Here is a 57,671-nt window from a genome sequence, read left to right as displayed (position 1 = left end):
GTTTGCTTGGTGCCTTTGGTGTGACGTGGGCGCCGACCGATCGCACCGAAGTGACGTTCCTCGGTCACTATCAGGAAGATAACCTTGCACCAAATATGTTCCTGCCTGTCGCAGGCGAAGACTATGATGCGAGCTTTGGTGCTTTGCCGCAGAGCTTTGCCGACAGTCAGCACGACTTCAATCAGCTTGATACCGAAGGCTGGTCCATCGGCTATCAGGCGCGCCATGAGGTAAACAGCCAACTCACCCTGCGCCAAAACCTGCGCTACAGCGAGCAGGATACAACTTATCGCCACCTCTATTATAGCGGTATGGCCAGCGCCACTCAGATGCAGTTTTATGATTTCACTGTGTTTGAGGACGCATCGACCTTTGCAGTGGACACGCAGATCGAATATCGCGCGACTTTGGGTGCCGCTGAAAACACTCTGGTCGCGGGGCTCGACTATACCCGTCAGATTGTGGATGGCACCCAAGGTTTCGGCGCTGGCTACCTGATTGATGTGACCAACCCGAGCTATGGTTTTGGTGTCAGTGATCCGGGAAACTACATCGACCGCAAGACCACCGAAGATCAGTCTGGCCTCTATGTGCAAAACCACACACGGTTTGAGAATGGCGTTACCCTGACAGCGGGTCTGCGCAAATCGTGGGTCGAAACCGAGACCGAAAACCGCCTCACCAATACCACCAGCACGCAGGATGATGATGCGCTGACCATGTCACTTGGGGCAACTTGGGATCTCGGCAATGGCTATGTGCCGTTTGCCTCTTATGCCGAAGGGTTCACGACAAATATCGGCAGCAGCTTTGACGGGACTGCCTTCAAACCAACCGAGAGTGAACAGTTCGAGGTTGGCCTGCGTTATTATCCGGTGGGTCGCAACCTGATGCTGTCGGCTGCGGTGTTTGACGTGACCAAGACCAATGTTCTGACCGCTGACCCTTTCAATTCGAATTTTCAGGTGCAGACTGGTGAGGTCCGACACAGGGGCATGGAAATGGAAGCGCGTGGTCAGTTGACTGAGCAACTGGCGGCGATCTTCAGCTACTCCTACATTGATGCGAAGATCACCGAGTCCAACAACGGCGACAAGGACAACACTGCTGCCAAAGTGCCTGAACACCTCGCGTCGCTATGGCTGGACTATGCTTTTGCCGGAGGGCTCGAAGGGCTGAAATTGGGCGGTGGTGTGCGCTATGTCGGCGAGAGCTGGGGCGACAACGCCAACAGCCGCAAAGTCGATGGCTACATCCTCGCGGATGTCGCTGTCAGCTACGCGTGGGATGATTATCGGGTGTCGCTTGGCGTGACCAATCTCTTTGACAAGGATTATGCGGCCACATGTGAAACCGTTTCTTACGGTTGTATCAGTGGCGAAGGGCGTGAGCTGACCCTGGCCCTGAGCCGCAAATTCTAATTCCAGCCCTGCGGAAACAACGGCCTCCGGTGCAAAGCCGGGGGCCAATCGCGTTTAACTGTCAAGGATACGTTCAGGGCAAAACGGCAGGTCGGCTTTTTCGCGCTCGGTCATCCGAGCAATGTCCGGGTGCGACAGTGGATCACGATCATACACTGATCTGCTCGGGTATGTTTTTGTGTGCGTTTTGCATCTCAACCAGAGGGCCATAAAGCGGAAGAAAGAAACCTGTGTCATGGGTCCACGTTGGCTCAGATGGGCATGGATGGCTATCGACTTCGCGAAGGCCAGTGTTTAGTTTATCTAAATGCATAATCTGAACAGCATTCCCCTCTCTGCGCTACGCACCATTGAGGCAATCGCGCGTCACGGAACTCTGCGCGCAGCCGCTGAGGAGCTGGGCGTCACCTCCGGCGCGCTGAGCCAGCGTCTTGGCAAGGCGGAGGAGATTTTGGGACAGGTGTTGTTTCACCGGACCTCAAAGGGTCTGCACCCAACAGAGATTTGCACGCGGATCGCCCCCCGGCTGTCCGCCGCAATGGCAGAGCTGTCTGCCGTATTGAGCGAGGTGCGAAACCGGCAGGGTGATGCGCTGACGCTGACGGTGGCACCGATCTTTGCCAGCCGATGGTTGATCTGGCGGCTGCGGCGCTTCAATGACACCAATCCGCACATCCGGCTCAGCGTTATACCCACCGCGGATGTGATTGATCTGAATACCTCTGATGTCGATATCGGTATCCGGGTCAGCGAAAGCGGTCCACTGGGGGAAGACGCGACGCCACTGTTGGTGCAGCGGGTGTTTCCGGTTTGCGCGCCTGAGATCGCAGCGCAGATCCGCGCACCAGAAGATCTGTTTCGTTTTCCAGTAATCCGGGAGGATGCGCGGCTCTATGGCTGGGCCCCCTGGCTTGCGCAAATTGGATTGGCGGAGCAGGAAATCCCTGCCGGACCAACGTTTGCGGATTCCTCGCTCTGCCTTGATGCGGCGATGACCGGGCAGGGTGTGTTCATGGCATGGGAAACTCTGGCGTGCGACGCGTTGGAGCGGGGGCAGGTTGCCGCTCCTCTTGCCCATCGCGCCGACACTAGGGCCACCTATTGGTTTGCCGTCGCCCCCCATGCCGCGCGCAATCCAGCGGTAAAGGTATTTCGGGCGTGGTTGGAGGCAGAACTCGCATGTTCGATGGCGTTCTGGGGTCAATCTTAATTCAGCGGGCCCAGAGACTAAGGCCCGCTGAATTAGCGACATCACACATCGAATGCTTGGTCCAGATCTGAGCGGAATTGTGCGTGGAACATCTGATCGCCGATAATGTGTAGGTGGTTGGTGCCCGGCACCACCGTGGCCGCCGACGCGCGCGGGGAGTAGCGCCGCCAGTCTACCAGATTGAGGCCACGGCTCAGACTGTCTCCGGCACTGTAAGAACGCACCGGGACATCCAGGCGCGACACCTGATAGCGCCGAAATACCAACGCGTTGTCGATCAGCACCCAAAAGGTGTGCTCTCGGCTCGACACCTCTGGCCCATCAATGGGTAAAGGGTCGGCCTCATTGCCGATAAAGCGCAGGAATTGCGCATAACACAGCTCATCCATCACATCGATCAGCGCATCCCACTGCGCGCGCATCTGGGTCTGAGCCAGCCAGCGCCGCAGGTCCACCTCTAGTTGCTCCCGTTCGCCGGGGGCGAACTTTGGCACTGCGCCCGGCGCAAAATCGCGACCCAGATCGCAGACATCCACCATTCCCACCATTTGAATATCGACGTCATCGTGCAACTGCCGGGCCGCTTCCCAAGCAAGAAGGCCACCCCAACTCCAGCCAAGGAAAGCACAAGGATGCCCTTTGCTCTCGCGGCGAATGTGATCAACATAGTCCGCAACGACCTCCGGTACCGAGACATTGAGGCGCTTTTCCTCGTTGAGCGAATGGCAGAGAAAACCCGTGACAGGCTGATCCGCGTCCAATGCAGCGGTGAGGCGCATGTATTCGCGGGTGGAAACCAAAAGCCCCGGAAAACAATAGAGTATCGGCCGATTGCCGGTGCCGCGCAGTGCAATGGCCTGCCGTCCTGTGGAACGCCCCGTTGCGATCCGCGCGGCCAGTTGCCGCACAGTGGGCGCATCAAACAGATCCGCGATGGTCAACGGCGTTGCCGGCCAGTGCTTGCGCATTTCGGCAATCACCTTGAGCGCAATCAGGGATTTGCCACCACACGCAAAAAAGTCATCGGTGACGCCAAGCGCTGAATTGCCGATCTGCGTGCGCCAAATCCTGAGCATTACGGTCTCGGTCTCGCCTTCTGGTACCACATTTTTGGTGGCGTTCTGGCGCGTTCCGGGTAAGGGCAGGGCAGTGCGGTCAAGTTTGGCATTGGGGTTGGTCGGCATCCGGTCCAGTACCACAATCGCTGCGGGGAGCATGTGGCGAGGCAGGCGCGCTTCCAGCGCCCGCATCAGATCTTCTTCCTGCACCTGAGGCGGCGCGACCACATAGCCAACGAGACGTTTGTGCCCGTCATCTTCGCGCAACAGCACCAGAGCTTCAGAGACATCTGTCTGTTCCAACAATGCGGCCTCTATTTCACCGGGTTCAATACGATACCCGTTGAGTTTGACCTGCAGGTCGACGCGGCCCAGAAACTCGATTGTGCCATCCTCACGCCAGCGTCCAAGGTCGCCGGATTTGTAAAGACGCGCCGCTTCACGTCCGTCCAGATCGGGTGCGAATGGATCGGGAATGAACCGCTCTGCGGTGGTGCCGGGGCGGTTTATATAGCCGCGGGCAACACCTTCGCCACCGAGATGGATCTCACCCACGACACCGATTGGGCAGGGCATCATATTTGTATCAAGCACATAGGCGCGGCGGTGCCCCACAGCGCGACCCAGAGGGGCGTAGGCGCCCTCGAATTTAGTACCCGCCCGCACCTTCCAGACCATCGGCGTCATAATCGTCTCGGTAGGTCCGTAGCCATTGATCAGAAGGGGCGCGCGCAGTTCATCTGACAGCAGTTCAAAGGTGCTCTGAGCGAGCCCTTCACCGCCAAAGGAATAAAGCCGCATATCCGGAGCTTCGCCAGTTTCGCGCGCCCATTCGGCCAGTTGCTGCAGGTATGTCGTCGGGATCGAGGCATTGTTGCAGCCATGGGTTCGCATCGCGGTCAAGGTTTGCTCAGGCGTCCAAAGCGGACCATGCGGGATCACCGCTGAACCACCCATCATCAGCGGGTTCATCCAGCGTTCGTGACCACCGTCCGAAGAAAACGGCAAGAAGGGCAGTTCTCGGCTCTCGGCGCTCATCTCGTAGACGCGAGCTGTATCTTGGAGATGGTCGCTCAGCGGGCCGTGTTCCACCGCGACCCCCTTGGGTTTGCCGGTAGAGCCGGAGGTATACATGATGTAAGCGATTTGATCGCGGTGGATGGGGACCTCGGGGTTATACTCTGGCTGGTCCGCGCCGGGTTCATCATCAAGGCACAAGACATGCGCCGCGATCCCCTGCGGGAGGCGGTTCAGATAGCGGCGACGGGTCACCACAACGGCGACACCCGCATCCGTCACAATATGGTGATTGCGGCTCTCCGGGTGGTCGGGTTCGACTGGAATATAGGCCCCACCCGCCTTCAGCGCGGCGAGGATCGCCATCACAGCGTCGATCCCGCGTTCCACCATAATCGCCACTGGCACTTCTGCGCGCACACCGCGCCCGATGAGGTGGTGAGCCAATTTATTGGCGCTGCGGTTCAGGCGATCGTGGCTCCAAGACTCGCCATCTGAAATCAGCGCGGTTTTTTCCGGTGTCAGGCGCGCGTGCTCTGCGATTAGGTCATGAACCGGACGGGGATCGTTCTCCGCGTCGTCTGTATAAGGCGCAGAGAGGTGGTCAAGCTCATCCTCCATAAGAAGTGGAATGCGCGCCACCGGGAGTTCGGGCTCCATGAGGCCGGTGCACAAAACCCGCGACAGATGGGTGAGCAGCCGCTCGATAAGCGCGGGTTCGAATAGTTCACGAGCGTAATTGGCATGTAGTGTAAGACCGCCGTCTTGGTGCGGCTGTGCAATCAGTAGACACTCGCCCTGTGTGGCAGGCTGCGGCGGATCAAGGCGGCGCAGCCCTTCTGGCAGGGATTGATCACCCACGACATGCAGCGTGACCGCCCCCATGACATGACGATCTGCCCCATCCCTGCGCAACATGTCCTGTACCAGTTGCGCAGACGAAAGGGTCCGCGCGCGCGCCTCAGATATAGCGCCTGCCGTGTGGCGCAGCGCTGAGGGGAATGATGCATAAGGGGTTAGCGCAAGACAAAGCGGCAGGACATCCTCGCTGCGGCGCTGGCTGAAGGGGCGGGTCTCACCAAGCGCAAAGCGCAGGCGGCTTTGACCGCTGTAGCGCATCAGCACAATGCCAAGCGCGGTAGCTACCGCGGTTTCCGCAGTGGTGGCGTCAGTCCCAAACTGGGAGAGGGTCTCGGCTTCAATCGAGAGCTTTGCATGGCCGCGGAAGGTGCCTTCTTTGCCGTTGTAACGTTGTGGCAAGCGGACATTCAGGATCTCCGGCTCTTGCAGCAGCTTACGCCAGTGTTCAAGGCGCTTGCGTTCTGTTTCGGTTGATACGGGGATCGGCTCCGGCTGATCTTCAAAAGACGTGCTTTCTTGGGTCAAGGCCTGCGCAAAATGGGCTGCGATTTGATTAAGGACACCCCGATCCGCCAGAACCGGATGTAAGGCGACGCCGAGGAGGTTGCCTGTCTCACTACTGCCGACGTAAACGGCGGCCAGCGGTCCCGAGTTCGAGAGAGAAACGCGCCTTCGTAAGGGTGGTTTCAAACTCCTCTATCGGGACTTCGCTCACCGTGATCTGATGAGAGGCAGTCTCCTTGCGCCGAAAGGCGCCCCCAGCTTGGCGGACCAGACGGGTGGCAAAAACCGGATTATTCGCAATCATCTCCGTCGCAGCGCGGCAGATATCGGATGCACTCCATCGAGGATCAATAGCAAGACGCAGGCGCTGGATTACAAAAGGCGCCAGTTGCCCGACTTGATCATGGGCGCAAATCTGCGCCTCCGCGTGCGAGAGTGCATCATGCGTGTGGGGGAGGGTGGTATCCGTCGTCATGCCATAGCCTCCTTCAGCGCAGCAGGGCGGGGATCCCGCCAGTTCTGCTCCACCCTCGCAAGGCAATCGGCGTGACATTCGGGCGCGCCTTGTGCCTGCCAGCCTGCGGGCACCGGTAGCGCGGCGGGCCAGACCGACCAGCGGTCTTCGGTATTCTTCACGCAGATCCAGAGTTCGGGGTCAGGGTGCGTCATCGGGCTCTCCCATTAAAAACGTATCGGGTCTGAGACGTCAGCCGCCGCGCGAAATTCACCCTTCGGGAGAGATTTTCTCGGGCCAGAGTGAATTTTCGGGCCGCTCTTGCGTCCTAGTGGGACGAAACCCGCTCCGCGCGACCCGATGCCCATATTTATTTGGATTTTGCTCCCATGCCGCACCTGAGCCCTATTGACCTTGGCAGCCCGCGACTGGGGCGCACCTTGTTGCGGATTGCGTTGCCAACAGTTGGAGGTCTAACGATCAACGCGACCCATCAGGGGGTGGATGCCTATTTTGTTGGGCAGCTGGGAGCCGAAGCTCTGGCCGCTGTCAGCCTGGCATTGCCACTAGCGGGGGTGACTGCGGCACTTGGGGTCGGGTTGGGGGTAGGCTGTGCCACCCATGTCGCGCGCGCACTCGGCGCGGGGACACGGGCCAAAGCCGCGCAGGTGGCCTCTGCGGCAATGGGACTGTGTCTGCTCATTGCGACGATCTTGGCCGGTGCCCTTTGGAGCGGGCGTGGGGTGCTGCCGGATCTGCTTGGCGCGGCAGAGGGCGTCGCAGTTCCTGCGCAGGCCTACCTTTCGATCATGGCGTTTTCCGCCGCTTTGGGAATGGTGCAAATCCTGTGTGATTTCATAGCGATAGGCGAGGGAAATGCACGGTTTAGCTTACTGACGCTTTGTCTGTGCTTTGGTCTCAATATCCTGCTCGACCCGGTCTTGATCTTTACCGCGGGGCTTGGCGTTTCGGGCGCAGCCCTTGCCACGGTGCTGGCGCAGCTTGCGACGTTGATGCTTTATGTGTGGTATTTCGCGCGCCAGCGCGGCGCATTGCGTCTGCGCCCCAACCTCAACCCTGCGGCCCGGGCGTGGCTTTGGCCGGTGTTGCGTGTCGGGCTGCCAGAGGCAGGGTCGGTCCTGCTGACGAGCCTAGTGTTTGTGGTGATGTACCATATGGCAGGTCGGCTTGAGGGGGCAGAAGGGCAGGCGGCGATGGGGATCGCCTTGCGGCTCTGGCTGATGGCGAGCCTTCCGGTTGAGGGTTTTTGCCTCGGAGCGCAGCCGTTGCTGTCACATGCGGCCGGGGCTGGAAATCTGCACCGATTGAGCCGCGCGATGTTCTGGATCGCGGGTGTCTCCGTTTCTGGCGGCCTGCTGATGGCGATATCAGGGCTGCTGGCACCTCTACCACTCGTTCAGTTCTTTACAGACAACGAGACCGTCACAGCACTTGCCGTGCCCGCTGTCTGCCTGCTGTCGGTCTCGCTGCCTGCCGTCGCCCTGCGGCATGCCACGCAAGTGCTGTTGCAGGCCACACTCAGAGTGCGGCTCGCTGCTGTATTGGCACTGGCTCCACTGGGTTGGTTGCTTTTGCCGCTGCTCATCTGGTTGGTTCCGCGATTTGGCTTTGACGCTCTCGCGCTCAGCCTCGCTGTCGCAACGCTTTTGACCGGCGTCGGTGCGGCGCTGATCCTGTGGCGCATGCCACGCCCCTCAAACTCTGGAGTTCTCGCATGAAAGATCACGAAATCCCGCACCTGAGCGATCTGGATCGCCTGACTGAAACCTTGATTGGGCCAGAGACCGCGATGCCTCATGATGCCAGTTCAGTGCCAATCTTCCAGACGTCCTCGTTCCTGTTTGATCGCTATGAAGACATGGCCGCAGTCTTTGCAGGTCAATCTGATCGCTACATTTATACCCGAGGCAACAATCCCACTGTGGCAGAACTAGAGGCACTGATCGCCCGCATGGAAGGGGTCGAGGCCGCGCGTGGTTTCGCCTCTGGCATGGCGGCGATTGCATCTGCGGTGCTGCCGTTTGTAGAGGCGGGCAGCCGGGTGGTGGCTGTCAATAATCTCTATTCTGATGCCTTCCGCCTGTTTGAGTGCGTGCTGAAAAAATTCGGCGTTACCACCGATTACGTGGATGGCACCGATACAGAAGCTGTTCTGGCAGCCTTGCCCGGCGCTAGCCTGATCTATCTGGAAAGCCCCACCTCATGGAGTTTCACCACGCAGGATCTTCGTGCCATAGGGGCCGAAGCACGTAGGCTCGGGGTGGTCTCGGTGATCGACAACAGCTGGGCGACACCGCTGTTTCAGCGACCGGCAGAGTTTGGCATCGACCTCATCGTACACGCGGCATCCAAATATCTCGCCGGACATTCCGACACCATCGCCGGGCTGGTGGCAGGGCCAAAGGCCCTGATGGACCGGATCAATCATGAGGCTTATCACTACCTTGGTGGCAAAATGTCTCCCTTTGACGCGTGGTTGGTGCTGCGCGGTATGCGCAGCTTGCACCTGCGAATGGCGCGCCATTGTGCAAACGGTCTGGCGTCGGGGCGCGCTCTGAGTGCCCATCCCGCGGTGACTCATGTGCGTCATCCGGCCTTTGAGGCGAACCCCGGCAACGCCTGCCTTTCAGGTTATGGCGGGCTCTTCGCCTTTGATCTGGATGACAGCGTCGATATCGCGCGATTTACCAACGCCTTGCGGGTGGTGAAAATCGGCGTGAGTTGGGGTGGACCAGAGAGTTTGGTGATCCCGGCGCAGGCTGCATTGGGGCTATCTGGTGCGGCCAATGTGTTCCAGCGTTTTGGCACTCCGGCGGGATCGGTGCGCATCGCGGCAGGGCTTGAACAAACAGAGACCTTGGTAGAGGACGTGCTGAACGCCATTGAGGAGGGTCGCAGGTGACAGAAATCAAACCGCTAGCCGAGGGCGAAGCATGGGCCGGAGCAAAATGGTACGACCTTGCAGATCGCGAAAGCGGCGCGGTGCGACGTGTCTTCCTCTGGGTGCCGCCTGAGGCCGCAGGACAAGCACCGGCCGAGGGTTGGCCTGTTCTCTATATGACCGACGGCAATGCGGTGATCGCGACAGCAATCGATGCAATGCGCGCACAGGCCTGCTACCCGTCGGGAACCAACACCGGCTGGGGTGTTCTGGTGGCGATTGGCTATCCCACCGACGACGCCTATGATCCTTTTCGGCGAAGCTGGGACCTCGGCCCGCCACCGGGGCAAAACTACCCGCCTTTCTGGGATGACGGTGAGGAGGTTCGCACCGGCGGTGGCGGCGAAATGGCGCGATTCCTGCTGGAGGATGTGCGTTCTTTTGTGGCCGCCAAGGTCCGGGTCAATCCAGAGCATCAGGGGTTATTTGGTCACTCCTTTGGCGGTCTGTTTGCGCTCTGGCTGCTGTTTCAGAACCCCAAGGCCTTTAGCCACTGGATCGCGGCCAGCCCTGCGATCACCTGGGAGGAGAGTTTCCTGCTGGATGATTTGTCTCGCTTTGATGCAGGTGCAGCGCAAGCCTATGTGCATGTGTCCGCGGGCGAATGGGAGGGCGACCACCTGGCCCCTTTTCAGACCCAAGCACCCGATGCTGCTGAGCGTTTGAAAGAGAAGGCAAAGACCCGCACAATTGCCGCCGCACAAGAGATGGCTGCTGCCCTGTCAAAACATCCAGGCCTAACCGCAGACTACGAGACCTATGGCGGGGAAAACCACATGTCGGTGCTGCCCGTGGCTGTGAACCGCGCAATCCAGCGGGTATTTGCCTTGAGTTGACGTCTGCGCAAAAAAATCGCGTGTAAATCTCATATTCTCTGCGTGGTGGGACTGAATTTCTGCCGACTTCCTCCGTCCCTATAGCAAGCCTGCGCGATTGAGCAGGCGATTGCGAACGGAGGATGATTTGTCACTGGATACACTCACTTCACAGCCTTTGCCGATCCGCGCCCGACGACACGGTGATGTGGTTCAGGTTCGTGGCAACGACAGAGATATCAACCTGCCAGTTGCCCATCTGGGCGGTGGACGGCTGGCGCTGAGACCCGCTTCAGAGGGTGTGCCAACCCACAATGAGACACTTGCGGCTTGCGAAACTCTGAGCAATCACGCCACCGAAGAGGTGTTGGTGGTTCTGGATCGTGCGCTCTGGTGCGCGCGCGAGGCGCAATTGCTGAAATCCGGCTGTGCTCAGGTTCTGGATGGCGACACTCTTGGTGTTTTTCCCGAGCTCTTGTGGCAATTGCCGGATCTCTGGCTCCCCGAGCCACAACCAGTGTTTCCACAGGTGATGATGCCGGATCCGCATGGCGCGCATCCGCTGCGCCCGGCAAAGCCTACCGGCACGCTGTATCACCGGTATATCCCTTGGCTGGATCAGGTGTTCAGCCTGCGCGCGTTGGAGCGCGAAGCGGATCTTCCACTGTTTCACCACTGGATGAACGACACCCGCATAGCCGCTTTCTTTGACGAGGCCGGCACGATGGCGGAACACCAAGGCTACTTGGCGCGCATGGCTGATGATCCGCATATGATGCCGGTGTTTGGGTGCCTGAACGGGGTGCCGCTGTTTTACTTTGAGCTCTATTGGGCGCGCGAAAATCGCATTGGTGCCCATTATGAGGCCGGGGCTTGGGATCGTGGCTGGCATGTTTTGGTCGGCGAAGAGCACGCCCGTGGCGCTGACTATATCACCGCATGGTTGCCGTCCCTGATGCACTACATGTTCCTTGCAGAGCCTCGGACGCAGGCGTTGGTAGGAGAGCCTGCAGCGAGCCATCACCAGCAAATCCGTAACCTGACGCGGTCGGGCTTTGCCCGCGTGAAAGATTTCGATTTTGCGCATAAGCGCGCGACGCTTGTGCGTCTGGAACGTGACTATTTCTTCAAATCCCGCCTCTGGGCGCGGCCGGATCCAGAAGACCCCGGTCGCCCGTTACGCCTGTCCTGTTCTGCCCTGTTGACCCGAGGAAATACGAAATGACAGATCTCCACACGCCCTACGACATGATTGGGATTGGGTTTGGCCCGTCGAACCTCGCCCTTGCGATTGCACTGCAGGAATGTGCCGCACCGCTCAAATCCTTGTTCCTTGAGGCCAAGCCTGAGTTTGCTTGGCATCCGGGCATGCTATTGGATAATTCCGACATGCAGGTGTCCTTCATCAAGGACTTGGTGACACTGCGAAACCCGGCAAGCCCGTTCTCTTTCCTCAGCTACCTTCATGCCAAGGGCCGGATTGAGCGGTTCGTGAACCGCAAGACCTTTTTTCCAAGCCGCCATGAGTTCAACGATTACTTCACGTGGGCGGCGGACCAGATGCAGGACGTCTGCGCCTATGACCAGCGCGTTGAGGCAGTTGCGCCTGTTCAGGGAAACAGCGGCACTGTTGAACTGCTGGACGTCGTGACGACGGATGCAAGCGGCAGAGAAAGCCGCCGCCGCACCAAAGATCTGGTTCTGGCCATCGGTGGCGCACCTAATATTCCAGAGGTCTTTGCCAACTTGCGGCGAAACTCAGCGGTTTTGCACAGTTCGTCCTATGTGACCCAAGGCAAACCGAAACTGGCATCTGCAGAACACCCATTGCGTATTGCCGTGATCGGCAGCGGGCAAAGTGGCGCTGAGATTTTCTGGGACTTGGTCAACGATCCAGCGCAACCCAATGTGGACCTGATTTTCCGCGGTCAGGCGCTGAAGCCCTCGGATGACAGCCCCTTTGTAAACGAGATTTTCGATTCTGCGTTTACCAGCGACATGTACAACCGCCCCAAGGCGGTGCGCGAGGCCTTTCTGACGGAATACGCCCACACCAATTATGCCGTGGTCGATGGTGATCTGATCGAACAGATCTATGGCGTGTTTTATGAACAGGAGGTCATCGGCACCGAGTCGCATAGACTATGGCGCAATACGCAGGTTCATTCCGCACTGGCGGTGGACGATGGAGTCGAACTCACGCTGAGCCAGCGCGGTGACGTGTCCCGGCAGCGATACGATCTTGTCATTCTTGCCACCGGATATACGCGCCGCCTTGGCGATACGATCTTGTCGGACTTAGCGCCGTGGTTGACCGCAGAGGAGGCCGAGCGCAGCTACCAGGTGCCGACGCGTGATGGCTTCCAACCGCGCATTTTCCTGCAGGGATATTGCGAGGCAACCCATGGGCTGAGCGATACGTTGCTGTCGATTTTGCCCAGACGCGCCGAAGAAATTACACATAGCCTGATATCCGGGCTCACGCCGATGCCGAAGGCTCTGACAGCGGCGGAGTGATGACAAGACATGGCGATATTTGGCTGACTGCTGTTGACCGCAGCAGGAGCCATTTGACCGGGAAGCCGCGAGCTAGTATCGAACAAAATACAACCTAGGGATGATTTCACCTCAGGCAGTTTTCGCCCGTTCTGAAAGCCGGCCGCGTTCTGTTTCGGCCATTTGACCCTAGGATTCGCCATGTCTCTCCCGCACCAATACCCGGTGTGCGAACTGCTCATTCGTGAGCTGGTCGCGCGTCGAAAACTGCACCTTTGCGAAGCATTGAAGGTCGTCAAACAGAGGGAGGCGGCCGAAGACGTGCTTCAAAATACCGCCCTCAAATGCATGATAAAACCACCGAGCCAAGCTCCGAGTAATCTGAAATGCTACATCTCAAAAATGGTTCGCAACGCCTCTATCGACTATCTGCGCAAACACAAACGAGAGTTGCCAACGGATTTTGATGATGAGGCAGTGACGGGTTGGGCAGAGATAACGCCGATTTGCGGGCGCGTGCATCTGGAGGATAAGCAAACGCTCTGCGAGGTGATAAAGGCGCTCTGCGCTCAATCAGCGCGAAAGCAGGACATATTCCTGCGTTGTCGTCTAAAGGACGAGCGGCAGAAGGATATTGCCGCCGAGCTGGGTTTATCTCCGGCCAGGATCAACGGTGTGGTGAAGCAGGTTGAGGGGGCTTGTAACGCAGCCATTGCGTGTACCGAGATGTAGGGGGAAACAGGTTTCCGATATGCGGCGTGATGATTTGGCGGTGTTGCACAGATTGGCGTCTGATCAAAATCAATGCTTGCGATGTGATCTGACATCTGGGCGTTTGGCAGGTCACGTTTAGTTCGGGAACTTTCCCCAGATTTTACCTCGATCATGGTCTGGACTGGCGTCTTGCCACAACACATCTTGCCCTGATGATCGGGCATGTGGTGGGGTTGCTACAGCCATTCCTCTAGATCGGCCTGCAGCGTGTTGATGCTGTCATAGAGTTTCTTGCGGAATGCCACCTCACCTCACTCCTGCAGGACGGTCTTGTGGAGGGGGCATTTTCGCTAGTACCTTCTTTGGGCTTGCGGCCGAGGAGCCCGAGGTGAAGAGGGGTTAGTCGACGCGACCTACCGGAACCCATATCACGGAGATCAGCCTGAGATTGAAGTAAGAAGAGGATGGCGTGCTGGTCGGGCGGAGTTTGAAGGATCAGAATTGGATCCAGAGGGCGTTGTTGCGCAACCTTGACGTCTGAGAATTAACTTCGCGAATTCATGCGGCTACATGGGCCGCACGCGCAAACTCCTTCGCACCGGCTATCGCATGACGAACAGGTCCAGCTGCAACGTGTCGGTGCGTAAGCCTGAGGCTTTGCTGAACTGGGTCGACGAGGGCATGATCTGGCGCACGTCGCGTTACGGCTCGGGGCACCCGCCGTTGTTTTCGGCGCTGCTATCCAGTTTTGCCTGTCCATAAATCTGCTGAAAGGGATTCGAAGCGCTTTTGCCGTAAAGAAAATCGACCGAATGGTTTCTAAAGCCGAAGCAGTCGAGTGCCGTTTTCTCGGTGGGGGCACCCAAGTAAAAAAATTCGAAGCTGAGGATTTTCGCCTTGTAGTACCTACGTTTTCTTGGCTATACGCGTCAGCGGAGATGTGGCCGAGTGGTCGAAGGCGCTCCCCTGCTAAGGGAGTAGGCCCGGAAGGGTCTCGTGGGTTCGAATCCCATCGTCTCCGCCACCTTACCTTTCATACTGATTTGTTCAGGTCGCCTTGGGCGGCCTTTTCTCTTTGATTTGCTGAGTTTTTCTTACTTTAACGATTGTGCTGGATTTGTTTCGATTGCACTCATGTTGTTGTATTGAGTGGTATGAAATGTGGTATGCATCATGGCTTTGACGGGCAGGCTGACTAAGAAGCTGGTGGAGAACTTGGGCACCGGGCGGCACGGGGGTGGCGGCGGGCTTTATCTGGTAGTCGATCCTTCAGGGGCACGTCGCTGGATCGTTCGAGTCGTCGTCAAAGGGCAGCGAAACGCCAAAGGCGCGCCACTTCGCACAGACTTTGGTTTGGGTGGGGCAGACATTGTCACGCTCAACCAAGCGCGGGATCGGGCGTTGGAATACCGCCGCATGGCGAAGCAAGGTTTGAATCCCCGTTTCAATACGACCCGTGCGATTCTGACCTTTGAAGAGGTGGGCAGACAAGTTCATATTGACCGGATGCCGACTTGGAAGAATGAAAAGCATGGCACTCAGTGGATCAATACCTTGCGCGACTATGCCTTTCCCAAAATCGGGCGGATGCCTGTTGATACTGTAGGCCAGCCAGAAGTTTTGATGTGCCTTTCACCAATCTGGACGGACAAACACGAAACTGCCCGTAGGTTGTCGCAGCGCATAAAGGTCGTTTTGGATGTTGCAAAGTCCAAGGGCTTCCGATCAGGCGAAAACCCAGTGACGGCAATCCATGAAGCACAAGTTTTGCCAAAGGTGAAGGCCAAGCCAAAGCATCATAAGGCAATGGCTTGGCAAGACGTGCCTGCTTTCTATGCAGATCTCAGAGTGCGTGATGCAATGGCGGCGAGGGCATTAATGTTAACTTGTCTTACGGGATCACGCACCAGTGAAGTTCTTAAGATGCGGTGGGACGAAGTAGATTCCCAAGCTCAGCTGTGGACGTGCCCTGCGGATCGCATGAAAGGTGGTGATACTCATAGGGTGCCCTTAACCGATGAAATGCTGACAATTATTGAACCGTTGCGCGCAATGCAGTCTGAATACGTGTTCGAGGGGCAGAGGCGGCATAAGCCTTTGTCCAACATGGCTATGTTGATGCTCCTACGCCGTATGCAGGTTGAAGGCGTCACTGTGCATGGTTTCCGTTCCACCTTTCGGGATTGGGCGTCTGAGTCGGCAAATGCCCCGCGCGAAGTTGCAGAAATGAGCCTTGCCCATAAGGTGGGGTCCGATGTGGAGCGCGCTTATGCCCGATCAGACCTCTTGGAGAAGCGGCGGTTGCTGATGTCACGTTGGTCTAGTTTCGTTTGCGGTGAAGAAAGCACGGTTCTAAAAGTGACGTTCGGTGCCGATGCTGGTCGATAAGGAAATCCTGTAAGGGTGGCGACTGGCACCCTTTAATGTGCAGACTGTGAATTTTAGGGCTGCTATTGACGCTTTGAAATGCTGAAAGGCAGAGAAAGAGACCCCTTATGGTGAACGAAAGCCAGCTTGAGAAGCTGAATTAGATCGTAGACAACCTCTTGGGGCGCGCGACGCCGTCCACCAAGCAAGCTTTCCGAATTGTCGCGCCCTTTGATATATCTCGACCAAACATGCATGACACCAAGAGAGAGTTTCTTTTAGAGAAAGAAGCGGTAGAGGCGATAGGCGTTGTTGCGCAAATCCCTGGGGATTCATCTCGTGACTCCAGCATGCTAGCTGTGCAGCATGAGCAGACCTCCGAAGACGACATACAAGACGACCAACTGGAAGAGCTACAATCAGGCGCTGAGGCAGCGCGGTTCGCTGACCGTCTGGTTCGATCCCTCTATGCAGTGGGAGGCGCTGCCGTCCGGGCGGCGCGGACGCCAGCAGTCCTATAGCGACGCCGCGATCCAGGCCTGCCTGACCCTGAAGGTCCTCCTCGGGCTGCCACTCCGCCAGGCGACAGGGTTCGTTGCGAGCCTGCTGGAACTGTCCGGCCTTGGCTGGTCCGTGCCTGACTTCAGCACCCTGTCGCGTCGCCAAAAGGCCTTGGACGTCACCATCCCGTATCGGGGCTCCAAGGGCGCGCTTCACCTGCTCGTCGACAGTACCGGCATCAAGGTGGAAGGTGAAGGCGAGTGGCACACGCGCAAGCATCCCTCTCACACATGCAAGCATATGTTGCCGGGCAATGGGTGGCTCGCGACGCAGGGTTTGGCGCAAGATCCACCTCGGGATCGACGAGGAAACATTGGAGATCCGGGCGGTCGAGGTCACCTCCAGCAACGTCGGCGACGCGCCGATGCTGCCGGACCTGCTTGCCCAGCTCCCGGCGGAGGAGGAGATCGCCACCGTCACCGCCGACGGTGCCAATGACACCCGCGCTTGCCATGATGCCATCGCGGCCCGCGGCGCGGCGGCGGTCATTCCGCCGAGGCGGACTGCGAGGCCTTGGAAGCCGGACACGGCCGGAGCCCGGGCGCGAAACGAGATCCTGCGAGCATCGAAGCACTTGGGTCGGGCGCTGTGGCGAAACTGGAGCGGGTATCACCGCCGCAGCAGGGTGGAGATGAAAATGAACTGCGTGAAGCTGCTCGGCCAGAGGTTAGTGTCACGGGACTTCGACCGCCAGGCCGCCGAAGTTCAGATCCGTGCGGCGGTCATGAACCACTTCACCGCCCTCGGCATCCCTGTCACCGTGGCCCTAGGATAAGTGTGTTCGGGGAAAGGGGAACTCTGGCTGTTAGCTGATTTGTGCAACAGCGCCGAGGCGATAGCAAAACATCTTGGTGGCGTCATTGGGCAGATATTCGTCGCCGAGGACCTAGAAAGTCCTGAACACAAAGCGATGGTGGGCCGGTTGACTTCTGCTATTGAGCTTGGTGCGCTACAAAAGAGCAGTCGCAGGGAGATCAAATATCCCGCTGATCTTGCTATAAGTAACATCCATTCGGCCGGTTTTTTTGTGGCTCGATCCGTGTCATTATCGACATGAAATATGTTTATGAATAACGACTTAAGGAGCTGGGGGATCAAGGGGAGCAGTTCTGGAATGTGACTAACCGATCTCCGAACTACTATGCCCGAACCATCGCACTAAGATTGGCGCGACTGTACGCAAAAGAAATGGGGCATCGGCCTACTTTGGGTATTTCCCGTGAGGGAAATTTTCCGTCCACCGACTTCGGCCGTGCGCTTGAAGAGGTCTTTACCATTCTCAACATTACAGCATCGTTCCGCAATGCTGCACGTTGGGCAATCGAGCAGTTGACCGACGAGGACATGCGCCCTCAAAGAAATGCTTTAGCCGGATTGTTTGACTTCCGTGACCCCAGTCAAGGGAGGTCAGTGCTTGACGTGCTATCGAAGGAACAAGAGACCGAAAAAAGGTAAGACAATTTTGGGGTTCTGCTCACTCCGATTTGGGCTTTCATGCTTTGCTCTCAACGCCAGTGAATGATGCGCAAGCTGTTTCAGTCCATAGATAAAGGATTGAAAAGATGGCAAACCTCTTCGAGCAAAACCGAAACTATGTCCTTGGCGATCCCGATCTTGATCTGATCGGGGACCGTGAGAAGCTGGCGCAATGGCGTCACAAGAATATGGGGCCAGCATTCTATCGCCTTGGTCGCAAGATCATCTATCGCGGTGCTGACCTGAATGCTTGGGCTGACGCCAACCGGGTTGAACCCGGAAAAGGCGGTCGCGTCTGATGGCTAAACGGGTCTCGCGGCGCAAAATCAAAATCCATAACCAATACACCTACGAGCAAGCGGCGGATGCGCTGGGCGTGACGGTTCAGACGGTGCGGATGTGGCGGCAATCTGGTTTGCCCGTCTTGGACAGCCAGAAGCCGCATTTGATCTTGGGCTTTGCTTTGAAGGATTATCTGAACGAGCGGTGGGTCAAGCCGAAGCGTCGTTTGGCTCCGGATCAGTTTCTTTGCATGACCTGGAACGCGCCACGCCGCGCTTATGGCGGCATGGCCGAGTATCTGCCCTGCACCGCTGCACGGGGCAGATTGGAAGCCCTGTGTGAGGACTGCCAAGGGGTGTGCGGTAAGTTCGCCAGCCCGTCCCTTTGCAAGCAACTTGCCCCGATCCTGACCATCGCCACGCGCAACAGGAAATGCCCCCAAAAGGAACCTTGCGAACCTAGCGTTAACCATAACTTCCGCACGTCCACTGAATCCGTCGGAATTATTGGACGAAAACAGGCCAATGGCCAGCGATACAAGGACAAGACAGCATGACCCGATTTGTTGAAGAGAATGAGCGGATCAAAAACGAATACGCCACCTACTTGCGACATGCAAAAGGGCAGGACGCGACCTCGATTGACAAGGCGCGCGCAGCGATCCGGCGCTTCGAGGAAAGCACCAAGTTCAAACCGTTCAAGAAGTTCCATCGCCAACAGGCGGCGGATTTCAAAGCCTATCTGGACAAGCAGAAGAACGCAAAGACCGGCAAACCGCTGGGCTTCTCCACGGTCGATGCCACCTTGCGTCTGGTCAAGGCGCTCTTTCATTGGTTGGTCAGTCGTGCCGGGTTCAAGCGCGTGCTGACCTATGCCGATGTCGAATACTTCAAGAACACGCGCAAAGCGGGGCGGGTGGCGCATACGCAGCGGGCGATCCCCTATCCGTCAGTGCAGCAAGCCGCCCATGCGTTTCAGGCCATGCCGTTCGAGACCGAGTTCCAGAAACGTGACAAGGCGCTGTTTGCGTTTTTCATGCTGGCAGGCGCGCGGGATAGGGCGGTGGCATCACTCAAGCTCAAGCATGTGAATGTCGATCTGGGCCATGTTTTTCAGGATGCGCGCGAGGTGAACACCAAGAACGCCAAAACCATCATGTGTCAGTTCTTTCCGGTCGATCCCGCCTATCGCGACTGTTTCGCCGCCTATGTAACCTTTCTGCGCGAAGTCAAATTGTTCGGGCCAGAGGACGCACTCTTCCCCAAGGCGCGGGTAGGGGTGGTAGAGGGGCAGGGCTTCACCAACCTTGGCCTTGCGCGGGAGGGGTTCGCCAATGCGGCCAAGCTGAACACGATCATTCGGGGGGGCATCTGCCGCTGTCCAGATGCCCGAATACACGCCCCATACCTTTCGTAAGACCTTGACCCATCTAGGCAATGAGCTGGCGAGAACGCCGGAAGAGTTCAAAGCGTGGTCCCTGAGCCTCGGGCATGAGAACGTGGCGACTACGATCAACTCGTACCTGCCGGTCACGACAGAGCGCCAGATGGAGCTGATCCATCAGATGAGGTGCAGGCACAAAGGTTGAACCAAAGCTCTTTGCTATGTTTATCTCGCTGATATCCTGCGGCTACTTGGAAAAACAGAAGAACGGCAAGACTGGCAAGCCGCTGGGCGTCTCCACGTTTGATGCCATTTTGCTGCTGGTCAAGGTGTGCTTTCTTTTGTTGATCAGTCGAGCGCGGGGGAAGTAGGTGCTGACCCATGCCGATATTCAATACTTCAACAACACGCGCAAAGCTTGGCAAATGGCGCATAGGCGGCGCACTATCCCCTATCCCTCGATGCGTCTTACGTGCGACTTAACCCTGGCGAAAAATAAGCGACTCTTCAGAGGTTGCATGGGTGTTCGGCCGCGCGTAAAGATCTGGAAAATTTGAGAGCTCCGACATGGCCTCCGACAGTTTGCGACAAAATTTAATTCAGGTCTCACGGTTCTCTGCTGTGGGCGTGGTGAACACGCTTGTAGGACTGGCGATTATCTGGGGCAGCATGTATCTGGGGCTCGGCTACGTTAAAGCGAATATTCTGGGATATGCTGTTGGTTTGATTGTGTCTTTCACTCTAAATAGCCGTTGGACATTTAGCCAACGGGCAAAGGAAGGGGGCAGTACCAGCGCGACATATGCACTGCGTTTCCTGATCGCATTTTTGATTGCATGGGGCGCAAATTACATGGTTCTTATTTTCGGTGTCCGGTCTTTCAACCTTTCGCAATATATCGCACAGCTTGGCGCAATGGCGACGTACACTGTCGTGTTTTTTCTACTTTGCAGAGCTTTTGTATTTTCTGCAAAAAAGTGAGGGTAACCTGATGGCCACGAATCCAAATTCATCATCTTTAGGCCAGAAGCATTGGGTGCCGATACTGGCGCTGAGCTTGATTTACGCGGTCATATATGGGCCGAGTGTTTTTGCCCGGATCGTGGCTTCCGAGTTTATGGAAATTGATCCCCGATCTATCATGACCTCGCTCGATGGGCTGACCACTGGGCCGACCTATTACAATATGAACAAACAGTACCATTCCCAATTCTATGGTTGGACATATTTTTCCCTAAATTTCTTTCTTATCATGATTGCAAAGCTGTTTGCGGTGACAAGTGAGATGAGCATCAATCTCATTGTGCGCGGCAGCTTGTTTATCATCGGCCTTGGACTTGTCGCGCAAACATATCATCTGGTGCAAAAATTTTTTGCACGGATCTGGGCGTTTGCACTGACCATCGTTGTTATCGTGAACCCGGTGAGCGCTCATTACTTTATCACGATTCACCCCGAAAGTTTAGGTGTTCTCTTACAGCTGATCGCTGTTGGGATATTGATATCTCTCTACCAAAACCTGCCAAAATTCTCGAAAAAGAAGTTCTTTCTGGCTGTTCTCTTTCTGTCCTTGTCTTCGCTGAGTAAACAGCCCTTTTTCATTACTGGGACGTTTGTCTATATTGGGTTTCTCATCATCGCGCTGACCACGGCCGAAAAGCCTGTTGCGCTGGCAGGCTGGTGGCCGATTTGCAAAGTGACCTTGCAAAGTATCGGTGTGTTCTTGCTGGTGTTGCTATTCATCCACCCCTATGCGCTGGTGCAGATGAATGAGTTTCTGGCCACGCAAAGCAGCTTGTCCGGTGAGCATGCAGGAAAGAGTTTTCCCGAAGTTTGGCCGAGGTGGCGCGCTCAGCTTCTGGCGAACTTTCTACCGCTGATCAATATTGCGCTGCTGCCGTTTATCCTTCTGCTGCGACAGGTGCCGCTGGCGTTGAAAGTAACGGCGGTCTTTACCATGCTGGCAGTGGTGATTTTCATACTGAACGCCCGATTGTTCGTCAACATCAACTACCTTTACCCGGTGTATTTCTTCCTCTCCTTCAATGCCTTTTATTTTGTGTTCAAGGTGGTGGTGCCCCGTGTCAGACATACAGCAGGTCATGCCGTGGGGGCAGGCCTGCAAGGGGTGTGCGTGGCCTTGATCGCTGTGGTGTCGTTGTCCAATTTCGCCCACGCGGTGACCAAGACCCACCAAAGGTTTTTGCTGGATGGGCTGACAACGCAACATGTGACTTGGTCATATCTGGAACAGTTCGAGACCGGGACGCGTGTTGTGTTCTCGCCTAACGTGGCCGTCCTAGCCCCTCTGATCGCCACATCCTGCAATGCTTGGTCCGGATGCGGGGACCAGGTCGGCATCGCCGATTATGACCCCGACATTGTCGTGTTCAGCCCGGAGTATCCGCATTTTGAGGCGGCAGAGTTTGAGACATTTGTCTCTCAGAGCACATATGAGCTGCGTAAGACAGTGGAAGCACAGGACTGGCCAGAGCTGTCGGCATGCACAGCGACGCCGGCGGGCATTCAAGCGGGTGAAACTATAGGAATAGGGCTTGTTGTCGCGCATTATCTGTCCAATCCTTTGCGCTGCAAGACAGCCTATGTGGCCAGCCTGCAAGCCTATGCCGATCAAGCGATTGTGCTGGGATATGACACGCGAATTTACGTAAAAGGACAGTAGGGTGAGCGCGATAAACTTTTATATCTCTGTTGTCGTGCCGGTCTATGCGGGCAAAGCGTATCTGGACAGGTTGACAGATGCTGTGGAGGCCGTGCGCAAACAGTGGGACGAACGCGCCTACCCCATGCGCATAACCGAGCTGATCTTCGTCGATGATGGATCTTCGGATGGGTCCGAAGACGTGCTGCGCCGTTTGGATGCCCATGACTGGGTCAAAGTCATTACCCTGTCTCGAAACTATGGCCAGCACGCCGCAACGATTGCCGGGATCTCGTATTCCACAGGGGATTGGGTGTTCACCATCGACGAGGATCTACAGCACAAGCCAGAGATGTTTTTCGGAATGCTCCAGGAATGTGTCCGCGACAGTTCGGATATCCTTTATGCCAAACCCAAGGCGTGGGTTCATAAATCTGTGTTCAGAGATGTATCATCGCGGTCGGTCAAATGGCTGCTGGCCCGGTTGAGCAACAATCCCAACATACGCAATTTCAATAGCTTTAGGCTTATGCGCGGGAATATCGCCCGCACAGCGGCCGCGATTTCAAGCCATGAGAGCTTTTTCGACATCGTGCTGGGCTGGCACTCGACCCGGGTCGCAACGCTTGAACACCACATGGAAGACGAGCGCTATACACAAGAAAACGTCTCCGGGTATAACTTTCGCAAACTCTTGTCGCATTCGCGCAAACTGGTCATGACATCTGATGCCCGCTTGCTGCGCGGGTTCGGGCTTTTGGCGCTCATTCTCTTCCTGTTTTGCATCGTCTTCGGGCTGCTCGTCTTGGTGCAGAAGGTGGTGTTCCCGGCCTCGATTACGGTGCAGGGGTGGACCTCTTTGATGCTAGTAACGCTGATGACGGGCAGTGTGTTGTCCATCATTCTCAGTGTTATCTCCGAATATTTGTCTAACCTTGTACAGCACATGAACGGCAAGCCCTCCTTTACGATTGTAGACCGATCCAGAGACGCCGAGTTGCGCGCGTTTTTTGAGGATCATACAGCCACTCAACGCACGGATTGACTTTCCCCTGTCACAACACCCCACCGCAGTGATCACTCAAGCCTTGGAGTTGCCTAGTGCATGTCTTTCAGAATCGCCATGGCGGACCCGTGGTCGTTGTGTTTGGGTCCGGCGGCGTTGTCGGTTCGGCTTTGCAACGTCAGCTTGCCGTTGCGGGATATCAGGCCACCGCCGCATGTGCCATCCTCTGGGCGCAACCCGTCCAAGACATCTCGACACAGATTGACGCCTGCTTGAAACGACCGGCGCTGACACAGGCCCAGAACAAAAAACTGGTGGTCGTCTGGGCCGCGGGCGCCGCCGGCTTTGGCAGCAGTGAACAAGATACACAAAAAGAGCTGGCCGTGTTCACAGCTGTTCTGGATCAGTTGCAGGAGCATCAGTTGAAATTATGGCCCCAGACCCGTCTGCGGTTTCTTTTGATCAGCTCAATCGGAGGACTTTTTGAAGGGATCACCAATATCAGGCCGGACAGCCCGATTTCTGTCCGACGGCCCTATGGACAGCTGAAGCAGGCCCAGGAACAGCTAATCGCCACCCAAGAGGGGTTGAGCGCGGGCATCATACGATTGCCTTCGGTGTATTCATATATCAACGTCAACAAACGTATGGGTCTGATTCAGACGATGACCCGCAACGCGCTTTTGCGTCAGATCACCCCTATTTTCGGATCTCCGACAACCCTGCGCGACTATGTGTGGGCAGATGATATCGGACGTACGGTGGTCCATTTATGCGGCGCTGATACGCTGTCGACCCAGCCGTATCACCTCTTTTCCGGCCGTCCAGCGTCCATCTTATATATTCACGCGTGTCTGGAACGGTGTTTGGGTCGATCCGTACATCTGTCGTTTCACTATGAGGCGCACAATGCCCTCAATATCACCGGCCATCGGGTGTCCTATAACGGAATGTGGCAGCCGACAGATATGACCGAGAATATTACACGCATTGTCGACAACGCCCTGTCACAACACATCTGAAGGCGACGCCACGCGGTAGGACCTGGGAGGGGGTTTATATGTTTGGTGCCATGGGCCCTCCTTCGCCGCCGAAGATGCACTGCTGAAGGCAGCCTCCGACACGCTGCCGACTGGTCAAACCCTGATCTTGTTTGGGTTTGGTGGCGCGCTTTTTTTCGCCGCGCTAGCACTGTTCAATAGGCAGGCACTCTTCAGTGACGCCGTCGTTTCAGGCCCTATGTTGGCAGATGTCGTTTTCGAAATCGCTGGTCGGCTCTTCTACGTGCTTGCCCTGACCCTAATCCCATTGTCGACTGCGATGGTCATCCTTCAGGCTACACCGCTTGTCGTTTTGACTGGAGCGTCACTTGTTTTCGGCGAGCGCGTGTGGTCGAAAATGTGGTATGTTTTATTTTTGATATGACAAAAATGTTTAAAACTAGATATTTGAAATCTTTGTTCGGGGGGGCATCGTCTCCGCCATAACTCCTTGAAAATGAGTTGCTTTATGGATTTCCGCGAATTGGCGGGTGATCATCAGCGGAGTGGCAAAGCTGCCGGGCCGTAATTTGGAGTAACGAGACGTCTTTTGGCGATATGCCCGGAAGGTCTCGAGATCGAACCGGATCCGTTTCTTCTGCATGAAAATAGCTGAGGGGCAGGATTAATGGCTGAGCGATTTCACATAGCGGAGTGGTAGGGGCACCCATACATGGACATCGCCCCGGTTGAGCGGGTCCGGCTTGCGTAAAACCTCGTCGGGGCTCACACCATGAAAAAGGCCGACATCAAAAGACTGGAGGCGCTGCAAGAGAAGGTGATCGGGACGGTGTCGAGGCCTCGCGAGCAGGATCGATTGGATGTCCTGACCGCCCGCTTTGACCAACAGGAGCAGGGCGAGCAGCCGTGCCCGTCCCGGACAGATATACAGCACGCAACTTGAACGAAGCCTGGCGGGGGCTGCTCGCTGCGTCTTTACACTGACGATGGCGGCCCGTTCTGACCCGTGGAAGGCATCCGCGGGATGATCCCGACGCTTTGCCCGTACAGGTTTCACCAGGGCAACGCCGCATTCCGACATATCGGAAATCGGCTTCTTGATGACCCCACCCCGATGCAGCCCGGAAAGGGGCCTTGTTGCGCAACTCGCGAGAGGGATTCATGGTGTAAATCCAGCGTGATAGTTGGGTGGTATGAGCAGTTGGTCCCCTACGAAGTACAAGACCACGAACTGGTCGCCGTACAATTACAGCCTGAAACAGCGCGGATTGTTGTCGATCAGGGGTGATCCCGACATGAGTGGATACTTCCTCCGAGCGGGACGCGCGGTGGTGAACGGAGCTTCAGCGATGCCGCGATCCAAACCTGTCTGACCCTGAAAGTGCTGTTCGGCATGTCGCTGAGGCAGAGTGAGCCGGTGAATGCGCCCCGGGTTCGAGCCCACTGGCGAACGGGGTTCGTGCAGAGTCTCCTAGACTGATCGGACCGTGCCAGACTTCAGCACGCTGTGTCGCCGCCAAAAGACGCTGAACGTGAGCAGCCCATATCGCGGCGGCGCGGGGCCGCTGAACCTATAGGTCCCCTCTCATGGCTTGCAAGCAAACCACTGCCGGGCAGCGGATAGCACCGGCATCAAGGCCGAGGGCGAAAGTGAGTGGAACGCTTGCAAGCTCGGTGGCCCCAAACGGCGCATTTGGCGCAAGATACACATCGGGATTGACGAGAAGACGCTGGAAGTTCGGGCGACGGATATCACCGCCGGAGCCGTGTCGAGGCAAAGATGAACTGCATCAAGTTGCTCGGCCAATCACTCATGGCCTGTGACTTCGACCGCCAGGTCGCGGAGTTGCAGGTTCGTATCGCCGTGCTCAACGGGTACACCGCGCTCGGCATTCCTGCCACAGTGGCTGCAGGGTAGATCCGTCCGGGGAAAGGGGAACTGTGGTCAGGCCTCGATTTGTGCAACAACGCCACGCGTCGGTCATCGACGTGAGGTTTGCCGTGAGCCTTTGGAGAGAGAGGTTTCAGCCCTGCCATCTGCGCGTCGGTTAGCCAGAAAAGGTTGCTCATGTCGCCGCTCCATTCTTGAAATCGTGACGCACGTTCTGGCGGGAATTAATGCATCCTGAACCTAGGGGACGGAGCGAAGGGGGGAGCAATCAGATGTTTCAAATCTCGCCGCCTTAGGTCAGTGCGGGCGAGGTCTCCGTAACCGCTTCGCACGATATCACGGCCGTGCGCGCCCCGCAGGGTCAGCGCCGCGTGCAGGTCCGGAAACAGGTCGAAGACTTCTCGACGATCAGCGCTGCTCAGGCTGCGGAGCGCTTCCGGGCCTGGCCAGAAGGTTTCGGTAGCACAGCCGTCGGCAAAGATCACTTGATGGGCTTCCGTCATCAGGTGAATGTAGCAGGTCGGTGCGTCGTTTCGGTCGGTCATGACGTGTTCTGGATCCAACTCCTGCAGCAGACGGGCGCGCACGAAGGGCATGGGTTCGGGCTGGCAGCCGTCGCGGATGACAAAACGATGCTGCGGTGAGACGCGGATCAGGCGTTCATTGCCAGCCCGCCCACCAGGGCGCAGCAAAACAGGCCGCAGGTGAGGGTTGCGACGCAGTTCCGCTCGGGTCAATCGGCGCTTGCCGGCCCAGATGACTGGCACCAGCCCATTGTCGGCGGTCTGGAGCATGTCACCGGTGCGGATGTGCTCGACTGGAATCTCGCCGTTTGCAGTCAGGATCCGTGCGCCGGGGGTGAAGCAGGGAATCCCAGCTGCAAAAAGCTGATCGTGGGTGCTCATCTGGTTCGGGGCGACGCCCTGCAGCACCAGTTGTTCGCCGTCCGGAAACGTGAGTAGTGCATTGCCGAAGCCGTCGTCGGACGTGCTGACGTCGGACGTCCGGACCATGCCGCCTTGCCCGGAGCCACCGCTTAGCTCGGAGACGTCGAGCTGATCGTTGTAGAACCCATTCGCGTCATCATCGCTGAGATCGAAATCAGTGATGGCGTCGGTGCCGCCCGAAGCGGAGAGAGTGATTTGATCGTCGCCCAGTCCACCAGTAAAGCTGTCATCTCCGCTGCCCCCCTGCAGCGTATCATTGCCGTCACCCGCGTCGATATTGACGCCTACGCTGTCGTTACGCGCATCCACCACATCGTCTTGATCGGTGAGAACGAGTTCTTCGATCTCGGAAAACTGGATGGTGTCAGTACCGTCGGTGATGAAGCCTGTCTCGTTGCCCGTATAGGTCACCGTCACAGGGCCAGTCATATAGGATAGGTCGACGATATCCTGATCGTTACCAGCCTCGCCTCCGACGATCGTGTCGTTGCCGAAGTTGTCCTCGATGCGGAAGGTGTCCGCATCCGCCTCGCCATACATCTCGTCATCGCCGGTGCCGCCGATCAGGAGATCCGCGTCATTGCCACCGTACATGGTGTCATTTCCGGTGCCGCCCTCGAGAGTATCATCACCGTCGGTGGCGATGATACTGTCATGTCCGCTTCCGCCCACGAGGCTGTCGTTGCCGGCGGAGTTGCGCAGCGTATCGTCGCCTTCGCCGCCATAGAGGGAGTCGTTGCCGAGGCCGGTGGTCAGGCTGTCGTTGCCGGCACCACCATAGATCAGGTCATCGCCGTCACCGCCCGAGATGGTGTCGTCGTTGTCGCCACCATCAATGGTGTCATTGCCGGCGCCGCCTTCCATGTAGTCGAATCCTGCGCCGCCGGACATCGTGTCATGCCCTTCCTCGCCGAACATGCTGTCATCGCCGGTGCCGCCAACCATGCTGTCGTCATCGACGCCAGCATACATTGTGTCATTGCCGTCGTCGCCCTCAAGCGTGTCGTTGCCTTCGGTGGCTACGATGCTGTCATCGCCGACGCCCCCTACGAGACTATCGTCCCCGGCAGAGTTGTGCAGGGTATCGTTGCCCTCGCCGCCCAGAAGCGTGTCGTTGCCAATGCCGGTGGAGAGGCTGTCGTCCCCCTCGCCGCCGTCGATCAGATCATCACCGTCGCCACCGGACATGGTGTCGCCACCGCGTCCCCCGATCAGGGTGTCCGCGCCGATGCCACCGGTGAGAACATCGTCTCCGTCGCCACCGTCGATACTGTCGTCGCCTTCGCCGCCATCCAGCAGGTCATTGCCGCCCTGGCCAAAGATCACGTCCGAACCCTGTCCGCCAATCAGCGTGTCGTTGCCCCCATCAATGGGGGTGTAGACGGCGTCTTCGATCAGATCGCCAGAGAGAGTGAACCCCGAAGGCGTGTTGCGCGCTTCAAGGGTGAAGTTGATCGAGGAACGTCCCTCGAACTCGGCTGAGAACCAGGCGTCCTGATCGTCGGGGCTGTTCTGTTCTGTGCCTGCCGCCCGAATTGTGGTGCCGTCGTTGGTGACGTTGAGGCTGCTGTCGTCGGAGGTCCCAAAAGCACTGTATTGGTCTGTGTCTAGCGAGACCGCCTCGACGTCGAAGTTGTAATAGTTCTGGTCCAGGTCATTGAAGGTGGCGGTAGAGTTCAGCGCGACCGCCTCACCTGTGGTCGGATCAAAAAACTCCAGCCGGAATTCGGCGGTGTCGCCATATCCGTAGCCGTCAATGAGGATTTCTGCGCCGCGTTCTCCGGAGAGATGAATTTGCATGTTCGGGTCAGACGCGCCGACCAGTACGACACGCCCCCAGACGGATGTTCCATCGTCGAGAAATGCGACATCGCGGTAAACGGCGGAATCGCCGACCCCGGCGCTGTTTGTGGTGTAGGTCTGGCTCACCAGGTTGTTGATGTCGAGGACCAGTGGCGTGGCATCTGCACCTTCGGAGCCGCTCTCATCGCCCATCAGCGTATCATTGCCGGCGCCACCGGTGACATGGTCGTGGCCGCGCCCCGCAAGGACCGCATCGTCGTCGTTTGTGCCGCTCAGCGTGTCGTCCGAGTCGCCGCCAAAAAGCAGCTTGTAGAGACCGTTGCCGTTGCCGTTCCCATTGCCAAGGCCATAGGCGTTGCCGTTCCCATTGCCGAGGCCAAGGTTCACAAGGACGTTTTCGATAAGCCCGTTGTCCTCGTCTTCTTCCTCTTCTTCCTCTTCTTCCGGTTCGACCAACTCGTCCCATGGGGCAAACGCATCCACCTCGAAGGTTTCAAGCTCCGTCAGCCAAGCCGGGTCTGCATCCTGCGGGGCGTCGCAGTCTGCTGCCAGGGGCTGAATGGGGTCTTCGGAGGCGGGTTTGGTCATCGGGCGTCTCTTGTATGGCAGAGACCACAGCACCATGGTGGCGCTCCGGTCAGATTGCGGGCAGCTAGATAGGGAACATATTCAGCTTGCAGAAATTTTCGGTTAATTCCGCTGCTCTGGTGTCAGCCCATAGAAAAAGGCCCCGGAAACCGTCCGGGGCCTTTGTGGTTTAAGTGATGCGGCGCAGGTGTGGCGCGGATCAGGTCTCTTCCAGAAGGCAGGCCACCTTTGCGTTTTCCGGGCCTTTCAGCTCTGGGCGGGTAGTGCGGCAAGCGTCGATTCGCTTCGGGCAGCGGGACTGGAACAGGCAGCCCCGCGGCAGGTTGAGCGGGCTGGGCAGGTCGCCGTTCAGCACCTGTGGCGTGGTTTTCACCCGCGGATCCGGCACCGGCACCGCCGACAACAGCGCCTGACTGTAAGGGTGGCGGGGGGTGTCCACCACCGCGCCTGCCGGGGCTCTTTCCATCACACCGCCCATATACATCACCAGCACGTCGTCCGAGATATGGCGCACCACGCCAAGGTCATGCGCCACAAACACCAGCGTCAGCCCCATCTCATCCTGCAGCTCTTTCAACAGGTTGATGACCTGCGCCTGAATCGACACGTCCAGCGCCGAGACCGGTTCGTCACACAGCAATACCTGCGGCGTCGAGACCAGCGCCCGGGCGATGCCGATACGCTGACACTGGCCGCCGGAAAACTCATGCGGGAACCGGTTGAAGTTGCGCTCCGGGATGCCGACACGATCCAGCATCTCGCGGGTGGCGCGCTTGCGCTCCGCGCCGGACATGTCGGGGCGGAAATAGGTCAGCGGTTCGGCCACGATATCGCGGATGGTCATGCGCGGGTTGAGCGAGGCAATGGGATCCTGAAAGATCATCTGCATCCGCCGGCGCAATTCCTGCATGTCGGCGCGGCGGCTGTAGTCCATGGTGCGCCCGTCCAGTTGCACGGTGCCGCCGGAAGGTGTCACCAGCCCGGCGATGGCGCGGATCAGGGTGGATTTGCCGCAGCCGGACTCGCCCACGATGCCTAGCGTCTTGCCCCGGTGCAGGTCAAAGCCGACGCCATTGACGGCATGCAGCGCATTGGCCGGGGACCAGGGCCATTTCTTACCCTGATTGATGGCAAAGGTGACCCTGAGGTCGGAGACGGAAAGGATCGGATCGGTCATGTCAGCTCCTCCACGGGGCGGATGCAGGCGCGTTGCTGGCGGTCTCCGGTCAGCTCCGGCAGGGTCTGGTGGCAGCCGGGGATGGCGTCGACGCAGCGCGGTGCAAAGGGGCAGGCGACAGGGGCGCGGGTCTGGTTCGGCGGGCTGCCGGGGATCGCAGCAAGGCTGGCGCTGGCATCGCTGATATTGGGCACCGCGCGCAGCAGGCCACGGGTGTAGGGATGACCCGGCGCGTCGAACAGGTCGAGCGTCGGTGCCGCCTCCATCACCCGGCCCCCATAGAGCACCAGCGTGTCCTCGCAGAACCCCGCCACCACGCCGAGGTCATGGGTGATCAGCATCACGGCGGTGCCAAGCTCGCGCTGGATCTCGTCGAGTAGCGACATGATCTGCGCCTGCACGGTAACGTCCAGTGCGGTTGTCGGCTCATCCGCGAGGATCAGTTTCGGTTTGCAGATCAGTGCCATGGCAATGACGATCCGCTGCCGCATGCCGCCCGAGAACTCGTGCGGATAGGCGGTCAAGCGGTTTCGGGCATCCGGGATCTGCACTGCCTCCATCACCTCCAGCACGCGCTTGCGTGCATCGCTGCGCGACAGCCCTTCGTGCTGTTCCACCACTTCGCCCAGCTGGCGCTCGATCCTCATGTAGGGATTGAGCGAGCTCATCGGGTCCTGAAAAATGATGCCGATATCCTTGGCCCGGATGCGGTTCAGTTTGGCGGAGGGCAGGGTCAGCAGGTTTTGCCCCTCGTAGAGCACTTCGCCCTCGGCCTCGGCGTTGTTGGCCAGAAGCCCCATGATCGACATGGCGATCTGGGACTTGCCGGAGCCGCTCTCGCCCACCACGGCCAGTTTCTGGCCCTTGGCGATGTCGAAGCTGACGTCATTGACCGCATGCACGTAGCCATCGCCGGTGCGGAAGCGGATGTTCAGGTTGTTGACGGAAAGAAGGCTCATGTCTCAGCGGTCCTTCGGGTCGAGGGCGTCACGGAGACCGTCGCCGATGTAGTAGAGGGAGACCTGTGCGATCACGAAGAAGGCGGCCGGGAAGGCCAGTTGCCACAGGGTGCCAAAGGTCATGGTGCGGGCCCCTTCGGAGATCAGCGCCCCCCAGGAGGTATTGGGCTCCTGAATGCCGACGCCGAGGAAGGAGACGAGGCTTTCCATCATGATGACCTCGGGAATGACGATCGAGGTGTAGATCACGATCACCCAGAGGATATTGGGCATCAGGTGTTTGAAGATGATGGCAAAATTGCTCATCCCCAGCATCCGGGCGGCATCCACGAATTCGCGGTTCTTCAACATCATCACCTGACCGCGCACGATCAACAGGCCAGCGGTCCAGTTCACCAGGATGATCACCAGGATCATCTGCGTCAGCGAGCGGCCAAAGAAGGCCTGCCAGACCACGAAGAAGATGATGTAGGGGATTGAGAGCCAGATGGTATAGGCGCCCATGATGACTTGGTCGGTGCGACCGCCGAAATAGCCCGCCGTGGCACCGAGGACGGAGCCGAGGATCACCGAGGCGGTGCCGGCGAGGAAGCCCACCAGCAGGGAGGTCTGGCTGCCCTGCACGACACGGGCATAAAGGTCGCGGCCCAGCTCATCGACGCCGAAGTAATGGCCATTGGCCAGCGTAGGGCCGCCCTCGGTCTTGACCTTGCCGAGGACGTTCCAGTCGATTTCCTCGTAGCTCCACTGCGCAAGGCTGTGGCCGAAGATGGCGAACAGCACCAGCAGCACCAGCATTAGCACCGAGACCACGGCCATGCGGTTCTTCAGAAAGCGCTGCCGGGCATCGGCCCAGAACGAGCGGGAGGTGATCATCTCCTCCGCGGCGGCCTCGGCATAGGCGGGGGCGTTCATCTGTTTCTTGGCAGTGGTCACAGCTTGCTCCGCACTTTGGGGTCGATCCAGGCGTAGGCAAGGTCGAGCAACAGGTTCAGGGTGAAGGTCAGCACCGAATAGAGGATCGCAAGCCCCAGCAGCATGGAGTAGTCGCGGCTATAGGCGCCGTCGATGAAGTCCTGCCCGATGCCGCCGGTGGAAAAGAACACGTCGATGAAGACGGAGCCGGTGATCATGTAGACAAAGACCGGTCCCATGTAGGTCAGCGTCGGCAGCAGCGCCGGTTTCAGTGCGTGGCGGATGATGATGGTGCGTTCCGGCAGGCCCTTGGCGCGGGCGGTGCGGATGAAGGGTGAATTCATCACCTCAAGGAAGGAGCCCCGCGTCAGGCGGGCCACCCCGGCCATGTAGGAGGTGCCGAGCGCAACCGCCGGCATGATGATGTATTCCCATTGGCCGCCATTCCAGCCGCCGCCGGGCAGCAGCCCCCAGGACAGGGTGAACAGCAGCACCATGATCGGCGCCAGCACGAAATTCGGGAAGATCTGGCTGAAGATCGCCAGTCCCGTCATCGAGTAGTCCCAGAACGAATTGTGCCGAAGTGCTGCGATGATGCCGAGCGGGATGCCGCAGGCCAGCACGAAGACCGCCGACCAGAACCCGTAGGTGAGCGTCACCGGGAACCCCTGCGCGATCACGTCGTTCACGGTGCGATCCTTTTGGCTGAAGGAGGGGCCGAAATCGAAATGGAAGACGATGTTCTTGATATAGGTCCAGAGCTGCACATGGAGCGGCTCGTCCATGCCGTAGCGTTCCAGCACATTGGCCATGACCGAGGGCGGCAGGGGTTTTTCGGAGGTGAAGGGCCCGCCGGGGGCGAGACGCATCAGGTAGAACGAGAAGACGATCAGAACCAATAGCGTCGGCACCACCGTGAACAGGCGGCGCAGGGTATAGTTCAACATGTAACTGCCTCATGACGCCCCGGTTGCGCGCTGGCGACCGGGGCGATGGGTTGTTGATGTTTCAGAAGGGGTTACTCGGCGACCTTGTAGAGGTCCTTGGAGTACCAGTTCTGCTCGACGTTGTGGATCGGCCAGCCCTGTACTGAGCTGTCGAGCATGATGTTGGTCGAGTAGTGATAGACCGGCACAACAGGCATCTCGTCCGCCAGGATCTTTTCAACCTCGGCATAGAGCGGGGTGGTGTTCTGCGAGGATTTCGCCTCGGTCATCAGCTCGTCCACCTTGGCGTTGGAGTATTTGCCGTCATTGTAGCCGGAGGGCGAAGTCAGCAGATCGAGGAAGGTGGAGGCCTCATTGTAGTCACCACACCAAGCGCCGCGTGCCATGTCGAAGTTCTGGTTGCCGCGGGTTTCCAGAAACACCTTCCATTCCTGGTTTTCCAGCGTCACGTCGACGCCGAGCTTCTGCTTCCACATCTGCGAGGCAACGATGGCCACCTGCTGGTGCGATTCAGAGGTGTTGTAGAGGTAGTTGAAGGCAAGCTTCTCGCCATCGGGACCATAGCCTGCCTCGGCCAGCAGTTCCTTGGCCTTCGCGTCGCGCTCGGCCTGGGTCATGGTGGAATACTCGACCTCGGGCACCTCGAAGTCGGCGGTGGCACCGGGGGTGAAGGTGAAGGCCGGGAACTGGCCGCCCTGCAACACAGCGTCGGTGATCACGCTGCGGTCAACGGCGTAGGAGAGCGCCTGGCGCACGCGGGCATCCTTGAATGCCTCCGGACCGTTTTCGACGTTGAAGGTGAAATAATAGTTGCACAGGCGGGGCAGGGCATAGGCCTCGTCAGGGAACTCTTCCTTCAGGGTCGGATACTGACCTGCGGGGATCTCGGTCTTGTCGACCTCACCGGCGCGGTAGCGGGTCAGGCCCTGGGCCTCGTCGCCGATGTTGAGGGTCACGACCTTGTCGATCACGGTCTTGTCGTTGTCCCAGTACATCGGATTGCGCTCGCGCACGGAGCGTTCCTTCAGCACGTGTTCCGTCAGCATATAGGCGCCGTTGGAGACCATGTTTTCCGGCCGGGTCCATTCGGAGCCATGTTCCTCGATCGCCCATTTTGGCGCCGGGAAGGTGGTGGCGTGGCTCACCATCTTGTCGAAATAGGGCAATGGCTGGCTCAGTTGCACCACCAACGTGTGATCGTCAGGGGCGGAGACGCCCAGATCGGTGATCGGCTTCTCGCCCGCAATGATGGCGGAGGCGTTCTCGATCGACATCAGCTCCATGTACCACGCATAGGGGGAGGCCAGCTCGGGCTCTACCGCGCGCTGCCAAGCGTAGACAAAATCCCCCGCAGTCACGGGCTTGCCATCGGACCATTTGGCGTCGTCGCGCAGCGTGAACGTGTAGGTCATGTTGTCTTCGCTGACCTCATGGCTGAGCGCAACGCCGGGGACGTTGTTGCCGTCCGCATCTTGGTTGTAGAGCCCTTCGAAGAGGTCACGCACCACTTCAGCGCCGACGACACCCTCGACGACCTGCGGGTCGAAGGAGGAGAATTCATCCATGACACGGTAGGTGAAGGTCTGGTCGGCGGCGAGGTTGGCATCTGCAGGCACGTCAGCGGCAAAGGCCGGGCTGAGCATGGTGCCGGACAGCAGGGCGGGTATGAGAAGCGATTTGTAGGACATGGGTCTCCCTCTTTATTGATTGGTTATTGTATCCAATACCCTGCCTGAGGAGCTAGAAACTGAGAAGCGTTAAATTACCGCAATTCTTCGAATGAGGCCGGTAGTGTGCAAGTTATTGCCGAAAAATGCGGTACTTGGGCGCGGAAACGGTTCCGCTACGTCAATTCTACGCACGGCCTTTCCTGTTCCGACAGCGTATTGAGCAAGCGCCAGCGGGCCAGATTCCCAGAGGGAATGCAAGCTGACGCGCATATGCGGAAGCGCAAATTACGATAGATTTATGGAGGCGCGCGACGTCGCGCCTCTCACGGCATGATTGCCCAGCGGATCGCCATGGCCACGACACCAAGCATCGCGACGCTGAGACACCATAGGCCAAAGAACCAGAGCCAGCGTCGCATCAGTGATATCCTTCGCTCGGGTCCATTTTGCCGCGAAACACCCAATAGGCGTAGGCGGTATAGGCGAGGATCACCGGGAGCAGGATGGCGGCACCAACCAAGGTGAAGGACAGGCTTTTGTCTGGTGCTGCGGCGTCCCAGATGCTCAGCGATGGGGGGACCATCATCGGGTAGAAACTGACGCCGAGGCCAATAAAACAGGTGGTGAAAATCCCCAGTGCCGCAAAAAAGGGCTGTTGATCTCTCCCGCTTTTCAGGCCGGAAAACAACAACCAGATCAGAACCGCCATCAGAGCCGGGACGCAGAAGCTCCAAAGGCTGCCGGGCAGGTTGAACCAGCGCGCAAAATAGACCGGGTCCAGAAACGGTGTCCACAGGCTCACAACGCCAATCAGAGCCAGAGTGCTGATCGCCAAGGGCACCGCCACACGCCGCATGTGGTGATGGATGTTCCCTTCGGTCTTCATGATCAGCCAGCAGGCGCCGAGCAGCGCGTAGCCCACGGCCACGGCCAGGCCGGTCGTCAAGGAGAAGGGGCTGAGCCAGTCGAACCAGCCACCGGCATAGGCGCGGCCTTCAACCTCGATCCCCTGCACCAGTGCCCCGAGGGCGATGCCCTGACAGACAGCCGCCAGGAGCGACCCGCCAGCGAAGGCTGCGTCCCAGACCCATTTGTATCTCTGCGCGCGCCAGCGATATTCAAAGGATACGCCGCGAAACACCAGCGCCAGCAGCATCAACATGATCGGCATGTAGAGTGCGGGCATGATGACGGCATAGGCCAATGGGAACATGGCAAACAGTCCGCCGCCTCCCATCACCAGCCAGGTTTCGTTGCCGTCCCAGACCGGGGCGACGGAATTCATCATCAGGTCACGTTCCTCGTTCGACTTGGCAAAGGGGAACAGGATTCCAAGGCCAAGGTCGAAGCCATCGAGGATGACGTAGGTCAGAACTGCAAGGGCGATCAGGCCCGCCCAGATGAATGCAAGGTCGAATTCCATGGTGCGGCGTCCTCAGTTTTGAGTCTTCGGGGTGAGCGGTTCGATCTCGCGCGGCGCAAGCATACCTGCAGCGCGCACCGGCGCATTGCGCAGGCCGAGGCGCAATGTTGCAGGTCGTTTGTTCATCATGGCGAGGATATATGCAGTGCCCGCGCCAAAGACGAAGAAGTAGACCACGACGAAGGCGATCAACGAGGTGGCAACCGCAGGTGCCTCGACCGGTGCAAGACTCTCCGAGGTACGCAGCAGCCCATAGACCGTGAAAGGTTGACGTCCAACTTCTGTAGTGATCCAGCCTGCAAGCACCGCCACAAACCCCGACGGCCCCATCACAAGGCAGGCGCGATGCAACCAAGGGCTCTCGTAGAGGCGCCCGCGCAGCCTGGCGGCACCGCTCCAGAGCCCAACGGCCAGCATGGCAAAGCCAAGCCCCACCATCACACGGAAGCTGAAGAATACGATGGTGAGCGGCGGTTCGTCCGCGTCCGGCACGGTATCGAGGCCCTCCATCGGCGCGTTCGGATCATGTTTGAGGATCAGGGAGGACAGCTTTGGCACCTCAATGGCATAATCAATGCGCTTCTCCTCCGGATTCGGGATGCCAAAGAGGATCAGAGGTGCGCCGTCGGGGTGGCTGTCATAATGGCCTTCCATCGCCATGACTTTGACCGGCTGATGCGCCAGCGTGTTGAGGCCGTGGGCGTCCCCCATGAAAATCTGGAGCGGTGTCACGATCAGCGCCATCCACATCGCCATCGAGAACATTCGCCTGGCGTCCTTGTCGGCACGATCTCGCAGCAGATGCAGGGCGCCCACCGCACCGACGACAAAGGCGGTGGTGAGGAAGGCCGCCAACACCATGTGCACGAGCCGATAGGGGAAGGAGGGGTTGAACACGATCTGCCACCAGTCTTCGGGGATGAACTGGCCATTCGCGGCGATGGAATAGCCCGCGGGCGTCTGCATCCAACTGTTCGCCGAAAGGATCCAGGTCGCGGATACCAATGTGCCGAAGGCAACCATGGCGGTTGCGAACATGTGCAGCCTGTCGCCGACCCGCTTGCGTCCAAACAGCATGATGCCGAGGAAACCCGCTTCAAGGAAGAAGGCCGAGAGCACTTCATACGCCATCAGAGGTCCAATGATCGGCCCGGCTTTGTCGGAGAACACCGACCAGTTGGTGCCAAACTGATAAGCCATCACGATGCCAGAGACGACGCCCATGCCAAACGCGACGGCGAAGATCTTTTTCCAGTAGTCGAAGAGAGCAAGATAGGTGTCGTTCCGCGTGCGCAGCCAGAGCGCATTCAGTACAGCAAGATAACTTGCCAGCCCGATCGAGAACGCCGGAAAGATGATGTGAAAGGATACTGTGAAAGCGAATTGAATACGCGCCAAAGTTTCGGCTGTGGTGCCGTCCAGCATAGGAATCTCCTGCCGTAGATCTTTGGGCAACTTCTACCCACCCGCCGTTAAAAACAATCTGTCACATGTGCCTTTGCGCGCCCATGTCGCGCGTCAAGCTGTCACTTGCGGCCGAGCGTCACTCGAGCAATATGCGTTTAATCTGTTGCTTTAAATGAAAAAACCGCAATTTCAGCTATGTAGTCTGCCGGCGAGCCATGCCCTGAAGACCGCGTCATGTGGTGGCCACGCGCCGTTAGGGGCGTTTTGGAGCGAAGATGCGGAAAAGTTTGTCAGGAAAGTTGAAAAATGTTAGCGCCCACATCTGCGGGCGGCTAAACTGTGCTTGCAAGTTGGCTCTGCGCGGGCCGGTTTCATCGAAAAGAGGGCAGGACCGAAATAATGATCTTATGTTGTGGCGAAGCGCTGATCGACATGATCCCGACGGGGAGGGCATCCGGGCAGGACGCCTTTGTGGCCCATTCCGGTGGTGCAGTTTTCAACACGGCGATCGCGCTGGGTCGTCTGCGGCGCAAGGTTGGGCTGCTGAGCGGCGTGTCGAACGACCTTTTTGGAACGCAGTTGGCGACGGCGCTGGGCGACAGTCATGTTGCGGTGGACTACCTCGTCAGATCTGACAGGCCGACAACGCTGGCTTTTGTCAAACTCGAGAACGGCCACGCAAGCTATGCATTCTATGACGAGAACACGGCTGGCCGGATGATCACGACAGATGTGTTGCCAAAGATCACGCCTGACGTGGGCGCGTTGTTCTTTGGTGGTATCAGCCTTGCCTGTGAACCCTGCGCCGATACCTATGCCGCGTTCCTTGACCGAGAAGGGGCGGAGCGCGCGGTTGTGGTGGATCCCAACATTCGGCCCGGGTTCGCGCCGGACGAGGGTCGGTATCGGGCGCGGCTGATGGCCATGCTGGCACGGGCGGATATGGTAAAGGTCTCGGATGAGGATCTGGCCTGGATCATGCCGGATCATGCGGGCCTGCAGGCACAGGCCGCGGCGCTGCAGGCCTGCGGTCCGGCGGTGGTTCTGGTCACGCGTGGCGCTGACGGAGCAATTGGCCTGTTGCCAGACGGCGATATGGTTGAGGTCGCGGCTGAGCGTGCGGACGTGATTGATACCGTCGGCGCAGGCGATACCTTCAATGCTGGCGTGATGGCGCGGCTTGATGAGATGGGGCTTATGACAAAGGCAGCCCTGCGTAGGCTGGGGCCAGAGGATCTGAAGCAGGCCTTGTCCTTCGGGGCCAAGGTTGCTGCGATCACGGTGTCGCGGGCGGGGGCAAACCCGCCTTGGCTCGACGAACTCTGACGCAAACAGTGGGCTGGACCCGAGGCGGTGAGATCAGCGTCGGGTCTGCATGTTCTGAACCAGCCCGGCACAGGACTGGGTGATGTGATCTCGGGTCAGCTCCGCTGCGCGGTCGGCGTCACCGTCGGCGCAGGCCTGCCAGATCGCCAGATGCTCCGCATTTGATTTTGCCACATTCCCTGACCGGATCAACGCGGCGCGCAAGTAGCGGTCCACACGATCCATCGCTTTGTCGATGGCGTCCTCGTGATAGGGCAGGCGTGCCGCACGGTAGAGGCGTTCATGGAAGCCGCGATTAAGATCCCCCCAGGCGATGGGGTCGCAGGTGGAGTTCAAACCGTGGAAGAAAGACTTGGCCTCTTCTAGCGCCTCACCATCCATGCGGGGAACGGCGCGGCATATGACCTCGGGTTCGATCAGGGCGCGGTATTCAAAGATTTCGCGCAGCTCATCGAGGTCAAGTCCGGCGACGACGGCGCCTTTGAACCGCTGTGAGGCGACCAGTCCCTTTTCTTCCAGTCGAGAGATTGCCTCGCGCACTGGAATGCGGCTGGTATTGAACAATCGGGCGATCTCGTCCTGGCGCAGCGGCGTGCCTTCTTCCAGCTCACCCTCGATAATGGCCTTCCGCAGCGCATCGAACACGATCGACGCGGCAGAGGCTGTTTTCGAAATATCGATGGGCTGCAGTTTCATGACATGTCTCTCCTCGAGCGGTTCATAGCGAGGAAGGCAGGGCAGGGCAAAGCGTTTGGGTCTTGAGCAGGGCGATTTACCGAGGGCTGTTGCTGTCGACCCGGACTTAATTGGCGGAGGTCGCAAAACCCGCGTTCAGTGCCGTCACCGTGGCCTGCGCGCTGCTGCGGTTGGCCATACGCTCAAGGTTTACGATGGTCGAGAGCATGATGCGATCATGGCTCCAATCACCGGGGCGCTGGATCAGGAAAGCCGTGGCCAGAACCGCTCCGGCAATGACAGCGGCGACCGCGCCCCAGACCATCCCCTGGCGTCCTTCGGGACGACGTTCCGTGATCGCGATGATGCGGCGGGCAAGGATCGGTGCCCGAAAGATCTCGCGCCGGTCCAGAAGCGCGACAGAGGGGCTACGGGAGCTGAGGAAGATCGGCGTCCGGCGGGCCCGTTCAGAGGCGCGGATCAGGCATTCGCAATAGCTGCGCAGGTCAAAGCGCGCGCGGGCGCCCAGGGCCTGATCGCAAGCAAACTCCCGCACCGACCGCATGTCCCGGCGCCACAGGTAATAGGCCGGGTTCCAGAATAGCAGCGGACGCAGACATTCCATCAGGAATGCGGTTTCAACGTCCTTCTGGCGGAAATGCTGCAACTCATGCGCCAGCGTCAGACGCAGATCCCGCGGATCGTTCAGCAGTGAGGTCGGCAGCACCACGTAAAGACGACGCAGACCCCGGGTGGAATAGGCCACGGCGGTGTGGTCGCTGAGCAGCAAATCGACGCGACCGATCCGTTTCCACAGGTAGGCCGAGGCAAGGGCACTCCGCAGCCGCAGGATGGCATGGCCCAGCAGCACGGCAGAAATGGCGGCTCCGCTGATGAGCAGCACAGCGACGCTGCGGCTCCAGATCGCCTGGCTGGCAGTGAGATCCCGCACCAGATCCTCGCGCATGCCGATCATCGCTTCGAACTGCGTGGCGGACATGTTCACATTGCCCTGCAGGTATTGCGAGACCAGCATGTCCGACAGCGTCGGCGGATGCCCCAGACCGCTGGCGTTCATGATCAACACCAGCACGGGTGTCAGCACCAGCAGCACCGTCATGCTGTTCAGCAGTCGCAGTTGCGGGCCGTAGACGGTGGCGAGGGAGGTCCGTCGCAACCCTGCGCGGGCGGCGAGCCACAGCAGCGCACCGGCACACACCAGAAGGTTCAGATCTATGTAGGCGTTCAGAAGCGCATCAGATTTCATTGTCCCCCAGCCTTTCATTGAGAAGGGCACGCATTTCTTCGAGCATGTCATCGGTGATGTCCTCATCATCGACCAGCCGGGCCACGAGGGCCGCCGGCGTGCCGTTGAAAAGCTTGCTCGACAGGTTTTTGAGCGACGTCTTTTGATAGTCTGCCTTTGGAATGGCCGGGCGGTAGACGAGGGAACGGTCGACCCGCTCGCTGGTCAGAAACCCTTTCTGTTCCATGATCTTGAGAACAGTGGCCACGGATGTGTAGGCGCGCTCTTGCAGTTTATTCAGCTCGGCAAGGATATCACGCACGGATCCCTGACCCAGATCCCAGACCACGGTCATGAATTCGAGTTCGACCTCGGTCAGAAGGGAATGGTCCTGTTTCTTGCGCATATGTCCAAGCTTTGCTGTTCGGGCCGCGACCGGGGGAGAAGTCACGGTGATCTTCAAGGGATCAGGTGTGATGCTAGGGGAATTTGGCTTTGACGAAAACTACTTTTTTAGAAGATGCGTGGGGGACCTGCGCCGGGTTTTAAAATTGTGCGCTTCCGCGCGCCGATTCTACGTCTCAGGAGAGGCGATGGCCGGACCGCCGGCGGCGCGTGTGAGGCGGCGCGGTGACGGTTTGCCGAGATGGTCCTGAGGTGCAGATGAGCCCTCAGGACCGTTCTTGAGTGTGTCTGGAATGGCGCGTTACACCTTCCAGAAGCTGAAGATTCCCCAGGCGATTGCCAGACCCAGTGGAATCCAGAGCGGCATTCCCACCAGCCCCAGCCAGGCCAAGAAGATGTAGGAAGTGCCCAGAAGCGTGATGAACAACCGGTCCCCTCGGGTCGTGGTCAGGCCGAGGATACCTTTGCGGGCATCGCCGCCGGGGGTGCGGATTTCCAACAGGATCAGCACGCCGATGGCAGAGAAGATCCCGATGAACACAAGGGCGGTGGGCCAGGTCCAGGCCATCCAGCTCAGCATATCAAACTCTCCCCATCGCGAAGCCCTTCGCGATGTAGTTGCGGACGAAATAGATCACGATGGCGCCCGGAATGATGGTCAGTGTACCCGCCGCCGCCAGCAGGCCCAACTCGTAGCCTGCGGAGGATGCGGTCTTGGTCATGGTGGCGGCGATGGGTTTTGCCGCAACTGCCGTCAGGGTCTTGGCCAGGAGTAGTTCGACCCAAGAGAACATGAAGCAAAAGAAGGCCGCCACGCCGACGCCGGCCTTGATGGCAGGCAGAAAGATCGACACGAAGAAGCGCGGGAAGGAATAGCCGTCGACATAGGCCGTCTCGTCCAACTCTTTTGGCACGCCTCCCATGAAGCCTTCGAGGATCCAGACCGCCAGCGGAATATTGAACAAGCAATGCGCGAGCGCCACCGCGAGATGGGTGTCAAAAAGACCCACAGCGGAATAGAGCTGGAAGAAGGGCAGGGCAAAGACCGCCGCCGGGGCCATCCGGTTGGTGAGCAGCCAGAAGAACAGCTGCTTGTCGCCGAGAAAGCGGTAGCGCGAGAAGGCATAAGCCGCAGGCAGCGCCACGCAGACCGAGATCACCGTGTTGATCGACACGTAGAGGATCGAGTTGATGTACCCCCAGTACCAGGTCGGATCGGTGAAGATCACCTTGTAGTTTTCCAGCGTGAAGGTCTGCGGAAACAGCGAGAAGCCGGAGAGGATTTCATTGGTCGTCTTGAAGCTCATCGCCACCAGCCAGTAGATCGGCAGCATGAGGAACAGGATATAGACGATGGGGACGATGGAACGTTTCTGCATATCTGGTCCCTCCCTTAGTTCTGATCGTCTTTGGTCATCAGCGTGTAGAACAGCCAGCTGACCAGAAGCGTGATTGCAAAGTAGATGAGCGACATCGCCGCGGCGGGACCAAGGTCGAACTGACCAAGGGCGATTTTCACCAGGTCGATCGACAGGAGCGTGGTGGAGTTGCCGGGGCCACCGCCGGTGAGCACAAACGGCTCGGTGTAGATGTTGAAACTGTCCATGAACCGCAACAGGATAGCGATTGTCAGAACCGTTTTCATCTTCGGCAGCTGGATGTAGCGGAACACCGACCAGTTGGACGCGCCGTCGATCTTGGCCGCCTGGTAATAGGCGTCAGGGATCGAGACGAGACCAGCATAGGACAGCAGCACCACGAGTGAGGTCCAGTGCCATACGTCCATGGTGACGATGGTCACCCAGGCGGCGATCGGGTCTTGGGTCATGTCGTAGTTGATGCCCAAGGTATGGTTCAGGAAGTACCCCAGTAGGCCGATGTCGGGCAGGGTGAAGATGTTCCACATCGCGCCAACCACGTTCCACGGGATCAGCATCGGCAGCGCCATCAGCACGAGGCAGACCGGCACCCAGAAGCCCTGGCGCGGCATCGACAGCGCGATGGCGATGCCCAACGGCACCTCGATGATCAGGATCAGGAAGGTGAACAGGAACTGCCGGCCAAGGGCGGCGTGGAACCGGTCCGAGCGCAGAATCTGTTCGAACCAGTCCAGGCCCTGCCAGAAGAAGACGTTGTCGCCAAAGGTCTCCTGCACGGAGTAGTTGACGACGGTCATCATGGGGATCAGGGCGTTGAAGGCTACCAGCAGCAGGACCGGCAGCACAAAGAACCATGCTTTTTGGTTTTCGGTTTTCATTTGCTGTTACTCCGGGTCAGTGGCGAGCCAGCCGTCGACATAAAGCCGGGTCTGGTCTTGGCGGAAGGCGAGGTGGGTGCTGTCGCCCTTTTGCGGCGCGGCGCCTTCCTCGATCACGGCGTTCACCTTGTGGCCGAGGCAGTCGCATTCGACGACCGTGTGGCGGCCCACATCGGAAACCTTGGTGACCGTGGCGGGCAGGCCGGTATCAGAGAGTGAGACGAATTCCGGGCGGATGCCGATTTCGGTCTGGCCTGCGGGGGTGCCGCGCACGGGACCTTCCAAGGTGACGGGCTGGCCCTCGATCTTGGCGCTGCCGTCGTAAGAGCAGGGGATGATGTTCATGCCCGGCGAGCCGATGAAGTGGCCGACGAAAGTATGCGCTGGGCGTTCGAACAGCTCCACCGGCGTACCGATCTGCACCACTTCGCCCAGCTGCATCACCACCACCTGATCAGCAAAGGTCAGCGCCTCGGTTTGGTCGTGGGTGACGTAGATCATCGTCGCCTTAACGCGCTGGTGCAGCTCCTTGAGCTTGGAGCGCAGTTTCCATTTCAGATGCGGGTCGATCACGGTGAGCGGTTCGTCGAACATCACCACATTGACGTCCTCGCGCACCAGACCACGTCCCATGGAGATCTTCTGCTTGTTGTCTGGCGACAGGCCGGCGGCTTTCTGGTCAAGCATCTCAGTGACCTCCAGCATCTCGGCGATCGCCATGACGCGGGTCTTGACCATGGCCTCGTCGCGGCCGCGATTGCGCAGCGGGAAGGCGAGGTTGTCGTAGACGGTCATGGTGTCGTAGATCACCGGGAACTGGAACACCTGCGCGATGTTGCGCTGGTCGGGGGGCAGTTTGGTGACGTCCTTGCCGTCAAACAGGATTTTCCCCTCGGAGGGCACCAGCAGCCCGGAGATGATGTTCAGCAGGGTGGATTTGCCGCAACCGGAGGGGCCGAGCAGGGCATAGGCGCCGCCGTCGTTCCAGTCGAGGTCGATCTCCTTCAGCGCGTAGTCGCTGTCGGATTTCGGGGTGGACATGTAGCTGTGCCGCAGTTTGGACAGGGTAATCTTGGCCATTTTATCGCCTCATGCCACGCGGGAGCCGTCGGGGGCAAAGACATAGGCCGCCCGGGGATCCATATAGAAATCATGCAGTTCGCCCACCTCGTAAGGGTGCACGCCATGGCTGAGCGAGACCCAGTAGGTCTCCTGGCCGGAGGCGGCGAGGTCGAAATGCGCGGAGCTCTCGGAGCCGGAGAGCTCCGTCACTTGCACCCGGCCGTTGAGCTTGACCAGACCGGCGGCCTCGGCCACCGGCACCACGTGATGCGGGCGGATGGCGATGGTATAGGTGCCGTCCTGCAGGCCAGCCGCTGCACCTTCGAGCGTCCAGCGGACATCCGCGCCCAGACGGGCCTCAGATCCCTGCTTGGTGATGGTGGCGGTGTTGATCGGTGGATCGGAGAACACCCGCGCCGCCTCGACGTTTTCCGGGTTGCGGTAGATATCGGCGGTGGGGCCGAACTGGGTGACGCGACCATCACGCATCAACGCGGTCTTGCCGCCCAGCAGCAAGGCTTCTTCGGGTTCCGAGGTCGCGTAGACCACCACGGCGCCACGACCGGCAAAGAGCTCGGGCAGCTGGTCGCGCAGCTCCTCGCGCAGTTTGTAGTCGAGGTTGGCCAGTGGTTCATCTAGGAACACGGCCCGGCTTTCCTTGGCGATGGCACGCGCCAGCGCGGTGCGCTGCTGCTGACCGCCAGAGAGTTCATGGGGGCGACGGTGCAGCATTGGGGTCAGCTGCAGGATCTGTGCCGCTTCCTGCACGCGGTCGTCCAGTTCCGACTTGGCCATGCCCGCGACCTTCAGCGGCGAGGCGATGTTGTCGTAGACTGTCATATGCGGGTAGTTGATGAAGAATTGATGCACGAGGCTGATGTTGCGCTTCTGCGTGCTGAGGCGGGTGACATCCTCGCCGTCCATCAGGACCGCGCCGGAGGCCATCGGGTCAAGCCCGGCCATCATCTTGATAAGAGAGGTCTTTCCCGATCCGGTTGCGCCCAGCAGGACGTTGAATTGACCGGGTTCGAGCGTCAGGGAGGTCTCCTTGATATGGAGAACGCCACCCACGCGTTTTGTCACGGATCTGAGTTCGAGTGCCATGGTGGTTGGAACTTTCCGGCCCTGCGTTCACAGGGTTTCCCCCATGCGCGTCGGGCTATCGTGGTGTCGAAGGAAAAGCCCCGGCCGGCGGGCCCGCAATCGCAGGGCACATCAGCCGGGGCAGGTGGAGCCGGGCCCGTTGGTCAGGCCCGGCACGAACGGGGGGGAGACCCCAGGGAGATCAGTTCTCGGCCCAGCGGGCGACCAGCTCGTCGTAGTTCACGGTCTGGCCTTGGGGCTTTTCGTTCTCCAGTTTCGGCTTGGCGCCGCCATTGGCGTACCACCACTCCGCGTCTTTCTCTTCGTTCAGACGCGGGCCGCAGCCACCGTAGATTTCGGCCTGTTCGTCTGCACGCTGCATCCGACCCATGGTGATGTCCATCTCTTCGGCGAGACGGTCCATGGCTTCTTGCGGAGTGAAGGCGCCAGAGTTGACGTCGCCGATTTGCTGCCACCAGATTTGGGCCAGCTTCGGATAGTCAGGCACGTTCACGCCGGTCGGGGACCATGCGGTGCGGTCAGGCGAACGGTAGAATTCCACCAGGCCACCCAGTTTCGGCGCGCGCTCGGTGAAGCTTTCGTGCCGGACAGAGCTGTCGCGGATGAAGGTCAGCCCAACGTGGGATTTCTTCACGTCCACGGTCTTGGAGACGACAAACTGTGCATAGAGCCATGCGGCCTGTGCGCGGTCGATCGGGGTGGAGTTGAGGAAGGTCCAGGAACCCACGTCCTGATAACCGACCTTCTGGCCTTCTTCCCAGTAGGGGCCGTGCGGCGACGGCGCCATGCGCCAGAGCGGCGTGCCGTTGTCGTCGACGGTGTTGTTGCCTTCGGACTTCGGCTTCACCATGTCGGCGGTAAAGGCGCTGTACCAGAAGATCTGCTGGGCAACATTGCCTTGCGCCAATGCAGGCAGAGACTGGTAGAAGTCATAAGACGCCGCACCTGGAGGGGCGTATTTACGCAGCCATTCGTCCCATTTGCGGATCGCGTAGACCGCAGCCGGACCGTTTGCGGCACCACCGCGGGTGACGCTTGCGCCCACCGGGTTACAGGTGCCTTCTTCCATCCGGATGCCCCATTCGTCGATCGGAACGCCGTTTGGTTTGCCCTTGGAGCCCGCGCCGGCCATCGAGAGCCACGCATCGGTCATCCGCCAGCCCAGATCCGGCGCACGTTTGCCGTAATCCATGTGGCCGTAGATGGCGGTCCCGTCGATTTCCTTCACGTCTTTGGAAAAGAACTCGGCGATGTCCTCATAGGCGGACCAGTTGACCGGAACACCCAGCTCGTAGCCGTATTTTTCCTTGAAGGCGGCCTGAAGGTCTTCGCGGTCAAACCAGTCCTTGCGGAACCAGTAGAGGTTCACAAACTGCTGGCTCGGCAACTGATAGAGATCGCCATCCGGGCCGGTGGTGAACTGGGTGCCCATGAAGTCGTCAAGGTCGAGATCGGGATTGGTGATATCCTTGAACTCGCCTTCCATCATGTCGCTGAGGTTGTAGGCGAGCTGCAGGCGCGAGTGCGTGCCGATCAGGTCGGAATCGTTGACGTAGGCGTCATAGAGATTCCGCTTGGTCTGCATCTGGGTTTGCACGGCCTGTACGACCTCGCCTTCGCCCAGAATCTGGTGGTTCACCTTGATGCCCGTGATTTCCTCAAATGCCTTGGTCAGCACTTCGGATTCATACGCATGGGTCGGAATGCCTTCGGAGAGCACATTGATCTCCATGCCCGAATAGGGCTCGGCTGCCTTGATGAACCATTGCATCTCGGCCAGCTGTTCGTCCTTGTTCAGAACCGAGGGCTGGAACTCCTCGTCAATCCATTTCTGGGCCGCTGCCTCGTCGGCATACGAACCCGTTGCCGCAATAACAGCCCCGGCTGCAACTGCGGACAAAAGATACTTGCGCATCTTTCTCCTCCCTAAAGTCTGTAAGGTCGGATGATTATCGCTCATCCGACTGGTCCTGAGACTTCACTGCGGTCGGAGTTTTGTCAAACTAATTTTTTAGTAATGATGTAATTTGTTGATAAGGAACGATTTTAATTCACGCACGTGGCGCTGCATGTGACGCAAGGTGAGGCGTGTTTCGTGCCGCAGCGCGTCAAATATGTCTGCTATTCTGACCTATGTTCTGGAACGTTTTGGGATATCGGCAGCGGATGATTCCGGATATGAGAGCGCTCATGAACGCAGATCACACCTTTGAAATTTTTCTCATCGCCCCACCGGGTTTGGAACACATCCTTCGTAAAGAGGCCCAGGATTTGGGGTTTGCCGCCGCGCGGCAAGTTCCGGGCGGGGTCAGCTTTGAGGGCAACTGGGGGGATGTCCGGCGCGCGAACCTCTATCTGCGCGGTGCCACGCGCGTACTGGCCAGGATCGGGTCGTTCCGTGCCTTCCACCTTGCGCAGTTGGACAAGCGGGCACGCAAGTTCCCATGGGGGGATGTGTTGCGTCCGGATGTGCCGGTGAAGGTTGAGGTGGTCACCAACAAGAAGTCCAAGATTTACCACGCCGGTGCGGCGACACAGCGTATCGAAACAGCGATCAGCGAGGAACTTGGGGCGCCGATCTCAAAATCCGACGACGAGGCGGACCCGGTGACCGTCAAGGTGCGCATTGACGACAATACCTGCATTTTCAGCGTCGATACCTCTGGCGAGGGACTGCACAAACGGGGGCACAAAGTTGCGGTCGGCAAAGCTCCGATGCGCGAAACGCTTGCGTCGCTGTTTCTGCAGGCCTGTGAGTTTGATGGGCAGGAGCCTGTCGTGGATCCCATGTGTGGCTCTGGTACATTCGTGATCGAGGCTGCAGAAATCGCGCGGGGGCTGGCCGCAGGGCGCAGCCGGAGTTTTGCGTTCGAGCGACTGTCCAATTTCGACGAGGCGGACTGGCGCAAACTCCGCTCGGAGATAGCCGAACCGCGTGACGTTGACCTGACGTTTCATGGGTCTGACCGAAACGCCGGTGCGGTGGAGATGGGGACGCAGAACGCTGAACGCGCTGGTGTTGCAGATCTCTGCCGGTTCAGCCATGCGGCGGTGAGTGATTTGCAACGACCCGATGGCCCGCCGGGCCTCGTGATGGTCAACCCGCCCTATGGTGCGCGGATTGGCAACAAAAAGCAGCTCTTCGCGGTATACGGCTCGCTTGGCGAGGTGCTGAAGTCGCGTTTTTCGGGGTGGCGCGTGGGCATCATCACAAGCGACACGCAGCTGGCGCGTGCCACTGGGCTGCCATTTCTGCCGTTGGGGGCGCCGATTGCCCATGGCGGTTTGAAGGTGCGCCTATTCCGGACTGATGCCCTTAAATAACGGCTGTGTCTGTGGAGCAGCGAGGGCACATGATCGTGCCCTCGCCATTCGTGAAGTTGCTCAGAACAGTGCAAGTTGATGTTAGGCGACGTCCATCAACGCGTCTTCTTCAGCGTCATCCAAGGTCTCCTCATCCTCCGGGATCTCCTGGTTCATGAGGCTTAGAACGTCGTCCAATGTTGTTGTAACCGTATCGGTCACATCACCTGCGAGGCCGCCCACGATGACCTGAGGGTCGTCGTTGTCGAGGCCGGTGACCAGAGCGATATTGTTCAGGTCCACATCCTCGAGCGAGAGCGGGCCGTTGTCGGACCAGAGGGTGAAGGACAGGTTGTCAACGAAACCGTCGGTGCTGTTTGGCTCTTGCCCGAATTGCAGGCCGATGTCGAAGTTCTCCGACAATGTTGTGCCATCCTCCAGAGAGTTCACGCCATTGGGCGCAATTTCCTGATTGGTCAGCGGGATGGCGTTTTCATCCGGGTGGATGTTCAGCCCGTTTGCCGTCGCATCGTCGGTCAGGTTCATGAAAATGCCGTCGATGTCGGTTTCTTCGCTATCCCAGGAGGTTGGAACGACCTTGAAGAACAGGGTGCCTTGTTCGGTCTGACTCACTTCAAAGGTCAATTGCTGGCTGTTGCCCAGGGTGAAATCGATGGTGGTCTTGCCATCTGTTCCGCCATCGTCGCCACCTGTGTCGCCGTCGCCGTCGCCGTCGCCGTCGCCGTCGTCACCGCCGTCCGTCGGGGGGAGGGGGGTATCGTCATCGTCGTCCTCATCCTCGTCGTCTTCGTCCTCGTCGCGCCCGCAGCGATCATCTTCGTCGCGATCCCACCACCGGTGGCCCCGTCCGCCGCGGTCATCGTCATCGCGGTCTCGGCCCCAACGCCCCCAGCGACCGCCACGCCCGCCGTCATCATCGCAGTCATCGTCGCGGTCGTCCTGATCGTCATCCAGGTCCTCATCCCGGTCACGCCCGCGACCGTGACCCCAGCCGAAGTCCCACCCGCTGCGGCCATCATCCTGATCATCGTCGTCATCACGCCAGGATTTTGACTTTCCACCGCAGCCCGACCAAGCATCGTAGGTCCAGCCGTGATTGCTCCAACTGCTGTAGCCTCCGCCGAAAAGTGATTTTCCGCCAAAGCTGTACGATCCCCCCCACGAGAAACCGCCCCACCCAAAAGAACCCCAAGACATGGTTACTATCCTTCTTACTCTTGTCCCAAACTCCAAAATGCGGCCCGCAGGCATGCTTCCGCGAGGAACCTCGAAGAAGAACACATGCTGGCCGCAAGGATGCAGCTTATGAAGGCCAGCGCCCGCGCCTTAGTTTTTTCTTAAATTCTATTAAAATTAGCCTTTATTCGGCGATCGGTCTCGAACAGTGAGGCGCTCGTGACTGTATTGTTTCCGCAGCGTCATAACTGGACATTCACGGTTGCCAAGATTCGGTTGGCTGGCACAGTTTTGACGCATTCATGAGCGTCAGTGATGAGGGGTAAGCGATGCAGCAGGCTGAAGATTTCCGCGAAGAGAGTAGCGTGCTGTTCGCCCTGCTCGCAGAGGCCCCGGAAGATGTGTTCGACTCCGTCACACAGTTCAAGAACTGGACGGTGAATGACGTCTTGGGGCATTTGCATTTCTTTAACGCCGCGGCAGAAGCCGCACTGAAAGGACCGGAGGCGTTCGAGGCCATGATGGCCTCTGCGATGGCTGAGCTTGCGGGTGGTGCCAGCATACTGGAGCTGCAGTATCCCTGGCTTGACGGGTTGCGTGGCCCAGATTTGTTTCGTGCATGGCGGGCCGGCGTAGACAGGCTGGCCGGAGCGTATCTAAAGGCGGACCCAAAGGCGCGCGTGCCTTGGGTGGGGCCGGATATGAGCGCGCTCAGCGCGATCACCGCCCGACAGATGGAAACCTGGGCGCATGGCCAGGAGGTTTTCGACCTGCTGGGACAGGCGCGGCCAGAAACCGACCGGATCCGCAATATCGCGCATCTGGGCGTCGCGACATTCGGCTGGAGCTTTCGGGTCCACGGGCATTCGGTTCCAGAGCCTGCGCCGCATGTGGTGCTTACGGCGCCTTCGGGTGAGGTCTGGGCCTGGAACACGCCACAGGAGGGCAATCGGGTCGAGGGATCTGCCGTTGAGTTTGCGCAGATCGTCACGCAGGTGCGCCATTGGTCGGATACTCAAGTCAAGGCGACCAATGGCACGGCGCGACAATGGATGATGCAGGCGCAGTGTTTTGCCGGCCCACCAACAGCCCCGCCAGCACCGGGTACGCGATTTCGTCTTCTGCAGGAAAGCTAACGGTGTGGCGCAAGGCGACCGTTATGCGTCCGGTGCAGCGCGCAGGCGTTGGTATGCGTTGATGTACCCTGCAAGCGTCATGCGGGCCTCGTCTGTTTCAGTGACGGGCACAAACTGTCCCTCGAGCGCCTTCTTGTAGGGGGCCGCCAGCGGGGCCGGGGCAATCAGCGCCAAGTTCTGCCCAAGCCAATAGGCCCTGGAGGCCGCCAGTTCAGCCCCGAGCGCAGCGCCCCAGATCTGTCCCAGCGCGGCCCCGTCGCTCAGCGTATCTGTTGCCCAGAGTAGCCGGGTTTCGGCGGTGCGCAGGGCAAGGTTCTCTGGCTTCGATGTGACGTCCTGCAAGTGATCCGAAAGCGCGTTTGCATCGGGCATCGTCTGGTGAATGTCTACCGGGCTCAGGGCCTCGACCAATGGCACGGTTGCAAAGGCCAGAACGCTCACCACTTCGTCTGCACTGATCAGCGCCCAGACCGTAGTGTCAAAGCCAGGAACGCAAATCACGCCATCCCAGTCTTTGTTCAGGCTGAGGAAGCCGGCGATCCGGTTGGCCGCGCCTGCCAGTCGCGCATGGGGGCGTTCCTGAGAGAGGGCCGCGACGGTGTGTACCCTGCCAGACTGAATTATCTTCAGCGTTGAAGGACTGGCGGGAAGTGCGGTCGCGTCTGTCTTTGCGTCCGCGGCCGTCAGGACAGGGCACTCCGGTGCCAGCGCGCAGGCTTGCTCCAACCCATCAACCGCCACGGGGCTGCCGGAGGGGGAGGCCCCTGCCATTTTCCAAGCCCTCGGTGGTCGATGTTCCTCGTCGAAGGCGATCCAGATGTCTGTGGGGTCGGTCATGGGGGCCTCGGGGCTGAGTTCCTGTTGCTCCCCGTGATGCCTCGAAAATAAGCAGAACACAATCGCTCCACCCTGCGCCCCTCCGGTTAGCGCCACTATACTTTTGGTTTGGCGAATTAAACCGAAGCAACGCTGAGGTTTTTAGACAACTAGAATATAAAGAAAAGACGTCGAGGGAACGGACGCGACGGCCCCTGAGGCCAGCTGCAATGCAATTTCTGTCTGGGGTAGCTTTGCCTTATGCGCAACAGTCCGGAAATTTTCCGAGCCTTTCGACGTACGGACTATGTTACTTTTTGAAATCTGTTAGCGCGTATTCACCTTTGAAGTATGCGTATCTGTGAGGTCCAGTAAATGTATAGGCTTGGCGATATAGCAACGACCCGTAGCGTGTGTCTCAAACGGCCAGTTGGCCGCTTCTCCGGCCTGCCTGCTCGGCATGCGGAGGGTCAGTTGTGAAAGATGTTTTCGCTCCGAATGGCGGAGCGTTTCTGGTTCGGCTTGCGGAATACGTATCAGGGAAAGGGCACGACTTTTCCAATCTGGTCGCACAGCAGCTCTCGCTTCCCGAGGCGTTTGATGATCCTTCTCAGTCTTTGCCGGTTCATGAGCATTCGCTTGCGTTTGAGGTTGCTGAACGCACCTGCGCGGATCCTCTTATCGGCTATTCGCTTGCGAAACACTGCACCCTCAGAGACGCGGGCCTGGTCGGCTATGCTGTCAGTGCCTCTGCAACGCTGGGCGAGGCCTTGCGGACGCTGACCGAACTCAGCGCGGTCTTTCAGGTTGCCAATGTCGACCCATCGAAAGGGGCGGGAACAGGTCTTGTGGAGCTGCGATGGGACTACGGTTCGCAGGGTAAACTCGACCTGCGTCATTGGAGTGAGTTCACGGCCGCCTTGTTGGTGCGCAGCCTGCACAAGCTGACGCGGGAGGCCGTTGCACCTGTTGCTGTTGAGTTCATGCATACCCCACCGGCACAACCAGCCGACGCGATGGCCGTCTTTGGGCTGGCGCCCGGATACCGGGCACGCTGCAACCGTTTGGCCTTTCGCAGACAGGATCTGCAGCAACGGTTGGTAACCGCAGATGCAGGGTTGCTCAGTCTATTGATGGAGCACGCCGCGCTTCTGAGGTTGGGGGGCGCGCATGGTCGAAACGATCTTTCCATCATGGTCGAGCGTCTGATTATGGATGGCATGTCCGATGGAGATGCCAGTCTCGCCAAGGTGGCCAAGTCGCTGGAGATGAGCCAGCGGACCCTGTCCCGTAAGCTGGCCGGAGAAGGCACAAGTTTCTTTGCGATCCTGGAAGGGGTGCGGAAATCCCTTGCGCTGCGCTATTTGCGCCAGAACGAAAAATCCCTGTCGGAAATCTCCTTCCTTCTCGGGTATTCCAGCCTGAGCAGTTTTAACGACGCGTTTCGCCGCTGGAACGACCAAAGCCCCGGCAGCTATCGAACCCAGGCGCTGAAATCATCTTGAAATCTATTGCGATGCCCCTCGCAGGTGATTCTCATGGTGATGGTGTGAGGTCACAGCGCACCATTTTGTAAACAAACCCCATCTCAGGCGTGGACTGTTTCGCTTTTTGCTCTCAGAAAGCGCTTGTAGATAGGCATGATAACCATTTGGTCAGATTTACATCGATTTTTCTGCAAATAAGATATTTTTAGGGACGAAGTTAGGGCGCACCTGGTGCACCCGGCACATTGACATTGATCGTTAAGGCCATCGCCTGGGGGTTGGGCCTTTCCGATAGCACTTGGTTTCAGGGGATTGGAACCTGAGTGTCGCCTCCTTCTGGAGGCCTGCGATGTGTGCGTTTTTTGGGGGTTACAAAATGAAGACATTGGATCAAGGGGCAATCGCAGTTGCCGGGTTGCAGGACTTCCCAGAGCTGGCCTTGGCATCTTCTTTCCGAGAGGCCAACACCGATTACGGGCACAGAGGCTATGCCATTTATGGTAAGCGGCTTCTGGATGTTGCATTGGTCCTTCTTGCGTTGCCAATTGTCATCCCGCTCATTGCGTTCTGCGCGATCGCATTGTGGATCGAAAGCGGCGTGCCGATTTATCGTCAGAAACGCCTGGGACAGGACGGTCGCGTTTTCAACATGCTGAAACTCCGCACCATGGTGCTGAATGCAGATGCTTTGCTGGAAGCGCATCTGCAGAAAAATCCGGCGCTGCGCCGGGAATGGGATCAATCCCAGAAGATCAAGAAAGACCCGCGGATCACCCGGTTCGGGCGTTTTTTGCGTGCCACGTCGCTCGATGAGCTGCCGCAGCTGTTTAACGTGCTTCTCGGAGATATGAGCTTGGTGGGCGCGCGCCCGATGCTCGTCAATCAGTTGTCGATCTACGGCAAGGCCGATGCCTACTTCGCCTTGCGACCCGGGGTCACTGGTCCATGGCAGGTAGGGGAGCGCAATGAAACCAGCTTTTGCCAACGGGCAGAGATCGACGAACTCTATTGCCGGGATGTGTCTTTGCGGACGGATCTGCGCATTCTGTTCAAGACCGTTTCCGTGATGTTGCGGCGCACGGGCTACTGAGAAGAACGAGAGCGGCGCCTTTGCCAAATGGCACGCCGGGCATATAAGCGTAGATTTCTTACAGGTGCGGCGTGAAAGATTATGTTGACCACAATGGCGTAAACATAGCGTCAGTATTATACTTGGATGAGGGCGGTGACGCACCAATGACGGACCAGGGGTTCAGGAAATTCCGGCGGCGACGGAGCAAGCGCGAAGAGACGCCTGCTCAGGACACCGCGCGGCCTGTTCCACAGAAGGCCGCCGCGCCACAGGACAAAGCGGACGACGTTGCGCCCGTTAAACCGGTGCGTCCGGTCCGCCCAGTGCGCCCTGAGACGTCTGCTGTGCAGTCGAGAGCGCGTCCCGCCGTGCAAGCCACTGACCGCCCCTCCAAAAATAAACCAAAAGCGGGCGAGCCTGCCCAACCTGCGACTGCCGCGCCGCGGCACGCTGAGGCCGGTGCCCGGCGGGACGCCGATACGCTGGACGCACTGCAGGACCGCTCGCGCGGGTTTGCAGAGGCCCGTCCTGATCCGCTGGAATGGACCGTGAAACAGACATCGGAGCCGCAGGACATCGTTCAATCATCAGAACCGGAGCAGAAGCTACCGGCGCATCTGCCCGACCCTTGGCATGTCATGCGGCGCGTCGAGGTCACAGGCCTGAGTGAGCACCGCAGTCGTCTGCCGCTGGTCGATTTCTTTCGACAGTCCCCGACCGCGCGCGCCTTTGACCTGCTCCGCACGCGACTGCTGCATACATTGCGGGCGCAAGGCTGGACACGGGTCGCGATCTGCGGGCCGACGCCTGGATGTGGCGCCAGCTTTACCGCGGCGAACCTCGCTCTCAGCCTGGCGCGTGTGCCGGAGAGCCGCACAGTGCTGATGGATCTCAATATGCGCACCCCCGGAGTTGCCGCTGCTTTGGGACTGGAGCGGGCTGCGCTCTATAACGGCGATATGCTCGGGTTCCTGCGCGGAGAGCTGCGGTTGGACGAGCATTTTGTCGCCGCGTCGAACCGGCTGGCGCTTGGTTTGAGTACGTCAGTCTTTCACAACTCGGCAGAGGTGCTTCATGATTCCCGCTGTGCCGCCACCATAGATGAGGTGATCCGGCGCACGCGCGCGAACGTGGCTTTGTTCGATCTGCCGTCGGTGCTTCACAGTGATGACGTGGCAGCGTTCCTGCCACAAGTCGACGGTGTCCTGTTGGTGTCAGACGGCAGCGAGACGACCGCGCGCCACCTGAAGGCCTGCGAAAAGATGTTGGCCGGCCATACGCAGCTTCTGGGAGTGGTGCTTAACCGCGCCCGGAATGATGAAGAGTTCACCAGCGCCTCCTGATTGGGGGCAGCGGAACAAGGAACGGGAACGGCATGGCTTCGATCTACTCAGTTGCAGATTTTCTGGACCTGCTGCGCCGTCGGCTGCGTCTCATTCTCGCGGTGGCCTTTCTGGGTACCGTTGCCTCCGTTTGGTTCGCGCTGCAGCAACAACCGGTTTATTCCAGTACCGCCGTCATCCAGATTACGCGTCCAACGATTGCAGGGGAATTGGCCCCGTCCACGGTCGAAGGATCTTCGGCGCGGCGCATCCAGCTGATTGAACAGCGTCTGATGGCGCGGGGCACCATCCTGGAGATCGTCGACCAGCTGGACCTATTCGCCGATCAACCGGGCCTGCTGGCGTCAGAAATCGTACCGATGATGCGCAGATCCGTCTCCTTGACCGGTACCGCTGCGGCGCGCGAGGGGGCCTCGGACGATGGGGCGATTTCCGTCCTGTCCATCACGGCAAATATGCCCACCCGCGCGCAAGCTCAGGCGGTGGCACAGGAATTTTCGCAGCGCACCATCGCATTGAGCCGGTCAACGCGCCTGGACCAAGCGCGGGAAACGCTTTCTTTCTTCAACGAAAAGGAAACTGCGCTGATCCGGGATATCTCAGCGCTGGAGGAAGAACTCGCCAATTTTCGCTATGAGAACGAGGTGACGTTGCCCGGGATCATCGAGATGCGCGGCACCGAAATCGCGTCCATAAACGAGAGCCTGCTGGAACTGGCCCGTCAGGAAATCGAGATTCGCAAAGTCGCGGAAGAAGCCGCCGCAACGCAGCGCACCGCCTATGCTGAGCGAATTCGCAAGGACTATGAAACACAGGTCGAAACTCTGAACGCGCAGCGACAGTTGTTGCTGGACCGTCGCGCAGAGATGGAAGCGTCTCTGGAACTGACGCCGGAAGTGGATCGTCAACTGGCGAGCTATGAGCGTCGGCACCAGCAGATGCAGTCGGAGCTTGAAGTGATCACTGCGCGCCGCGCCGAAGCGGAGGTTGGCTTCCGCCTCGAAACGGCCAGCCAGGGAGAGCGCCTGACCGTGCTCGAACCTGCGCCTTTGCCGGATTATGCCGTCGGCGGGGGGCGGAAATCTCTGGCGCTCAAAGGCGGGCTGGTCAGTCTGGTGCTTGGGGTTATCGCGGCCTTCGCGATGGATCTACGACATCCCGTTTTGCGAACCAGTGCGCAGATGAAACGCGAAACTGGCCTGTCGCCCGTGGTTACAATCCCGGTCCTGAAGACCCAGCCCAAAGGGCTGGCGCATCGGCTGCGG

50 protein-coding genes, 1 tRNA gene and 4 pseudogenes (2 of these 55 cut by a window edge) are annotated in these 57,671 nt (G+C 58.8%); 29 read left to right on the top strand and 26 right to left on the bottom strand.

Annotation, left to right across the window (positions count from 1 at the left end; translation table 11 throughout):
- Positions 1-1,421, top strand: partial view of a TonB-dependent siderophore receptor gene (locus tag R1T40_RS11750; protein ID WP_317384236.1) — the 3' portion only. It extends 715 nt beyond the left edge of the window; the window shows 1,421 of its 2,136 coding nt (coding positions 716-2,136); its start codon lies off the left edge, out of view; it ends in the stop codon at positions 1,419-1,421.
- A gap of 307 nt (positions 1,422-1,728) precedes the next feature.
- Positions 1,729-2,631 carry a LysR substrate-binding domain-containing protein gene (locus tag R1T40_RS11745; protein ID WP_317384235.1) on the top strand — a complete coding sequence of 301 codons (903 nt, stop codon included), beginning with the start codon at positions 1,729-1,731 and terminating at the stop codon, positions 2,629-2,631.
- A 41-nt stretch (positions 2,632-2,672) separates the two neighbouring features.
- Here R1T40_RS11745 and R1T40_RS11740 read toward each other — a convergent pair whose 3' ends face one another.
- From R1T40_RS11740 to R1T40_RS11730, 3 genes are all read right to left on the bottom strand, one after another.
- Complete coding sequence (locus R1T40_RS11740) at positions 2,673-6,092, bottom strand: amino acid adenylation domain-containing protein (RefSeq protein ID WP_317384234.1); 3,420 nt, start codon at positions 6,090-6,092, stop codon at positions 2,673-2,675.
- Between the two features lie 91 nt (positions 6,093-6,183).
- Positions 6,184-6,546 carry a hypothetical protein gene (locus R1T40_RS11735; protein WP_317384233.1) on the bottom strand — a complete coding sequence of 121 codons (363 nt, stop codon included), beginning with the start codon at positions 6,544-6,546 and terminating at the stop codon, positions 6,184-6,186.
- Positions 6,543-6,740: an MbtH family NRPS accessory protein gene (locus R1T40_RS11730; RefSeq protein ID WP_065334610.1), complete on the bottom strand. Its 198-nt coding sequence runs from the start codon at positions 6,738-6,740 to the stop codon at positions 6,543-6,545. The genes R1T40_RS11735 and R1T40_RS11730 overlap by 4 nt, the downstream gene beginning before the upstream one ends.
- Positions 6,741-6,914: 174 nt before the next feature.
- On the opposite strand from R1T40_RS11730, the gene R1T40_RS11725 reads away from it, so the two are divergent.
- The 6 genes from R1T40_RS11725 (at position 6,915) to R1T40_RS11700 (ending at position 13,530) form a co-directional block, all read left to right on the top strand.
- Positions 6,915-8,264 (top strand): MATE family efflux transporter, encoded by a 1,350-nt coding sequence (locus tag R1T40_RS11725; protein WP_317384232.1) that lies wholly within the window; start codon positions 6,915-6,917, stop codon positions 8,262-8,264.
- Positions 8,261-9,448, top strand: coding sequence for a PLP-dependent transferase (locus R1T40_RS11720; protein WP_317384231.1), 1,188 nt, complete (start codon positions 8,261-8,263; stop codon positions 9,446-9,448). Before R1T40_RS11725 ends, R1T40_RS11720 begins: the two co-directional genes overlap by 4 nt.
- On the top strand, positions 9,445-10,323 hold the full coding sequence (locus R1T40_RS11715) for an alpha/beta hydrolase (protein WP_317384230.1): 879 nt from the start codon (positions 9,445-9,447) through the stop codon (positions 10,321-10,323). Before R1T40_RS11720 ends, R1T40_RS11715 begins: the two co-directional genes overlap by 4 nt.
- A gap of 127 nt (positions 10,324-10,450) precedes the next feature.
- Entirely contained in the window at positions 10,451-11,527 is a 1,077-nt protein-coding gene (locus tag R1T40_RS11710) for a GNAT family N-acetyltransferase (RefSeq protein WP_317384229.1), read from the top strand.
- Positions 11,524-12,819, top strand: coding sequence for a lysine N(6)-hydroxylase/L-ornithine N(5)-oxygenase family protein (locus R1T40_RS11705; RefSeq protein WP_317384228.1), 1,296 nt, complete (start codon positions 11,524-11,526; stop codon positions 12,817-12,819). The genes R1T40_RS11710 and R1T40_RS11705 overlap by 4 nt, the downstream gene beginning before the upstream one ends.
- A 180-nt stretch (positions 12,820-12,999) precedes the next feature.
- The gene (locus R1T40_RS11700) at positions 13,000-13,530 is read left to right on the top strand and encodes an RNA polymerase sigma factor (protein WP_317384227.1); all 531 of its coding nucleotides are present in this window, start codon (positions 13,000-13,002) and stop codon (positions 13,528-13,530) included.
- A gap of 140 nt (positions 13,531-13,670) precedes the next feature.
- On the opposite strand, the pseudogene R1T40_RS22350 reads toward R1T40_RS11700, so the two are convergent.
- Positions 13,671-13,847, bottom strand: a pseudogene (locus R1T40_RS22350) (IS481 family transposase); the annotation flags it as partial.
- Between the two features lie 599 nt (positions 13,848-14,446).
- Here R1T40_RS22350 and R1T40_RS11695 point away from each other — a divergent pair.
- The 7 genes and pseudogenes from R1T40_RS11695 to R1T40_RS11665 all read left to right on the top strand — a co-directional run bounded on the left by R1T40_RS11695 (position 14,447) and on the right by R1T40_RS11665 (position 19,614).
- Positions 14,447-14,536, top strand: a tRNA-Ser gene (locus tag R1T40_RS11695).
- A gap of 149 nt (positions 14,537-14,685) precedes the next feature.
- Positions 14,686-15,900 (top strand): tyrosine-type recombinase/integrase, encoded by a 1,215-nt coding sequence (locus R1T40_RS11690; protein ID WP_317384226.1) that lies wholly within the window; start codon positions 14,686-14,688, stop codon positions 15,898-15,900.
- A gap of 345 nt (positions 15,901-16,245) precedes the next feature.
- Positions 16,246-17,215: pseudogene (locus R1T40_RS11685) on the top strand (IS5 family transposase).
- A gap of 389 nt (positions 17,216-17,604) precedes the next feature.
- Positions 17,605-17,895 (top strand): hypothetical protein, encoded by a 291-nt coding sequence (locus tag R1T40_RS11680; RefSeq protein WP_317384225.1) that lies wholly within the window; start codon positions 17,605-17,607, stop codon positions 17,893-17,895.
- Positions 17,896-18,002: 107 nt separating this feature from the next.
- Positions 18,003-18,215, top strand: coding sequence for a MerR family transcriptional regulator (locus tag R1T40_RS11675; protein WP_317384224.1), 213 nt, complete (start codon positions 18,003-18,005; stop codon positions 18,213-18,215).
- A complete protein-coding gene (locus tag R1T40_RS11670) occupies positions 18,215-18,754 on the top strand; it encodes a helix-turn-helix domain-containing protein (RefSeq protein ID WP_317384223.1) in 540 nt (179 codons plus the stop codon). The genes R1T40_RS11675 and R1T40_RS11670 overlap by 1 nt, the downstream gene beginning before the upstream one ends.
- The gene (locus R1T40_RS11665; protein WP_317384222.1) at positions 18,751-19,614 is read left to right on the top strand and encodes a site-specific integrase; all 864 of its coding nucleotides are present in this window, start codon (positions 18,751-18,753) and stop codon (positions 19,612-19,614) included. The genes R1T40_RS11670 and R1T40_RS11665 overlap by 4 nt, the downstream gene beginning before the upstream one ends.
- Positions 19,615-19,727: 113 nt before the next feature.
- Here the strand turns inward: R1T40_RS11665 and R1T40_RS11660 are convergent, their stop codons facing one another.
- A complete protein-coding gene (locus R1T40_RS11660) occupies positions 19,728-20,015 on the bottom strand; it encodes a hypothetical protein (RefSeq protein WP_317384221.1) in 288 nt (95 codons plus the stop codon).
- A gap of 133 nt (positions 20,016-20,148) precedes the next feature.
- Between R1T40_RS11660 and R1T40_RS11655 the strand changes: the two genes are divergently transcribed.
- From R1T40_RS11655 to R1T40_RS11630, 7 genes and pseudogenes are all read left to right on the top strand, one after another.
- On the top strand, positions 20,149-20,562 hold the full coding sequence (locus R1T40_RS11655; RefSeq protein WP_317384220.1) for a GtrA family protein: 414 nt from the start codon (positions 20,149-20,151) through the stop codon (positions 20,560-20,562).
- A gap of 10 nt (positions 20,563-20,572) precedes the next feature.
- On the top strand, positions 20,573-22,264 hold the full coding sequence (locus R1T40_RS11650; protein WP_317384219.1) for a hypothetical protein: 1,692 nt from the start codon (positions 20,573-20,575) through the stop codon (positions 22,262-22,264).
- 1 nt (position 22,265) lies between these two features.
- Positions 22,266-23,288: a glycosyltransferase gene (locus tag R1T40_RS11645; RefSeq protein ID WP_317384218.1), complete on the top strand. Its 1,023-nt coding sequence runs from the start codon at positions 22,266-22,268 to the stop codon at positions 23,286-23,288.
- 56 nt (positions 23,289-23,344) lie between these two features.
- Complete coding sequence (locus R1T40_RS11640; protein ID WP_317384217.1) at positions 23,345-24,271, top strand: NAD-dependent epimerase/dehydratase family protein; 927 nt, start codon at positions 23,345-23,347, stop codon at positions 24,269-24,271.
- A gap of 751 nt (positions 24,272-25,022) precedes the next feature.
- Positions 25,023-25,193, top strand: a complete 171-nt coding sequence (locus R1T40_RS11635; RefSeq protein ID WP_317384216.1) for a hypothetical protein — start codon at positions 25,023-25,025, stop codon at positions 25,191-25,193.
- Positions 25,194-25,256: 63 nt separating this feature from the next.
- Entirely contained in the window at positions 25,257-25,538 is a 282-nt protein-coding gene (locus tag R1T40_RS22290; RefSeq protein WP_394804986.1) for a NotI family restriction endonuclease, read from the top strand.
- Positions 25,444-26,168, top strand: a pseudogene (locus R1T40_RS11630) (transposase). The gene R1T40_RS22290 and the pseudogene R1T40_RS11630 overlap by 95 nt, the downstream one beginning before the upstream one ends.
- Positions 26,169-26,221: 53 nt before the next feature.
- Here the strand turns inward: R1T40_RS11630 and R1T40_RS11625 are convergent.
- The 10 genes and pseudogenes from R1T40_RS11625 to R1T40_RS11580 all read right to left on the bottom strand — a co-directional run.
- A pseudogene (locus R1T40_RS11625) lies at positions 26,222-26,320 on the bottom strand (IS5/IS1182 family transposase); the annotation flags it as partial.
- Positions 26,321-26,365: 45 nt separating this feature from the next.
- Positions 26,366-29,479: a Hint domain-containing protein gene (locus R1T40_RS11620; RefSeq protein ID WP_317384215.1), complete on the bottom strand. Its 3,114-nt coding sequence runs from the start codon at positions 29,477-29,479 to the stop codon at positions 26,366-26,368.
- A 199-nt stretch (positions 29,480-29,678) separates the two neighbouring features.
- Positions 29,679-30,656: an ABC transporter ATP-binding protein gene (locus R1T40_RS11615; protein ID WP_317384214.1), complete on the bottom strand. Its 978-nt coding sequence runs from the start codon at positions 30,654-30,656 to the stop codon at positions 29,679-29,681.
- Complete coding sequence (locus R1T40_RS11610) at positions 30,653-31,615, bottom strand: ABC transporter ATP-binding protein (RefSeq protein WP_317384213.1); 963 nt, start codon at positions 31,613-31,615, stop codon at positions 30,653-30,655. The genes R1T40_RS11615 and R1T40_RS11610 overlap by 4 nt, the downstream gene beginning before the upstream one ends.
- Positions 31,616-31,618: 3 nt before the next feature.
- Positions 31,619-32,551 carry an ABC transporter permease gene (locus R1T40_RS11605; protein ID WP_317384212.1) on the bottom strand — a complete coding sequence of 311 codons (933 nt, stop codon included), beginning with the start codon at positions 32,549-32,551 and terminating at the stop codon, positions 31,619-31,621.
- Positions 32,548-33,477 carry an ABC transporter permease subunit gene (locus R1T40_RS11600; RefSeq protein ID WP_106161992.1) on the bottom strand — a complete coding sequence of 310 codons (930 nt, stop codon included), beginning with the start codon at positions 33,475-33,477 and terminating at the stop codon, positions 32,548-32,550. Before R1T40_RS11600 ends, R1T40_RS11605 begins: the two co-directional genes overlap by 4 nt.
- Before the next feature lie 71 nt (positions 33,478-33,548).
- On the bottom strand, positions 33,549-35,165 hold the full coding sequence (locus R1T40_RS11595; RefSeq protein ID WP_317384211.1) for a peptide ABC transporter substrate-binding protein: 1,617 nt from the start codon (positions 35,163-35,165) through the stop codon (positions 33,549-33,551).
- Positions 35,166-35,470: 305 nt separating this feature from the next.
- Positions 35,471-35,566 (bottom strand): DUF2474 domain-containing protein, encoded by a 96-nt coding sequence (locus R1T40_RS11590; protein ID WP_317384210.1) that lies wholly within the window; start codon positions 35,564-35,566, stop codon positions 35,471-35,473.
- On the bottom strand, positions 35,566-36,570 hold the full coding sequence (gene cydB / locus R1T40_RS11585; protein WP_317384209.1) for a cytochrome d ubiquinol oxidase subunit II: 1,005 nt from the start codon (positions 36,568-36,570) through the stop codon (positions 35,566-35,568). The genes R1T40_RS11590 and cydB overlap by 1 nt, the downstream gene beginning before the upstream one ends.
- Before the next feature lie 12 nt (positions 36,571-36,582).
- Positions 36,583-37,995, bottom strand: a complete 1,413-nt coding sequence (locus tag R1T40_RS11580; RefSeq protein WP_317384208.1) for a cytochrome ubiquinol oxidase subunit I — start codon at positions 37,993-37,995, stop codon at positions 36,583-36,585.
- 381 nt (positions 37,996-38,376) lie between these two features.
- Between R1T40_RS11580 and R1T40_RS11575 the strand changes: the two genes are divergently transcribed.
- On the top strand, positions 38,377-39,303 hold the full coding sequence (locus R1T40_RS11575) for a carbohydrate kinase family protein (RefSeq protein WP_317384207.1): 927 nt from the start codon (positions 38,377-38,379) through the stop codon (positions 39,301-39,303).
- 33 nt (positions 39,304-39,336) lie between these two features.
- On the opposite strand, the gene R1T40_RS11570 is transcribed toward R1T40_RS11575, so the two are convergent.
- The 9 genes from R1T40_RS11570 to R1T40_RS11530 form a co-directional block, all read right to left on the bottom strand.
- Positions 39,337-39,999 (bottom strand): GntR family transcriptional regulator, encoded by a 663-nt coding sequence (locus R1T40_RS11570; protein ID WP_317384206.1) that lies wholly within the window; start codon positions 39,997-39,999, stop codon positions 39,337-39,339.
- 106 nt (positions 40,000-40,105) lie between these two features.
- A complete protein-coding gene (locus R1T40_RS11565) occupies positions 40,106-41,245 on the bottom strand; it encodes a M56 family metallopeptidase (RefSeq protein ID WP_317384205.1) in 1,140 nt (379 codons plus the stop codon).
- On the bottom strand, positions 41,235-41,630 hold the full coding sequence (locus tag R1T40_RS11560; RefSeq protein ID WP_106162000.1) for a BlaI/MecI/CopY family transcriptional regulator: 396 nt from the start codon (positions 41,628-41,630) through the stop codon (positions 41,235-41,237). Before R1T40_RS11560 ends, R1T40_RS11565 begins: the two co-directional genes overlap by 11 nt.
- A gap of 300 nt (positions 41,631-41,930) precedes the next feature.
- A complete protein-coding gene (locus R1T40_RS11555; protein WP_106162001.1) occupies positions 41,931-42,209 on the bottom strand; it encodes a DUF2160 domain-containing protein in 279 nt (92 codons plus the stop codon).
- Position 42,210: 1 nt separating this feature from the next.
- A complete protein-coding gene (locus tag R1T40_RS11550; RefSeq protein ID WP_106162002.1) occupies positions 42,211-43,008 on the bottom strand; it encodes a carbohydrate ABC transporter permease in 798 nt (265 codons plus the stop codon).
- A gap of 14 nt (positions 43,009-43,022) precedes the next feature.
- Complete coding sequence (locus R1T40_RS11545; protein ID WP_106162003.1) at positions 43,023-43,886, bottom strand: carbohydrate ABC transporter permease; 864 nt, start codon at positions 43,884-43,886, stop codon at positions 43,023-43,025.
- A 6-nt stretch (positions 43,887-43,892) separates the two neighbouring features.
- The gene (locus R1T40_RS11540) at positions 43,893-44,966 is read right to left on the bottom strand and encodes an ABC transporter ATP-binding protein (RefSeq protein WP_317384204.1); all 1,074 of its coding nucleotides are present in this window, start codon (positions 44,964-44,966) and stop codon (positions 43,893-43,895) included.
- A gap of 9 nt (positions 44,967-44,975) precedes the next feature.
- Positions 44,976-46,052, bottom strand: coding sequence for an ABC transporter ATP-binding protein (locus tag R1T40_RS11535; RefSeq protein ID WP_106162005.1), 1,077 nt, complete (start codon positions 46,050-46,052; stop codon positions 44,976-44,978).
- Positions 46,053-46,233: 181 nt separating this feature from the next.
- Positions 46,234-47,967 carry an ABC transporter substrate-binding protein gene (locus R1T40_RS11530; protein ID WP_106162006.1) on the bottom strand — a complete coding sequence of 578 codons (1,734 nt, stop codon included), beginning with the start codon at positions 47,965-47,967 and terminating at the stop codon, positions 46,234-46,236.
- Between the two features lie 275 nt (positions 47,968-48,242).
- Here R1T40_RS11530 and R1T40_RS11525 point away from each other — a divergent pair, with 275 nt between their 5' ends.
- Positions 48,243-49,376: a THUMP domain-containing class I SAM-dependent RNA methyltransferase gene (locus R1T40_RS11525; protein ID WP_317384203.1), complete on the top strand. Its 1,134-nt coding sequence runs from the start codon at positions 48,243-48,245 to the stop codon at positions 49,374-49,376.
- An 81-nt stretch (positions 49,377-49,457) separates the two neighbouring features.
- Here R1T40_RS11525 and R1T40_RS11520 read toward each other — a convergent pair whose 3' ends face one another.
- The gene (locus R1T40_RS11520; RefSeq protein ID WP_317384202.1) at positions 49,458-50,573 is read right to left on the bottom strand and encodes a hypothetical protein; all 1,116 of its coding nucleotides are present in this window, start codon (positions 50,571-50,573) and stop codon (positions 49,458-49,460) included.
- Positions 50,574-50,881: 308 nt separating this feature from the next.
- Here R1T40_RS11520 and R1T40_RS11515 point away from each other — a divergent pair, with 308 nt between their 5' ends.
- Positions 50,882-51,688, top strand: a complete 807-nt coding sequence (locus R1T40_RS11515) for a TIGR03084 family metal-binding protein (RefSeq protein ID WP_317384201.1) — start codon at positions 50,882-50,884, stop codon at positions 51,686-51,688.
- Positions 51,689-51,709: 21 nt separating this feature from the next.
- Here the strand turns inward: R1T40_RS11515 and R1T40_RS11510 are convergent, their stop codons facing one another.
- Entirely contained in the window at positions 51,710-52,525 is an 816-nt protein-coding gene (locus R1T40_RS11510) for a 2-dehydro-3-deoxygalactonokinase (RefSeq protein WP_317384200.1), read from the bottom strand.
- Positions 52,526-52,980: 455 nt separating this feature from the next.
- Between R1T40_RS11510 and R1T40_RS11505 the strand changes: the two genes are divergently transcribed.
- The 4 genes from R1T40_RS11505 to R1T40_RS11490 all read left to right on the top strand — a co-directional run.
- Entirely contained in the window at positions 52,981-54,009 is a 1,029-nt protein-coding gene (locus tag R1T40_RS11505; protein WP_317384199.1) for an AraC family transcriptional regulator, read from the top strand.
- A 358-nt stretch (positions 54,010-54,367) separates the two neighbouring features.
- A complete protein-coding gene (locus R1T40_RS11500) occupies positions 54,368-55,081 on the top strand; it encodes a sugar transferase (protein WP_317384198.1) in 714 nt (237 codons plus the stop codon).
- Positions 55,082-55,431: 350 nt separating this feature from the next.
- A complete protein-coding gene (locus R1T40_RS11495) occupies positions 55,432-56,406 on the top strand; it encodes a CpsD/CapB family tyrosine-protein kinase (RefSeq protein ID WP_317384197.1) in 975 nt (324 codons plus the stop codon).
- A gap of 32 nt (positions 56,407-56,438) precedes the next feature.
- Positions 56,439-57,671, top strand: the 5' portion of a protein-coding gene (locus R1T40_RS11490) for a Wzz/FepE/Etk N-terminal domain-containing protein (RefSeq protein ID WP_317384196.1). The gene runs 33 nt beyond the window's last position; only the first 1,233 of its 1,266 coding nucleotides appear in the window; the start codon lies at positions 56,439-56,441; the stop codon falls past the right edge of the window.

It is taken from the genome of Tritonibacter scottomollicae (assembly GCF_032924845.1).
Lineage (GTDB): Bacteria > Pseudomonadota > Alphaproteobacteria > Rhodobacterales > Rhodobacteraceae > Epibacterium > Epibacterium scottomollicae.
This window is presented reverse-complemented; position numbering and strand designations above follow the sequence as displayed.

Excerpts from the sequence above, each read along its gene's own strand:
- R1T40_RS11510 (WP_317384200.1), bottom strand. The coding sequence starts at position 52,525 with ATGACCGACCCCACAGACATCTGGATCGCCTTCGACGAGGAACATCGA.
- R1T40_RS11525 (WP_317384203.1), top strand. The coding sequence starts at position 48,243 with ATGAACGCAGATCACACCTTTGAAATTTTTCTCATCGCCCCACCGGGT.
- R1T40_RS11595 (WP_317384211.1), bottom strand. The coding sequence starts at position 35,165 with ATGTCCTACAAATCGCTTCTCATACCCGCCCTGCTGTCCGGCACCATG.
- R1T40_RS11655 (WP_317384220.1), top strand. The coding sequence starts at position 20,149 with ATGGCCTCCGACAGTTTGCGACAAAATTTAATTCAGGTCTCACGGTTC.
- cydB (WP_317384209.1), bottom strand. The coding sequence starts at position 36,570 with ATGGAATTCGACCTTGCATTCATCTGGGCGGGCCTGATCGCCCTTGCA.
- R1T40_RS11565 (WP_317384205.1), bottom strand. The coding sequence starts at position 41,245 with ATGAAATCTGATGCGCTTCTGAACGCCTACATAGATCTGAACCTTCTG.
- R1T40_RS11620 (WP_317384215.1), bottom strand. The coding sequence starts at position 29,479 with ATGACCAAACCCGCCTCCGAAGACCCCATTCAGCCCCTGGCAGCAGAC.
- R1T40_RS11690 (WP_317384226.1), top strand. The coding sequence starts at position 14,686 with ATGGCTTTGACGGGCAGGCTGACTAAGAAGCTGGTGGAGAACTTGGGC.
- R1T40_RS11575 (WP_317384207.1), top strand. The coding sequence starts at position 38,377 with ATGATCTTATGTTGTGGCGAAGCGCTGATCGACATGATCCCGACGGGG.
- R1T40_RS11660 (WP_317384221.1), bottom strand. The coding sequence starts at position 20,015 with ATGCGCCATTTGCCAAGCTTTGCGCGTGTTGTTGAAGTATTGAATATC.
- R1T40_RS11530 (WP_106162006.1), bottom strand. The coding sequence starts at position 47,967 with ATGCGCAAGTATCTTTTGTCCGCAGTTGCAGCCGGGGCTGTTATTGCG.
- R1T40_RS11670 (WP_317384223.1), top strand. The coding sequence starts at position 18,215 with ATGGCTAAACGGGTCTCGCGGCGCAAAATCAAAATCCATAACCAATAC.
- R1T40_RS11500 (WP_317384198.1), top strand. The coding sequence starts at position 54,368 with ATGAAGACATTGGATCAAGGGGCAATCGCAGTTGCCGGGTTGCAGGAC.
- R1T40_RS11635 (WP_317384216.1), top strand. The coding sequence starts at position 25,023 with ATGAAAAAGGCCGACATCAAAAGACTGGAGGCGCTGCAAGAGAAGGTG.
- R1T40_RS11720 (WP_317384231.1), top strand. The coding sequence starts at position 8,261 with ATGAAAGATCACGAAATCCCGCACCTGAGCGATCTGGATCGCCTGACT.
- R1T40_RS11745 (WP_317384235.1), top strand. The coding sequence starts at position 1,729 with ATGCATAATCTGAACAGCATTCCCCTCTCTGCGCTACGCACCATTGAG.
- R1T40_RS11540 (WP_317384204.1), bottom strand. The coding sequence starts at position 44,966 with ATGGCCAAGATTACCCTGTCCAAACTGCGGCACAGCTACATGTCCACC.
- R1T40_RS11665 (WP_317384222.1), top strand. The coding sequence starts at position 18,751 with ATGACCCGATTTGTTGAAGAGAATGAGCGGATCAAAAACGAATACGCC.
- R1T40_RS11550 (WP_106162002.1), bottom strand. The coding sequence starts at position 43,008 with ATGCAGAAACGTTCCATCGTCCCCATCGTCTATATCCTGTTCCTCATG.
- R1T40_RS11535 (WP_106162005.1), bottom strand. The coding sequence starts at position 46,052 with ATGGCACTCGAACTCAGATCCGTGACAAAACGCGTGGGTGGCGTTCTC.
- R1T40_RS11735 (WP_317384233.1), bottom strand. The coding sequence starts at position 6,546 with ATGACGACGGATACCACCCTCCCCCACACGCATGATGCACTCTCGCAC.
- R1T40_RS11675 (WP_317384224.1), top strand. The coding sequence starts at position 18,003 with ATGGCAAACCTCTTCGAGCAAAACCGAAACTATGTCCTTGGCGATCCC.
- R1T40_RS11570 (WP_317384206.1), bottom strand. The coding sequence starts at position 39,999 with ATGAAACTGCAGCCCATCGATATTTCGAAAACAGCCTCTGCCGCGTCG.
- R1T40_RS11705 (WP_317384228.1), top strand. The coding sequence starts at position 11,524 with ATGACAGATCTCCACACGCCCTACGACATGATTGGGATTGGGTTTGGC.
- R1T40_RS11520 (WP_317384202.1), bottom strand. The coding sequence starts at position 50,573 with ATGTCTTGGGGTTCTTTTGGGTGGGGCGGTTTCTCGTGGGGGGGATCG.
- R1T40_RS11580 (WP_317384208.1), bottom strand. The coding sequence starts at position 37,995 with ATGCTGGACGGCACCACAGCCGAAACTTTGGCGCGTATTCAATTCGCT.
- R1T40_RS11730 (WP_065334610.1), bottom strand. The coding sequence starts at position 6,740 with ATGACGCACCCTGACCCCGAACTCTGGATCTGCGTGAAGAATACCGAA.
- R1T40_RS11610 (WP_317384213.1), bottom strand. The coding sequence starts at position 31,615 with ATGAGCCTTCTTTCCGTCAACAACCTGAACATCCGCTTCCGCACCGGC.
- R1T40_RS11650 (WP_317384219.1), top strand. The coding sequence starts at position 20,573 with ATGGCCACGAATCCAAATTCATCATCTTTAGGCCAGAAGCATTGGGTG.
- R1T40_RS11600 (WP_106161992.1), bottom strand. The coding sequence starts at position 33,477 with ATGTTGAACTATACCCTGCGCCGCCTGTTCACGGTGGTGCCGACGCTA.
- R1T40_RS11515 (WP_317384201.1), top strand. The coding sequence starts at position 50,882 with ATGCAGCAGGCTGAAGATTTCCGCGAAGAGAGTAGCGTGCTGTTCGCC.
- R1T40_RS11700 (WP_317384227.1), top strand. The coding sequence starts at position 13,000 with ATGTCTCTCCCGCACCAATACCCGGTGTGCGAACTGCTCATTCGTGAG.
- R1T40_RS11560 (WP_106162000.1), bottom strand. The coding sequence starts at position 41,630 with ATGCGCAAGAAACAGGACCATTCCCTTCTGACCGAGGTCGAACTCGAA.
- R1T40_RS11615 (WP_317384214.1), bottom strand. The coding sequence starts at position 30,656 with ATGACCGATCCGATCCTTTCCGTCTCCGACCTCAGGGTCACCTTTGCC.
- R1T40_RS11725 (WP_317384232.1), top strand. The coding sequence starts at position 6,915 with ATGCCGCACCTGAGCCCTATTGACCTTGGCAGCCCGCGACTGGGGCGC.
- R1T40_RS11590 (WP_317384210.1), bottom strand. The coding sequence starts at position 35,566 with ATGCGACGCTGGCTCTGGTTCTTTGGCCTATGGTGTCTCAGCGTCGCG.
- R1T40_RS11545 (WP_106162003.1), bottom strand. The coding sequence starts at position 43,886 with ATGAAAACCGAAAACCAAAAAGCATGGTTCTTTGTGCTGCCGGTCCTG.
- R1T40_RS11555 (WP_106162001.1), bottom strand. The coding sequence starts at position 42,209 with ATGCTGAGCTGGATGGCCTGGACCTGGCCCACCGCCCTTGTGTTCATC.